This is a genomic window from Nocardia sp. NPDC057353, from assembly GCF_042667085.1.
In the GTDB taxonomy this organism is placed as follows: Bacteria; Actinomycetota; Actinomycetes; order Mycobacteriales; family Mycobacteriaceae; genus Nocardia.
The window spans coordinates 1-41,833 of record NZ_JBHVAK010000059.1; the positions used below are offsets into that span (position 1 = coordinate 1).

A 41,833-nucleotide genomic window follows, 5' to 3' on the forward strand; every position below is an offset into this window, starting at 1 on the left:
CCGCCAGGCCCGGCGCCGAACTCGGGACGCTCGGCGTCCCGATCGACCCGGTCACCGGTGGCCCGATCCCCGAGGGTGCCACCGGAACCGGCGCCACCACCCCCGCCGCCCCCGGCGCCGCCCCGAACCCCCCGCCGCCGCCCCCGGCGGGCGAGGCACCCGCACCGCCCGGCGGCGCCCCCGCCGCCGCGGGCGAACCCGCCCTCCCTGGCCCGGGCGAACCCGCGGTCCCTGGCGCGGCTGAACCTGCCGTCCCCGCTCCGGGTGACATTGCAGCCCCCGCCGCGGGCGACATTGCAGCCCCCGGTGTCGGGGTTCCCAATCCCGTTGCCCCCGGCGCGGGCGACATCGCTGCCCCCGGCGCAGGGGTCCCCGCCCCCGACGTTGCCGCTCCGGGCGACGGAATCTCCACCGATCCCGCGCTCGCGGATCCCGCCCGTCCCGAGGCGGACGAGCGGTGAGGGACAACAGGGGGGCGCGCTCGCAGCGGGCCAGGACCCCGTCCGGCCCGCAGCGCCGCTCCGGCTCGGCGGCCTCGCGGCCGACCGGCTCCGCCGCCTCCCGCCCGACCGGCGCCTCGCGCACCGCGACCAGCGGCGCCACCCGGCTCGGCGCCGACCGCTCCTCAAGGCTGCGGCTCGGCGCGGGCCGGATCGCCATGCTGGTGGCGCTCGCCGTAGTGGCGCTGCAGCTGCTCTGGGTGCAGAGCATCGCCGCCCCCGGCCTCTCCGAGCAGGCCGCGAGCCAGCGCACCACCAGGCAGATCGACCCCGCCACCCGCGGCCCGATCGTGGACCGGAACGGCAAGCCGCTCGCCTTCACCGTGACCGCGAAGGCGCTCACCTTCCAACCGGTCCGGGTGCGCCAGGAGCTCGCCGCCGAGCGGGAGAAGGACGACACCGCCCCGGAGCCGGAGAAGCGCCTCGCCGAGATCGCGGACACCATCAACGCCAAGCTCGGCCCCGGCGGCCCCACCGAGAAGGAGCTGCTTGCCAAGCTGCGCGGCGAGGAGACCTTCGTCTACCTGGCGCGCGGCGTCGACCCGCGGATCGCCGCCGAGATCAAACTGGCCTTCCCCGAGGTCGGCACCGAGCGCCAGGACCTGCGCGAGTACCCCGGCGGCGCACTGGCCGCCAATATGCTCGGCGCCACCGGCTGGGACGGCCACGGCCAGATCGGGCTGGAGTCTTCGATGGACTCGCTGCTCGCGGGCACCGACGGCTCGCACACCTACGACCGCGGCTCGGACGGCGCGGTGATCCCGGGCAGCTGGCGCGACCGCCAGCCCGCGGTGAACGGCAACACCGTCGAGCTGACCCTGGACCAGGACCTGCAGTACTACGTGCAGCAGCAGGTGCAGCAGGCCAGGGAGCTCTCCGGCGCGCAGGGCGCCTCCGCGGTGGTGCTGGACGCGCGCACCGGCCAGGTGCTCGCGATGGCCAACGACAACACCTTCAATCCCGCGCTCGGTCCGCAGTTCTGGTCCAACGCGGACATGAGCAACCCCTCGGTCACCGAGCCCTTCGAGCCCGGTTCGGTGAACAAGATCATCACCGCGGCCGCCGCCATCGAGTACGGGCTGACCACGCCGGACGAGGTGCTGCAGGTGCCGGGCGAGATCCGGATGGCCGGGGTCACCGTGCGCGACGCCTGGGAGCACGGCGTCGCGCCGTACACCACCACCGGCATCTTCGGGAAGTCGTCCAATGTCGGCACGCTGATGCTGGCGCAGCGGGTCGGTGAGGACCGCTTCGCCGACCTGGTCGGCCGGTTCGGACTCGGCAGCCGCACCGGCGTCGGGCTGCCCGGCGAGAGCGCGGGGCAGGTGCCCGCCAGGGAGCAGTGGTCCGGCGGCACCTTCGCCAACCTGCCGATCGGCCAGGGCCTTTCGATGACGACGCTGCAGATGACCGGGATGTACCAGGCCATCGCCAACGACGGCGTGCGGATTCCGCCGCGGATCGTGAAGGCCACCGTCGGCCCGGACGGTGCGCGCACCGACGAGCCGCAGCCGGACGGGGTGCGGGTGGTGAGCCCGGAGACCGCGGCCACGCTGCGCACCATGTTCCAGTCGGTGGTGCAGCGGGACCCGCGCGGCGTGCAGATGGGCACCGGCGCCGCGGGCGCCGTCACCGGCTACCAGATCGCGGGCAAGACCGGCACCGCGCAGCAGATCGACCAGCAGTGCAAGTGCTACTCGAGCTCGAGCTACTGGATCACCTTCGCGGGCATCGCCCCGGCCGACGACCCGCGCTACGTGGTCGGCATCATGCTGGACAACCCGCAGCGCAGCTCGGACGGCAGCGGCGGGCAGTCGGCGGCGCCGCTCTTCCACAACATCGCCTCCTGGGCGCTGCAGCGCGACGCGGTCCCGCCGTCGCCCGCGGTGCCCGGCCCGTTCGTCCTGCAGGCGTCCTGAGGCCGGGGGCGGTGGCGGTGAGCTGCGACGACCAGCGCGTTCGGCGGGCCGTCGGGGCCGGTCGGGGAGCAGGCGCCGCCGACCCCGAGCGGTAACCAGAGGCGCGTTGTCCGTGCCGGGGCACGCGTCGGTAACCTGACTCCCCGTCCCAGTCGTGTTCGTACGCGGCATGTTCGATCGGACATGTCCGCCCGAGAGAAGGAGCAAGGTGGCTGCGCAGTCCAGCCCGCAGACGCTCCGGCCGGTTCAGCCGCCGTCGACGCCGTTGCACGTCCTGCTGGAAGCCACCGGAGCACACGCGACGGGCCCCGTCGACGGGGTGACCGTCACCGGTATCGAACAGCGCTCGAACGCGGTGCGGGCCGGTGACCTGTTCGCCGCGCTGCCCGGCGCCCGCGCGCACGGTGCCCGGTTCGCCGCGGACGCGGTGGCGCGCGGCGCCGTCGCGATCCTCACCGACCAGGAGGGCGCCGCCGAGCTGGGTGACGCCGGGGTCCCGGTGCTGGTGCGCGCGCAGCCGCGCGCGGTGCTCGGCGAGCTCTCCGCGCTGATCTACGGCCACCCGTCGGAGCGGCTGCGGATCATCGGGATCACCGGCACCTCCGGCAAGACCACGACCTCGTACCTGGTCGAGGCCGGGCTGGTCGCGGCCGGGCTGGCCACCGGGCTGATCGGCACCATCGAGACCAGGATCGGCGGGCAGCGGGTGCCGAGCGCGCTGACCACGCCGGAGGCGCCGCAGTTGCACGCCATGTTCGCCGCCATGGTGGAGCAGGGGGTGCAGGCCGTGGTGATGGAGGTGTCCAGCCACGCGCTCGCGCTCGGCCGGGTGGACGGGGTGCGCTTCGACATCGGCGCCTTCACCAACCTCTCCCAGGACCACCTCGATTTCCACGCCGACTTCGAGGACTACTTCGCCGCCAAGCGGCGGCTCTTCGAACCGGGTTCGCCGGTCGCGGCGCGGACCGCCGTCGTCTGCGTCGACCAGGAGTGGGGCAGACGACTCGCCGCCGCCCTGCCCGCCCCCATCACGGTGCGCACCGAACCCGCCGAGGCCGAGGCACGCGCCGGATACGCCATCGCCGACACCGCCGCTGCGCCGGACACCGCCGCTGCGCCGGACACCGCCGCTGCGCCGGACACCGCCGCTGCGCCGGACACCGCCGCTACCGCTGCGTCCGCCGCAGCCGCCGCTTCCGCTGCACCCATTACCGGTGCGCCCGCCGCCGCTTCCGCTGCGCCCGCCACCGCTGCGCCCGCCGCGGCCGCGGGGTCTGCCCGACCGGCAGAAAATCTGGCCGCTGTGGCGGCCGACTGGACTGTCGCCGGAAGCATCACGACCACGTCGGGTGGCGAGCAGGAATTCACGGCGGCGGGCCCGGCGGGCGCGATTCCAATCAAGCTGCGCCTCCCCGGCCGCTACAACGTGGCGAACGGCCTGCTCGCCGTAGCGGTGTGCGCCGCCGCGGGCGTGGACGCAACCCGAGCCGCCGCCGCACTGGCGTCGGTCGACGTCCCCGGCCGCATGCAGCGGGTGGAGCGCGGCCAGGACTTCCTCGCCGTCGTCGACTACGCGCACAAGCCCGCCGCGGTCGAGTCGGTCCTCGCCACGCTGCGCGCCCAGGCCACCGGCCGGGTCGCGGTGGTGGTCGGCGCGGGCGGCGACCGGGACGCGGGCAAGCGCCCGCTCATGGGCGCGGCCGCCGCGCGCGGCGCCGACCTCACGGTCATCACCGACGACAACCCGCGCAGCGAGGACCCCGCCGCCATCAGGGCAGCCCTGCGCGCGGGCGCCCTCGCCGTCCCCGCCGCCGAGCGCGGCGAGGTGCTGGAGATCGGCGACCGCGCGGCCGCCGTCGCCGCCGCCGTGGCCTGGGCGCGCGCCGGCGACGTGGTATTGATCGCGGGCAAGGGGCACGAGACCGGCCAGGAGATCGCAGGCGTCAAGCACCCGTTCGACGACCGCGAGGTGCTGGCCGCCGCGCTGGCGGCGGCCGCGCGCTCGGAGACAGAGGACTCGAGAGTTCCATGATCGTGATGACACTGCGGGAGCTCGCGGAGATCGTCGGCGGCACGCTGCACGACGTCCCCGACCCCGAGGCGCCGGTGACCGGCGCGGTCGAGTTCGACTCGCGCAAGATCGGCCCCGGCGACCTGTTCCTCGCCCTGCCCGGCGCCCGCGCGGACGGCCACGACTTCGCGGCCCGCGCGGTCGCGGACGGCGCCGTCGCGGTGCTCGCCGCCCGCCCGGTCGGCGTCCCGGCCGTCGTGGTGCAGCCGCAGCCCGGCCAGGTCTCCGCGGGCGCCATGGTGGTCGAGCACGACACCGACGGCTCCGGCGCCGCGGTGCTGGCGGCGCTCGGTGCGCTGGCCAGGGCGGTGGTGCAGCGGCTCAGCGCCGCGGGCACGCTCACCGTGGTCGGCGTCACCGGCTCCTCCGGCAAGACCTCCACCAAGGACCTGCTCGCCGCCGTGCTGCGCCCGCTGGGCAGCGTGGTGGCCCCGCCCGGCTCGTTCAACAACGAGCTCGGCCACCCGTGGACGGCGCTGCGCGCCACCGCCGACACCCGCTTCCTGGTGCTCGAGCTCTCCGCCCGCGGCCCCGGCCACATCGCCGCGCTGGCCGAGATCGCCCCGCCCGCCATCGGCGTTGTACTCAATGTCGGCACCGCGCACCTCGGCGAGTTCGGCAGCCGCGAGGCCATCGCCAAGACCAAGGGCGAGCTGGTCGAGGCGCTGCCCGCCACCGGGCTCGCGGTCCTGAACGCCGACGACCCGCAGGTCGCCGCCATGGCGCCGCGCACCGCGGCCAGGGTGGTCACCGTCGGGCAGGCGAGCACCGCGACGATCAGGGCCACCGACGTCCGGCTGGACGAGCACGCGCGCGCCGCCTTCACCCTGCACACCCCGGCGGGCTCGGTGCCGGTGCGGCTCGCCGTGCACGGCGAGCACCAGGTGGGCAACGCGCTCTCCGCCGCCGCGGTCGCGCTGGAGTGCGGCGCCGACCCGGACACCGTCGCCGCCGCGCTGGGCGGGGCCGCAGCGGCCTCCGCGCGCCGGATGGACGTGCGCACGACGGCGACCGGCGTCACGGTCGTCAACGACTCCTACAACGCGAACCCCGACTCCGTGCGGGCCGCGCTCAAGGCGCTGGTCACCATGGCCAGGGCCGGTGACCGGCCGCGGCGCAGCTGGGCCGTGCTCGGCGAGATGGGCGAGCTCGGCCCGGAGTCGGTGGTGGAACACGATTCGATCGGACGGCTCGCGGTGCGGCTGGACGTGGACCGGCTCGTCGTGGTCGGGACCGGAAGGCCGCCCCGGGCCATGCACCAGGGAGCGGTGATGGAAGGCTCGTGGGGCGAGGAATCGGTCCTCGTACCCGATATCGGTGCGGCGATCGCCCTGCTCGACGCGGAGGTCGCAGCGGGTGACGTGGTACTGGTGAAGGCGTCGCAATCGGTCGGCCTCTGGGAGGTCGCCGACCATTTGACAGGGGGATCGGCAGTGCCGCCGGACGCACCTGCGGGAAGCACGGAGGCAGCCCGATGAGACAGATCCTGTTTGCGGCGGCCATAGCGCTGACCGTCTCGATCCTGCTCACACCGTTACTCATCTCGATATTCGCGAAGCGCGGATTCGGCCAGGAGATCCGGGTCGACGGCCCGGCCAGCCACCAGGCCAAGCGCGGGACGCCGACCATGGGCGGCGTCGCCATCGTGATCGGCATGTGGGCCGGGTACCTCGGCTCGCACCTGATCGGCATCGGCTACGACGCGGACGGCCCGTCGGCCTCGGCGCTGCTGGTCCTCGGGCTGGCCACCGCGCTCGGGCTGGTCGGCTTCCTGGACGACCTGATCAAGCTGCGCAAGCAGCGCAACCTCGGCCTCACCGCCGCGGGCAAGTACATCGGGCAGATCTCCGCCGCGGTGGTCTTCGGCATCCTCGCGCTGCAGTTCAAGGGCGAGAACGGGCTGACCCCGGCGAGCAGGCACCTCTCCTACGTCCGCGACATCACCACCGTCTCGATGGGCATCGTGGTGTTCCTGGTCTTCGTCTGCCTGGTGGTGGTGGCCTGGTCCAACGCGGTCAACCTGACCGACGGGCTGGACGGCCTCGCCGCGGGCTCGATGAGCCTGGTGCTCGGCGGCTACGTGGTGATCACCTTCTGGCAGTACTACCACGCCTGCTCGACCAAGCCGGAGACCGGCTGCTACAACGTCCGCGACCCGCTCGACCTGGCTCTGGTCTGCGCGGCGGGCGGCGCGGCCTGCGTCGGCTTCCTCTGGTGGAACGCCGCACCGGCCAAGATCTTCATGGGCGACACCGGCTCGCTGGCGCTCGGCGGGCTGATCGCCGGGCTCTCCATCGTGACCCGCACCGAGCTGCTCATGATCGTCATCGGCGCGCTCTTCGTCGCCGAGGCCATGTCGGTGATCCTGCAGGTGGCGGTCTTCCGCACCACCCGCAACCGGCTCTTCAAGATGGCGCCCTTCCACCACCACTTCGAGCTGAGCAAATGGGCGGAGACCACCGTCATCATCCGGTTCTGGCTGCTCGCCGCGATGGCATCGGCCTTCGGGCTCGGGCTGTTCTACAGCGAATACCTCTCGCAGGTCGGCTGAGCGGGATGGTCGAGCACTCTCCGCGCGCCCTGCGCTCACCCGGTCCCATGCTGGAGTTCCTGCGCGGCCGCGACGTCCTGGTGGCGGGCTGGGGCGTCTCCGGCCGCTCGCTGGTCGAGCCGCTGCGTGACATCGGCGCGCACCCCGTGGTCACCGACGCGGGCGCCGCCGCGCTCGCCGAGGCCGCCGGGCTCGGGCTGGAGGTGGCGACCAGCGTCGAGCTGGAGACCGCCGATCTCGGCCGGTACGCCCTGGTGATCACCTCGCCGGGCTGGCGGCCGGACTCGCCGGTGCTGGTCAACGCGGTCACCGCGGGCATCCCGGTCTGGGGCGACGTGGAGTTCGCCTGGTGGGTGGACCAGGCCAGGCTGTACGGGCCGGTGCGCAAGTGGCTGGTGGTCACCGGCACCAACGGCAAGACCACCACCACCAACATGACGCACGCCATCCTGCGCGCGGCGGGCATCCCCAGCGTGGCCTGCGGCAATATCGGGCTGCCGATCCTGGACGCGCTGCGCCGCAGCCCGGGCCCGCAGGTGCTCGCGGTCGAGCTCTCCTCGTTCCAGCTGCACTGGGCGCCCTCGGTGCGGCCGGAGGCCGGCGTCGTGCTGAACGTCGCCGAGGACCACCTGGACTGGCACGGCGGGCTGGACGCCTACGCCGCCGCCAAGGCGCGCGCGCTGGTCGGGCGGGTCGGCGTGGTCGGGCTGGACGACCCGGTCGCCGCCTCGCTGGCCCGCAAGTCCAAGGCGCGGCGCACCGTCGGCTTCCGGATCGGCGTCCCCGCCGACGGCGAGCTCGGCGTGGTCGACGGCAAGCTGCTGGACCGGGCCTTCACCAAGGCCGCGATCCTCGCCGAGGTCGGCGACATCAGCCCGCCCGGCCCGTCCGGGGTCGCGGACGCGCTGGCCGCGGCGGCGCTCACCCGCTCGATCGACGTGGCGCCGCAGTTCGTGCGCGAGGGGCTGGTCGAGCACCGGGTCGGGCCGCACCGCGCGGCGCTCGTCCGGGAGCTGGGCGGGGTCGAGTTCATCGACGACTCGAAGGCCACCAACCCGCACGCCGCGCGGTCGTCGATCCTGGCGCACCCCTCGGTGGTGTGGGTCGCGGGCGGGCAGCTCAAGGGCGCCTCGGTCGAGGATCTGGTCGAGGAGGTCGCCGAGCGGCTCGTCGGGGCGGTGCTGATCGGGGTGGACGCGCCGATCGTGGCGGCCGCGCTGGCGCGACACGCGCCCGAAGTCCCGGTTCTCGAGGTGCACGCGCGGGACGATGCAACCATGAGCGAGTCAGGCCCGGAGGCGGGAGCGGAGCGTAGCCACGGAGGGCCCTCGCTCGTTGCCGATGGGCACAGCAAGGCGGATACGGTGATGGCCGAGGCGGTGCGGCTCGCCGCCGGGCTCTGCACCGCGGGGGACACGGTGCTGCTCGCGCCCGCCGCGGCCTCGCTGGACATGTTCGCCGACTACACGCACCGCGGCCGCAGCTTCGCCGAGGCGGTCGAGGCACTGCAGGAGAGCGATATCGGGCGGCACTCGTGACCACGGCGACCCGGCGGGCGGACAGCACGGCGACGCGCTTCGGCGCCTGGCTGGCGCGCCCGCTGGCGTCGTTCCACCTGATCGTCACGATCGCCACCCTGCTCACCGTGCTCGGGCTGGTCATGGTGCTCTCCGCCTCCAGCGTCGAGGCCTACGCCGACGGCGGCTCGGCCTACTCGCTCTTCGTGCAGCAGGCCATGTTCGCCGGGATCGGGCTGGTGCTGTTCTACCTGGCGCTGCGGATCCCGCTGCGCAGGTTGCGGCAGTGGTCCTTCCCGGTGTTCGGGCTCTCGGTGCTGGCGCTGCTGCTGGTGCTGCTGCCCGGCATCGGCTCCGAGGTGCAGGGCGCGCGGCGCTGGCTGGTGATCGGGCCGATCTCCATCCAGCCCTCCGAGGTGGTCAAGGTGAGCCTGGTGGTGTGGGGCGCGCACCTGCTCGCCTCGCGCCGCTCCGAGCGCGCCACGCTCAAGGAGCTGCTGGTGCCGCTGGTCCCCGCCGGGCTGCTGGTCTGCCTGCTCGTGGTGCTGCAGCCCAACCTCTCCACCACCATCGCGCTCGGCATCGTGCTGATGGCGCTGCTCTGGTTCGGCGGGCTGCCCGCCCGGCTCTTCGTCACCATCGCCGCCTCCGGCGTGGTCGCGGCGGTGGTGCTCGCGCTCTCCGCCGGGTACCGCTCGGACCGCATGCGCGCCTTCTTCAACCCCGGCGACGACCCGCAGGGCATCGGCTACCAGGCCCGCCAGGCCATGTACTCGCTGGCCGACGGCGGCATCTGGGGCCGCGGGCTCGGCCAGAGCCGGGCCAAGTGGAGCTACCTGCCGAACTCGCACAACGACTTCATCTTCGCGATCATCGGCGAGGAGCTCGGCTTCCTCGGCTGCATGCTCGTCCTCGGGCTCTTCGCGCTCTTCGTCTACACCGGGCTGCGGATCGCGACCCGCTCCGTCGACCCGTTCCTCAAGATCCTGATCGCCACCGCCACCACCTGGATCACCAGCCAGGCGCTGATCAATATCGGCTACGTGGTCGGGCTGCTCCCGGTCACCGGGCTGCAGCTGCCGCTGGTCTCGGCGGGCGGCTCGTCGCTGGCGATCACGCTGTTCATGTTCGGCATCATCGCCAATGCCGCCAGGCACGAACCCGAGGCCGTCTCCGCGCTGAACGCCGGGCAGGACGGGCGGGTGAGCAGGCTGCTGCGGCTGCCGAAGCCCGAGGTGTACTCGCCGGTCAAGGCCGAGCAGGCCAGGGCCCGCTCGGTGAACCGGCGTGGCCCCGGCCGCCCGCCCAACGGCCGCGGCGGCACCGAGGGCGAGCGGCGGCGCGGCGGCTCGGAGGGCGAGCGCCGCCGCGGCAGCGCCCAGCCCGGCCGCGCCCGCGGCCGGGCCACCGACCTCCCGGAGCCGCCGCGCAGGCGCTCCGGGGACTCCCGTGGCACCGGGTCGCTCCGCGCGACCAGGGCCTGGGAGCCCAGCTATCCCATGCCCCACGCGAGAGAACGAGGTAGATCCAGGTGAGTGACGTGCGACCCGCGCAGCGATCCGGGCTTTCGGTGATCGTGGCGGGGGGTGGCACCGCCGGCCACATCGAGCCGGCACTCGCGGTCGCCGACGCGCTGCGCAGGCAGGACGAGTCCGTGCGGATCACCGCACTCGGCACCGAGCGCGGCCTGGAGACCCGGCTGGTGCCGGAGCGCGGCTACCCGCTGGAGCTGATCCCGCCGGTGCCGCTGCCGCGCAAACCCACCGCCGACCTGCTCCGGCTGCCCGGCCGGGTGCGCGCCTCGGTGGCCCGCACCCGCGCCGTGATCGACGCGGTCGGCGCCGACGTGATCGTCGGGTTCGGCGGCTACGTCGCGCTCCCCGCTTACCTGGCGGCCGGGCGCGGCCTGCTCGGCAGGCGCAGGGCGGTGCCGGTGGTGGTGCACGAGGCCAATGCCAAGGCCGGGATCGCCAACAAGGTCGGCGCGCGCCGGGCGGCCAGGGTGCTCGCGGCGGTGCCCGGCTCCGGGCTGGACGCCGAGGTGCTCGGCATCCCGGTGCGCGGCTCCATCACCGCGCTGGACCGGGGCGCGCTGCGCGCCGAGGCGCGGGCGCACTTCGGGCTGCCCGCGGACGGGCCGGTGCTGCTGGTCTTCGGCGGCTCGCAGGGCGCGCGGACACTGAACGAGGGCGTCTCCGGGGCGGCCGCGCAGCTCGCCGCGGCGGGGATCGCGGTGCTGCACGCGCACGGCCCGAAGAACGCGCTCGAGGTCGCCGAGCCCGGGTATGTGGCGGTGCCCTACCTGAGCCGGATGGACCTGGCCTACGCCGCCGCCGACGCGGTGGTCTGCCGCTCCGGGGCGATGACGGTCGCCGAGGTCTCCGCGGTCGGGCTGCCCGCCTTCTACGTGCCGCTGCCGCACGGCAACGGGGAGCAGGAGCTCAATGCGCGCCCCGTTGTGGCCGCCGGTGGTGGCAGAATTGTCCCCGATTCGGAGTTGACGCCGAAGTACGTGATCGACGAGGTGATTCCGCTGCTCCAGGACCCCGCACGCCTGACCGGGATGGGCCGCGCCGCGGCCGGCGCCGGGCATCGCGACGCCGCCGACGAGGTCGCCCGCATCGTCCGCGAGGTGGCGGGCCGATGACCGAGCTGGAAGCGGAGGGCCTTCCCGCTCCCGCGGGCCACGTCCCCCCGGCCGAGGCGACCGCCGCGGACACCGCGCGCTCCGCGCTCCCGGCTGAACTCGAGCGCGTGCACATGGTGGGGATCGGGGGCGCAGGCATGTCCGGCATTGCGCGCATCCTGCTCGCCAGGGGCGGCGCCGTCTCCGGCTCGGACGCCAAGGAGAGCCGCGGCGTGCTCGCGCTCCGGGCCCGCGGCGCCGAGGTGCGGATCGGGCACGACGCGAGCGCGCTCGACCTGCTGCCCGGCGGGCCGACCGCCGTCGTCACCACCTTCGCCGCCATCCCCAAGACCAACCCCGAGCTGGTCGAGGCGCACCGCCGCGAGATCCCGGTGCTGCTGCGCCCCGCGGTGCTGGCCTCGCTCATGCGCGGCCACCGCACCCTGCTGGTCTCCGGCACGCACGGCAAGACCTCGACCACCTCCATGCTCATCGTGGCGCTGCAGCACTGCGGCTTCGACCCGTCCTTCGCGGTCGGCGGCGAGCTGAACGAGGCGGGCACCAACGCGCACCACGGCACCGGCGGCATCTTCGTGGCCGAGGCGGACGAGAGCGACGGCTCGCTGCTGCAGTACGACCCGGACGTCGCCGTCGTCACCAACGTGGAATCCGACCACCTCGACTTCTTCGGCACCCCCGAGGCCTACACCCAGGTCTTCGACGACTTCGCCGACCGCCTCGCCCCCGGCGGGCTGCTCGTGGTCTGCCTGGACGACCCCGGCTCGCGCGCGCTGGCCGAGCGGGTCGCCCCGCGGCTGGCCGAGCGCGGCATCGCGGTGCTCGGCTACGGCTCCGGCGAGCTGGCCGACGCCCCGGTCCCGGTCGGGGCCAGGCTGCAGAGCTGGGAGCCGCGCGACGTCGGCGGGCTGGCGCAGTTCCAGCTGGACGACGAGCCGACGCCGCGCGCGCTGCGGCTGGCGGTGCCTGGCAGGCACATGGCGACCAACGCGCTGGCCGCGCTGCTGGCGGGCCGGGCCGCGGGCGCCGACGTGGACGAGCTGATCCAGGGGCTGGAGGGGTTCGGCGGGGTGCACCGCCGGTTCCAGTTCGCGGGTCGGGAGAACGGCGTCCGGGTCTTCGACGACTACGCGCACCACCCGACCGAGGTGCGCGCCGTGCTCGGCGCCGCCGCCGAGCTGGTGCGCCAGGAGGCCGCCGACGGCGCCAGGTCCAGGCCGGGCCGGGTGATCGTGGTCTTCCAGCCGCACCTCTACAGCCGCACCGCCGCCTTCGCCGCCGAGTTCGGCGCCGCGCTGAGCCTCGCCGACGAGGTGGTCGTGCTCGACGTCTACGGCGCGCGGGAGAAGCCGCTGCCCGGGGTGAACGGCGCGCTGGTGGCGCAGTCGGTCACCGTCCCGGTGCACTACCAGCCGGACATGTCCCGGGTGGGCAGGCAGGCGGCCGCGCTGGCGCTCCCCGGCGACGTGGTCATCACCATGGGCGCGGGCGACGTCACCATGCTCGGCGGGCAGATCCTCGACGGGCTGCGGGCGCGCCCGCACGCCGGACGGTGAGGTGGCTGCCCGCGTGGCCGGGCCGGGCCGCGGCCCGGTCGGGCGGGCGCCCGGCGCGCCGTCGGCGACTGCCGCGCCCGGCGCGCTGGGGCGTGCTCGGGGTCGCGGTGCTGGTCACCGCGGTCGCGGTCGCCTACCTCACGCCCGCCTTCGCGGTGCGGACGGTGCGCGTGGAGGGCGCCGCCGCGGTGCCGGAGGACGCGGTGCGGGCGGAGCTCGGCGTGCCGGACGGCCTCTCCATGCTGCGCATCGACACCACCGCCATGGCCGCGCGGGTGGCGAGCATCCCGAAGATCAGCACCGCCAGGGTGCAGCGGGTCTTCCCCGGCACCGTCCTGGTGACCGTGCGGGAGCGCACCCCGGTGCTCTGGTTCACCGGCCCCGGCGGTGCGCACCTGGTGGACGCCGAGGCGGTGGAGTACGCGGTGGAGCCCGCGCCGCCCGGTGTCCCGGAGCTGGCCGCCGCCGGTGCGACCCCCGCGACCCGTCAAGCCGCCGTGACAGTGTTGACCGCGCTGCCGCCCGCGCTCGCCGCCGAGGTGGCGAAGGTGGAGGCGCGCTCGGCCTCGGACATCGTGCTGACGCTCCGGGACGGCCGTACCGTATTGTGGGGCGGCGCCGAGGACGCGGCCCGCAAGGCGGCGGTTGTCGGCCCGCTGCTCACCCGGGACGGCACGATCTTCGACGTCTCCAGCCCGAACCTGGTGACGGTTCGATGACGCCTGCCCCGTGCGCGGAGGGTTTCCCGCGCCCCGGACCTGCGCCGTCGGCCCGGCCCGAGCATCGGGGGCGCGGCGCGGGCTACGGTGTGGGGTGCGTCGGGGCGGGTGGGATCGCAACACAAACCGGACCTCCCACCGGCGCGCCTGCGCGCGGATCGCGAGCACGGCGAATAGCGTTCCGCAGCAGTCGGAGACTTGACATAACGCTAACCCTATGGTTCAGCTTTAGGGTTTGCCCGGAGGGCGGCCTGCCCTCCGGGTCGGCCCGCTTGCCGGGATCCCGGACGGCGCCGCCTGAGGTTCGGGATCCGAACACGACAGGCTCGAGATCGAAGGAAGGCGAGAGCTCATGACGCCCCCGCACAACTACCTTGCTGTGATCAAGGTCGTCGGCATCGGCGGCGGCGGCGTGAACGCCGTCAACCGGATGATCGAACAGGGACTCAAGGGAGTCGAGTTCATCGCGGTCAACACCGACGCGCAGGCGCTGCTGATGAGCGACGCCGACGTGAAGCTCGACGTGGGCCGCGAGCTCACCCGCGGGCTCGGTGCGGGCGCCGATCCCGAGGTCGGCCGGAAGGCCGCCGAGGACCACAAGGACGAGATCGAAGAGGTGCTCAAGGGCGCCGACATGGTCTTCGTCACCGCGGGCGAGGGCGGCGGCACCGGCACCGGCGGCGCGCCGGTCGTGGCCAGCATCGCGCGCAAGCTCGGCGCGCTGACCATCGGCGTGGTCACCCGGCCGTTCTCCTTCGAGGGCAAGCGCCGCGGCAACCAGGCCGAGACCGGTATCAACGCGCTGCGCGAGTCCTGCGACACCCTGATCGTCATCCCGAACGACCGGCTGCTGCAGCTCGGCGACGCGGCGGTCAGCCTGATGGACGCCTTCCGCTCGGCGGACGAGGTGCTGCTCAACGGTGTCCAGGGCATCACCGACCTGATCACCACCCCCGGCCTGATCAACGTCGACTTCGCGGACGTCAAGAGCGTCATGTCCGGCGCGGGCAGCGCGCTCATGGGCATCGGCTCGGCGCGCGGCGAGGGGCGCTCGGTGAAGGCGGCGGAGTCGGCGATCAACTCGCCGCTGCTCGAGGCGTCGATGGACGGCGCGCACGGCGTGCTGCTCTCGATCGCGGGCGGCTCCGACCTCGGGCTCTTCGAGATCAACGAGGCGGCCTCGCTGGTGCAGGAGGCCGCGCACATCGAGGCCAACATCATCTTCGGCACGGTGATCGACGACTCGCTCGGCGACGAGGTCAGGGTCACGGTGATCGCCGCGGGCTTCGACGGCGGCGGGCCGACCAGGCGGGTCTTCGATCCCGGGTCGGTGCGCGGCACCATCGGCTCCGGCCGGGCGGGCGAGATCGGGCAGCGGGGGAGCAGCGAGCCCGCCTCCCGCGGCGTCGACCCGCCCGCCTACGACAGCGGCCGCGGCGCGGTGCCGAACTACCGGGAGCCGGACCGGCTGCGCCCGGCCGCCGAGCCCACCATCCGGGACAACCCGCGCACCCACATCGACCCGCCGGACGACGACGACGTCGACGTCCCGGACTTCATGCGGCACTGAGCGCGGGCGCCCCGGCGCGGCGATCGCCGGTCGGTGGCGCGGATTAAGCTCGGAGCCATGACTTCCGCTCCCGCGCTCACCGTCCGCCGGGTCACCACGACGCGCGCGGGCGGCTTCTCGGCCGCGCCCTACGACAGCTTCAACCTGGGCGACCACGTCGGCGACGACCCGGCGGCGGTGCGGCGGAACCGGGAGCGGCTGGCCGATGGCATCGGGCTGGCGCCGGAGCGGCTGGTCTGGATGGAGCAGATCCACGGCCGCGCGGTGGAGATCGTGGACGGCCCGCGCGCCGAGCCGGTGCCCGCCACCGACGCGCTGGTGACGACGGTGCCGAACCTGGCGCTGGTGGTGCTCACCGCGGACTGCGTGCCGCTGCTGCTCTCCGACGACGAGGCGGGGGTGATCGCCGCCGTGCACGCGGGCCGGGTCGGCGCCAGGATCGGCATCGTGCCCCGGGTACTGGCCGCCATGACCTCGGTGGGCGCGCGGGTCGAGCGGATCGGCGCCTTCCTCGGCCCGGCCGCCTCCGGCAGGCAGTACGAGGTGCCCGCCGCCATGCGCGCCGACGTCGAGGCGCACCTGCCCGGCAGCGCCGCCACCACCGTGCGCGGCACCCCCGCGCTCGACCTGCGCGCAGGCATCCGCAGGCAGCTCGAGGCCGCCGGGGTCGGCGGGGTCGCCGTCGACCCGCGCTGCACCATCGAGGACAAGACGCTCTTCAGCCACCGCCGCGGCGCCCCCACCGGCCGCATCGCAGGCGTGATCTGGATGCAGGCCGCGTGACGGCGGGGGCGACCGCGCGCGCGGCCGAGTTGGCCGAGCGGCTCGCGGCGGTCACGGCGCGGATCGAGGCGGCCTGCGCCGCCGCCGGGCGCGCGCCGGGGGAGGTGCGGCTGCTGCCGGTCACCAAGTTCCACCCGGCGACGGACATCGCGATCCTCTACGACCTCGGCTGCCGCGCCTTCGGCGAGTCCCGCGAACAGGAGGCGACCGCCAAGGTGACCGAGCTGACACCGGGTTTGAGCGAGCCCGTCGCGTGGCACATGATCGGGCGGCTGCAGCGCAACAAGGCGAAGGCGGTGGCCCGCTGGGCGCACACCGTGCAGTCGGTGGACAGCGAACGCCTCGCCGCCGCGCTGGACGCCGCCGCGCGGTCCGCGCTCGACGCGGGCGAGCGCAGCGCCCCGCTGCGAGTATTGCTGCAGGTCAGCCTGGACACCGACCCGGGAAGGGGCGGCGTCGCCCCGGCCGACCTGCCCGCGCTCGCGGACCGGATCGCCGCCGCCCCCGCCCTGGAACTCGCGGGGCTGATGGCGATCCCGCCGCTGGACGCCGAGCCCGATAGCGCCTTCGCCCGCCTCGAGACCTTGCACACCCGGCTGCGCGGTACGCACCCGGGGGCGAGCGAACTCTCGGCGGGCATGTCGGGCGATCTGGAATCAGCTGTGGCACACGGTTCGACCTGTGTGCGTGTCGGTACCGCGCTCCTGGGTACACGCCCGATAACCTCGGGCTAGCAAAGAAACCTCATCAGTCACATTCGACACATATGCTGGGGACTGACGAGGGGTGCTGAGCAAGACTTCAACACCCGGCCGCCACCGGGGCCGAAGGAAGGTCGACCAGATGAGCACGCTGCACAAGTTCAAGGCGTACTTCGGCATGGTTCCACTCGACGAGTACGAGGACGACTATGTCGACGACCGGGCCCCGCACGGCATCGACGACCGCGGCCCCCGGCGCTCCCGCGCGCGCGAATTCGACCGGGAGTACGGCGCTTACAGCCGCTACGGCTCCCCTTCCGACGGTTACGGCGACGAGCACTACGCCGCCGAGTCCGAGTACCCCGAGCCCGCGTACAAGTCCCCGTACCAGGGCGGCTACCCGCCGCTGCCGCGGCGCGAGGAGTACGCCGACGAGGGGTACTCCGACGACCGGTACGAGCCGCCGCCGCGCAGGCCGACCCGGATCGACTCGGCGGGCGCGGCGCGGTTCAGGGCGGGCGGCGGCGCGCCGATGATGCGGGGGGCGACCCGCGGCGCGCTCGCCGTCGATCCCGAGGCCGAGGAGCGCAGGCTCGAGGAGCGCATGCGCGCCGAGCCGGTCGCCACCAGGCGGCCGGGGATCTTCGAGGACGGAGGTCCCTTGTCCAAGATCACCACGCTGCGGCCGCGCGACTACAGCGAGGCGCGCATCATCGGGGAGCGCTTCCGCGAGGGCAACCCGGTGATCATGGACCTGGTCGACCTGAGCAACGCCGACGCCAAGCGGCTGGTCGACTTCGCGGCCGGGCTGGCCTTCGCGCTGCGTGGCTCGTTCGACAAGGTGGCCACCAAGGTGTTCCTGCTCTCACCGGCGGACGTGGACGTCTCGGCGGAGGAGCGTCGCCGGATCGCGGAAACCGGCTTCTACAACCAGAAGTAACGGGGTTGCCACCCGGCAGCGCGCCGGTCCGGCCGAGCCGGACCGGCGCGGTCGTTTTGCGCGTCGCCGATTTTCGGGCAGAGTGATGTCGTGGTGGTCTTCGCGGTGCTCTACTTCGTCCTGTTCATCTTCTGGTTGCTGCTGATCAGCCGGGTGATCGTGGAGTTCATCCGCAGCTTCGCCCGGGACTGGCGCCCGACCGGCTTCGTGGTGGTGATCCTGGAGGCGATCTTCACCATCACGGATCCACCGGTGAAACTCCTGAGGCGCGTGATACCCCCGGTGTCGCTGGGGGGAATTCGCCTCGATCTGTCGATTATGGTCCTGCTATTCATCGTGTTCATCCTGATGTCGATCGTGGGCAGGCTCGGGCAGCCCGTAGCTCCCGTGTGACAGAATGGGCCGGGAACGAGATGTCAGATCTGCCAGATCTCCAAAAGACGCGTGAAGGGATCCTTCGATGCCGCTGACTCCAGCCGATGTGCACAACGTCGCGTTCAGCAAACCGCCGATCGGGAAGCGCGGCTACAACGAGGACGAGGTCGACGCGTTCCTGGATCTGGTGGAGCAGGAGCTGTCGCGGCTGATCGAGGAGAACGCCGATCTGCGGCAGCGGGTCGCGGAGCTCGACGCCGAGCTGACGGATGCCAAGAAGAACCGCGGCCCCGGCCCCGGCGTGGTGAAACCGCCGGTCCAGCAGGCGCCGCCGCCAGAACCGATCAAACAACCGGTCCCACCCGCCCCGCAGCCGCCGATGCCCGCGGTACCGGCTGCGGACGGCCAGGGCGTCGACGCGAACCTGCAGGCGGCCAAGGTGCTGAGCCTGGCCCAGGAGATGGCCGACCGGCTCACCAGCGACGCCAAGAGCGAGGCGGAGAACCTGCTCTCCAACGCCAGGGCTAACTCCGAGCGACTCGTCGCCGACGCCCGCAACCGCTCCGACTCGATGATCGCGGACGCGCGGCAGAAGTCCGACTCCATGCTCTCCGACGCGCAGACCCGTTCGGACAGCCAGCTCCGCCAGGCCAAGGAGAAGGCGGACGCGCTGCAGGCCGACGCCGAGCGCAAGCACACCGAGATCATGGCCACCATCACCCAGCAGCGCAGCGTGCTGGAGAGCCGGATCGAGCAGCTCAAGACCTTCGAGCGGGAGTACCGGGTGCGGCTGAAGTCCTACCTGGAGTCACAGCTGGAGGAGCTGGAGAACCGCGGCTCCGCGGTCCCGGTGGACGACGGCGGCTTCGATACCGGCGCCAACAGCCTCGCGCCCGCCTCCTTCGCCAAGGGCGGCAAGTAGACTTGTAGCAGGGTCCGTTCGGCGGTTGCCGACCGGTAGCGCGTCCTGTCGAGTCTCCACTGGGGGTCACCGTGCTGGTATTGACACTGGTGCTCGCCGCGATCGGCTTCGCCCTGCTCGTGACGGCCCTGACCACCGGTTCGGTGCTCTGGGCCTGGGGCTGCATCGTGGTGTGCGTGCTCGGCGCGGTGCTGTTGCTGGCCAGCGCGCTCTCCGGCGGGCGGGCGGAGGAGGGCGATCGCGAGCCCGCTCCGAAAAGAGTTGACCGCCGCCGATAGACTGGAACCACCTGGCGTCGATCCGGCCATCACCGGGGAGCCTTCGGAAGAACGGCGCGCCCGCCGCGCTCAGTAGAACCGAACGGGAGAGCCCGTCACAGCTCGCAACGAGAGGTCCGGCCGCGGCCGGGCAAGCGGGGTGGTACCGCGGTCTCGGCGCACCGGCGCCGGCATCGTCCCCGTGCCAACCACACCGCGCCGATCGGCGCGGCGGCACGGAGGAGACCGGACACCGCCATGGCGGACGACACTTCCCGCAGCGCCTACCCGCGCGTCGACCTCGCCGCGGGCGCGGGCTCGGCGTTCCCCGAGCTGGAGCGCCGCGTGCTCGACGCGTGGGCCGCCGACGACACCTTCCGGGCGAGCATCGAAAACCGTTCCGGGGCAGCGGAGTTCGTCTTCTACGACGGCCCGCCGTTTGCCAATGGGCTGCCGCATTACGGCCATTTGCTCACCGGATACGTGAAAGATCTCGTTCCCCGTTTCCGGACGATGCGCGGAAACCGCGTCGACCGGCGCTTCGGATGGGACTGCCACGGGCTGCCCGCGGAAATCGAAGCGGAAAAGCAGCTCGGTATCACGGACAAATCACAGATCGACGCGATGGGGCTCGCCGAATTCAATGCGGCGTGCAAGTCCTCGGTGCTGCGCTATACCGGGGAATGGCGGGACTACGTCACCCGCCAGGCCCGCTGGGTCGACTTCGACAACGACTACAAGACGCTCGATCTCGACTTCATGGAGTCGGTCATGTGGGCGTTCAAGACCCTCTACGACAAGGGGCTGATCTACCAGGGCTTCCGGGTGCTGCCCTACAGCTGGTACGAGCAGACGCCGCTGTCGAACCAGGAGACCCGGCTCGACGACGCCTACAAGATGCGCCAGGACCCGGCGGTCACCGTCGACATGGTGCTGCGGGTGCCGGACGACCACCCGCTGCGCGAGCTGGACGGCGCCGCCGCGGTCATCTGGACCACCACGCCGTGGACGCTGCCCTCCAACCTGGCGATCGCGGTGCACCCCGACCTCACCTACGTGCACCTGCGCGGCGCCGACGGCAAGCGCTACCTGCTGGCCGCCGAGCGGGTTTCGCACTACGCCCGCGAGCTGGGCGAGGAGCCGGAGGTGCTCTCCGAGCACGTCGGCGCCGCGCTGGTCGACCTCGCCTACACCCCGGCCTTCGACTTCTTCGCGGGCCACCCGAACGCACACCGCGTGCTCGCCGCGGACTACGTGACCACCGACTCCGGCACCGGCGTCGTGCATCTCGCGCCCGCCTTCGGCGAGGAGGACATGGAGGTCTGCGTCGCCAACGGCATCGAGCTGGTGCAGCCGCTGGACCAGGGCGGCAAGTTCACCTCGATGGTGCCGCCGTACGAGGGGCTGATGGTCTTCGACGCCAACCCGGTGATCATCAAGGACCTCAGGGCGGCCGGGAAGCTGCTGCGGCACGAGACCATCGAGCACTCCTACCCGCACAGCTGGCGCTCCGGGCAGCCGCTCATCTACATGGCGGTGCCGTCCTGGTTCGTCGCGGTGACCAAGTTCCGGGACCGGATGGTCGAGCTGAACAAGCAGATCACCTGGGTGCCGGAGCACATCAGGGACGGCCAGTTCGGCAAGTGGCTGGAGGGCGCGCGGGACTGGAACATCAGCCGGAACCGCTACTGGGGCAGCCCGATCCCGGTCTGGGTCTCGGACGACCCGGCCTACCCCCGGCTCGACGTGTACGGCTCGCTGGACGACCTGGAGCGCGACTTCGGCGTGCGCCCGGACGACCTGCACCGGCCCATGATCGACGACCTCACCCGGCCCAACCCGGACGACCCGACCGGGAAATCCACCATGCGCCGGGTGCCCGAGGTGCTCGACTGCTGGTTCGAGTCCGGTTCCATGCCGTACGCCCAGGTGCACTACCCGTTCGAGAACAAGGAGTGGTTCGACGGCCACTTCCCCGGCGACTTCATCGTCGAGTACAACGGGCAGACCCGCGGCTGGTTCTACACGCTGCACGTGCTCGCCACCGCGCTCTTCGACAGCCCGGCCTTCAAGACGGTCGCGGCGCACGGGATCGTGCTCGGCGACGACGGGCTCAAGATGAGCAAGTCGAAGGGCAACTACCCGGACGTCAAGGAGGTGTTCGACCGGGACGGCTCGGACGCCATGCGCTGGTTCCTGATGAGCTCGCCGATCCTGCGCGGCGGCAACCTCATCGTCACCGAGCGCGGGATCCGCGAAGGCGTCTCGCACGCGCTCCGGCCGCTCTGGAACGCCTGGACCTTCCTGCAGCTCTACGCCACCGAGCCGGGCACATGGCGCACCGACTCGCCGCACGTCCTCGACCGGTACATCCTGGCCAAGCTGGCGGCGACCCGCGACGCCGTCACCGCGGCGCTGGAGGTGTACGACATCGCGGGCGCCTGCGACGAGCTGCGCACCTTCGCCGACGCGCTCACCAACTGGTACGTGCGCCGCAGCCGGAGCCGGTTCTGGGGCGAGGACCGGGACGCCGTCGACACCCTGCACACCGTGCTGGAGGTGGTCACCAGGCTGGCCGCGCCGCTGCTCCCGCTGATCACCGAGGTGATCTGGCGCGGGCTCACCGGCGGGCGCTCGGTGCACCTCGCCGACTGGCCCGCCGAGGGCGAGCTGCCGCACGACGCCGAGCTGGTCGCCACCATGGACGAGGTGCGGACGGTCTGCTCCACCGTGCTGGGTCTGCGCAAGGCGAAGAAGCTGCGGGTGCGGCTGCCGCTCTCCGAGGTGACCATCGCGGCGGCCGACGCCGAGCGGCTGCGCGACTACGCCGACGTGATCGCCGACGAGGTGAACGTCAAGAAGGTCACGCTGACCACCGACGTCGACGCGCACGGGCGCTTCGAGCTGACCGTGAACGCGCGGGTGGCCGGGCCGCGGCTGGGCAAGCAGGTGCAGACGGTGATCAAGGCGGTCAAGGCGGGGGACTGGGCCGAGGACGCGGACGGCGTGGTGCGCGCCGCCGACGTCGCGCTGCTGCCGGAGGAGTACAGCCGTCGGCTGGTCGCCGCCTCGCCGGAGTCGACGGCGGCGCTGCCCGGGAACGCCGGGCTCGTCGTGCTCGACGACAGGGTCACCGAGGAGCTCGAGGCCGAGGGGTGGGCCCGTGACCTCATCCGCGACCTGCAGGAGACGCGGAAGTCGCTCGGTCTTGAGGTAGCGGATCGGATCAGCGTCGTGCTCGACGTGCCTGCCGAGCAGCGGCCGTGGGCCGAGCGGCACGCAGGGTTGATCGGGGGCGAGATCCTCGCCACCTCGCTCGACTTCGGCCCGGCGGGTGATGATGCGCCCGTCGTCTGCGGCGGGGTCAGGGTGGCTGTCGCCAAGGTGTGAAGTAAGGGGTTTTCCCGGGGGGCTGACGTCCCCCGGACCCCGCGATCCGGTGGGGCGGAAACCGCAGGTTTTCGCCCCACCGCACAACGGAGTCGAGCCGCCGCTCGCGGCGATGCGACAGTCCCCCGGAGGGATCAGTCCTGCGGCACGCAGAGGTCGCGGAGCAACGCTCCGTACTCGGGATGCGCCAGCGCGGAGGCGAACTGCGCGACCAGATAGTCCGCCGGATTCCCGGTGTCGTACCAGCGCCCCTGAATCACCTGCCCGAACACCGGATTCGCCGCCGCGAACGTATTGATGGCATCCGTCAGATAGATCTCACCGGTCCGATGCCGGTACCAATCCTGCGTCTGCGACCGCAGCTCCTCGACGATCCCCGGCGTCACCACGTACCCGCCGATCGCGGCGAACGCGGACGGCGCATCCGCGGACTTCGGCTTCTCCCGCAGCCCGGTGATCCGCAGCAGCCCGGCCCCCCGATCCTCCGCCACCACCGGAACCCCGTACCGCTGCGAATCCGCCGGGTCCATCGGCAGCAGCGCCAGCACCGGCGCCCCCGTGCTCTCGTAGGCATCGATGAGCTGCTGCGCCCGCGGCACCTCGGCGACGAAGACGTCGTCCGGCCAGAGCACCAGCATGGGCTCGTCCCCGGCGTGCCGCGCGGCATTGAGCACCGGCGTCCCGTTGCCGTACGGCCCGTGCTGGTCCAGGTAGGTGATGTGCCCGCGCCGGGAGAGCTCCCCGACCTCCTCGACGGCGTCGGCGAAGGCGGTCTTCCCGTCCGAGCGCAGCTGGGCCACGAGCGCGGGGTTGGGGCGGAAGTGGTCCTGGATCAGCGACTTCCCGCCGCTGACCACGATGGTGATGTCGGTGATGCCCGAGGCGACCAGCTCGCGCACGGTGTGCTCGATGACCGGCTTGTCCCCGACCGGAAGCATCTCCTTGGGGATCGCCTTGGTCAGCGGCAGCAGCCGGGAGCCGATTCCGGCGGCCGGTATCACGGCCTTGCGGATCTTCATGCGCCGATCATCACACAGCGATCCCCGGTCGACGCGGAGCCCCCGATCCGGGCGGGGATTCGGACCCCGCCCCCGCTTACCGGCCCGGCGACACCGCTCGCTGTCGGTGGTCGGGCGTAGATTCCGGGGCGTGAGAGCCGCCCTCCGCCCCGTCCCGGTGCCCGCGGCGCCGCGCGGCCTGCGCCTGGGCGCGGCGTGCCGGTGACGGCCGGGCAGCCGGTCCGGCGCTGGGTGCTGCACATCGATATGGACGCCTTCTTCGCCTCGGTCGAGCAGCTCACCCGGCCGACGCTGCGCGGGCGCCCGGTGCTGGTCGGCGGCGTCGGGCAGCGCGGGGTGGTGGCGGGCGCCAGCTACGAGTCCAGGGTGTTCGGCGCGCGCTCGGCCATGCCGATGCACCAGGCCCGCAGGCTGGTCGGGGGCGCGGCGGTGGTGCTCCCGCCGCGCGGCGCGGTGTACGGCGCGCTGAGCGGGCAGGTCTTCGACGCGCTGCGCACGCGCATTCCGGTGCTGGAGACGCTCTCCTTCGACGAGGCGTTCGGCGAGCCCGCCGAGCTGGCGGGGGCGACCGCGGCCGGGGTGGCGGAGTTCTGCGCGGAGCTGCGCGCGCTGGTGCGCACGCGCACCGGGTTGGTCGCCTCGGTGGGCGCGGGGACAGGCAAGCAGCTGGCCAAGATCGCCTCCGGGCTGGCCAAGCCGGACGGCGTCCGGGTGATCGACCCCGCCGAGCAGGGTGCGCTGCTGGCCGCGCTGCCGGTGCGCAAGCTGTGGGGGATCGGGCCGGTGGCGGAGGGCAGGCTGCGCTCGGCCGGGATCGAGACCGTCGGTGCCTTCGCGGCGCTGCCCGAGCAGGAGGCGGCCACGCTGCTCGGCGGTGCCGTCGGCAGCGCGCTGCACCGGCTGGCCCGCGGCATCGACGACCGCCCGGTCGCCGAGCGCGCCGAGGCCAAGCAGATCAGCGCCGAGACCACCTACGAGCACGACCTGGTCACCATGGCCCAGCTGCGCCCGGCCATCGACGCCATGGCCGCCGCCGCGTACAAGCGGCTGACCAGGGACGGCAGGGCCGCGCGGACCGTCGTGCTGAAGCTGCGGAAGGCGGACATGGCCATCGTGACCAGGTCGCTCACGCTGCCCTACGCCACCACCGACGCCGCCACCCTGGCCACCGCGGCGCAGCGCTCGGCCATCGACCCGATGGAGCTGGGGCCGGTGCGGCTGGTCGGGGTCGGGTACGCCGGGCTCTCCACGGTCAGGCAGGAGTCGCTCTTCCCGGAGCTGGACCGGGACGTCCCGGCCAAGGCCGAGCCGGACGCCGAGCCCGGCTACTTCCCGGGTGGCGCTGTGCCGCAACCACTTCCGGTCGCCGCCAGGGGCCAGGCGGCGAACGCCGCGCTGCCGCACTGGTACCCGGGGCTGGACGTGGCGCACCCGGAGCACGGACACGGCTGGGTGCAGGGGGCGGGGCACGGGCGGGTGACGGTGCGGTTCGAGACCCGCTCGACAGGTCCGGGCCCGGCGCGTACGTTCGCTGCCGACGACCCGAGGCTGTCCCGAGCCGATCCGCTCGGCAGCCTCCGCTGACGGTAGCCTGGGTGGCTCGTGCAGCGAACCTCCTCGATATGTGAAGGACGAGCAGTTGAAGCTTCGTAAGACCGGACGAATCGCGATCGCGGGCTTTGCCGCCGTCGCGGCGCTTGGCCTGACGGCCTGCGGTGGCGACGACACCGAGAGCAAGCCGGCCACCACGACCAGCAGCAGCGCCGCGGCGAGCACCTCCGCGTCGTCGGATGCCGCGCTGCCCCCGGTCCCGACCGTCGACGAGCTGAACAGCAAGCTCGGCACCGCGCTCGACCCGGCCATCCCGAGCTCGGAGAAGCTGGAGCTGGTGCAGGGCATCGAGGCCGATCCGGAGCTGCCGAACCGGCTCGCCGAGGCCGCCAAGGCGGCCGGGGTCGCGGTCACCGTGACCGACGTGACCTCGTTCGGTGAGAGCGTGAACGCCAAGGCCAACTTCGTGCTCAATGGCCAGACCAACGTGGTCGACGTGCCGTTCGTCGCCGAGGACGGCGTCTGGAAGGTCCAGAAGCAGTGGGCCTGCCTGATGCTGACCAACCTGGGCCAGCAGTCGGTCGCCTGCACCGCCTGATCGCCCCCGCCGATCGGCTCGGCCGGTCACCCCGTTTCCCCGGGGTGACCGGCCGTTCGGTATTCCGGGGGGCGCGACCCCGGGGCCGGGGTGGAGGATCGCGCGTGGCACGATCGAGCCCCGTGGCCGAAACGATGGTGCGGGCCGGGCGCGGGCCCTCCGTGAACGACCCGGACCCGGTGCGAGCTCCCGGCGGTGCCCGCCGGTGGGCCGCCCCGGTCGCCCTGATCGCCGGCTTGTTCGGCATGCTCTGCGCTATTGCGGTCCCGCTGCTGCCGGTGCGGGTGGACGCCACCACGCTGGAGTGGCCGCAGGGCGGTACCCCCGCTTCGGTGGAGGCGCCGCTGGTCGCCTACGCCCCGCTGACCTTCGACGCCACCATTCCGTGCGCCGCCGTCGAGCAGCTGCCCGGCGGCGGGGTGCTCGCCGCCACCGCGCCCGCCGGCGCCCCCGACCTCGAGCGCTACGGCTTCATCGCCCAGGTGCGCCCGGGTACACCGGCGCCCGACGCCGACGGCTCCGGCGCTCCTGTGCCCGGCGCGGATGGTTCCGACGGCGCTGTGCCCGGCGCGGATGGTTCCGGCGCGGCTGCGGGGCAGGCAGGGGAGCAGGCCCCGGCTCGGCTGGATGTCGTGCTGCGCAACCAGGCGCTGCTGAGCACCCCGGTCACCGACCTGCCGCCGGGCTGCACCCTGACCCTCCGTGCGGACGGTGACGGCGCCACCTTCGCCGGCGCGGGCGGCGCCCCGGTGACCCTGGCGGGCGACTACCGCCCGCAGGTGGTCGGGCTCTTCAGCGACCTGCCCGACCCGGCGGGCGCGACCATGCGCGCCGAGGTCGACTCCCGCTTCTCCTCCACGCCGAGCACGCTGAAACTGCTCGCCATCTGGGGCGCCGCGCTGAGCACGGTGCTCGCGCTCGCCGCGCTGTACGTCCTCGACCGCCGCGACGGCCTGCGCCCGCGCCGGGTGCTGCCCGCCCGCTGGTGGCGGTGCACCCCGCTGGACGGCTTCGTCGCCGCGGTCCTGGTGCTCTGGTACTTCATCGGCTCCACCACCTCCGACGACGGCTACCAGTTCGGCATGGCCCGCACCTCGGGCACCGCGGGCTACATGGCCAACTACTTCCGCTGGTTCGGGGTGCCGGAGAACCCGGTCGGCACGCCCTACTACGACCTGATCCGGGTCATGGCCGAGATCAGCACCGCGAGCCCGTTCGTCCGGCTGCCGACGCTCGCCGCCGGGCTGCTGATCTGGCTGCTGATCAGCCGCGAGGTCGTCCCGCGGTTCGGCACCGCGGTCCGGCACCACCGGGTCGCGCGCTGGACCGGCGCGCTCGCCTTCCTCGCCGTCTGGCTGCCCTACGACAACGGCCTGCGCCCGGAGCCCGTCGTCGCGCTCGCCATCGTGCTCACCTGGTGCTCGATGGAGCGCGCCATCGCCACCGGGCGGCTGCTGCCCGCGGCGGTCGCGGTGCTGGTCGCGGCCTTCGCCTGCACGGCGGGGCCGTCCGGGGTGCTGTGTATCGCCGCGCTGCTGGCCGGGCTGCGCCCGCTGGCGCACATCGTCCGGCGCCGGGCCGCGGGGTCGGGGTCGTTCCGCTCCGGGCTGTCCCTGGCCGCGCCGATCGGCGCTGCGGGCACGCTGGTGCTCGCCGTCGCCTTCGCGGACCAGCCGCTGAGCGCCCTGTTCGAGATGCAGCGGGTGCACGCCATCGCGGGCCCGGACGTCAAGTGGTTCCAGGAGTACCTGCGCTACCAGTACCTGCTGCAGCCCGAGGTGGACGGCTCGTTCGCCCGCCGCGCCGGGATCTTCCTGCTCGTCGCCGGGCTGCTCACCTGCGTGCTGGTGCTGCTGCGCAAGGGCGGCCGGATCCCGACCACGGCCGCGGGGCCGACCCGCCGTGCGCTCGGCACCGCCGTCGGCGCGCTGCTGCTGTTGATGACAACGCCCACCAAGTGGACGCACCACCTGGGCGTCTTCGCCGGGGTCGCGGGCATGGTCGCGGTGCTCGCCGCGGTCGCGGTGGCGCCCGCGGTCATGAAGGCGCCGCGCAACCGGGCGCTCTTCGCCGCGGTGCTCGCCTTCCTGCTCGCGCTGGCCTGCACCGGCGACAACGGCTGGTGGTACGTCTCCTCGTACGGCATCCCGTGGTGGGACAAGCCGGTGTCGCTGGCCGGGATCCAGCTCAGCACGGTCTTCCTGGCGCTCGCCGTCGGGCTGCTCGCGGTGGCCGCCTGGTGGCAGGTGCGCGCGCCGGAGCCGGGGACGCCGCACCGCATCTCCGGGTTCGCGCGGCGGGTCTCGGCGGCGCCGGTGCTCGCCATGGCGCTGGCGTTCGCGGTGCTGCTGCAGGTCGCCTCCTTCGGCAAGGCGGCGATCAGCCGGTATCCGGCGTTCACGCTGGCGAGCTCGAACATCTCCGCGGTGCTCGGCGAGCCGTGCGGGCTGGCGGACCAGGTGCTGGTGGAGACCGACCCGACCGGGTCGGTGCTGCCACCGCTCACCGGCGACGCCGCGGCCGCGCTGGCCGGGACCGGGACCGGCTTCGTGCCCGGCGGGGTCGCCGCCGACCTGCGCCCGGACGACGAGGGCAGCGCATCGGGGAGCATCGCGGACGCGCTGACCGGCGCCACCGACTCCGACACCGCCGAGGGCACCCGCACCGCCGCGCTGCCCTTCGGGCTGGACCCGGCGCTGGTGCCGATGCTCGGCAGCTACGGCTCCGGGGACGCGGGGCCCGCCGAGCTGACCACCGGCTGGTACCGGCTGCCCGCGGAGCGGGACGGGATCGTCGCCATCGGGGCGGCGGGGCGGATCCGCTCGGTGGACAGCGACGGGGTGGTGACGCCGGGGCAGTCGGTGGCGCTGGAGTACGGGACCGCCGACGGGGTGCCCGGCGGGCGGGTGCTGCCGATCGATATCGGGCCCGCGCCGTCCTGGCGCAATCTGCGGGTGCCGCTCGCGGACATCCCGGCCGAGGCGGAGGTGGTGCGGATCGTGGCCGCCGACCGGGACCGCAACCCGGCGCAGTGGGTCGCGCTGACGCCGCCGCGGGTGCCGCGGACCTCCACGCTGAACGAGGTGGTCGGCTCGGCGGCGCCGGTGCTGCTCGACTGGATGGTGGGGTTGCAGTTCCCCTGCCAGCGGCCGTTCGATCACCGGCACGGGATCGCGGAGGTGCCGGAGTACCGGGTGCTGCCGGATCGGCCGGGGGCCGAGATCACCAGTCTGTGGCAGAACCACGACGGGGGTGGGCCGCTCGGGTGGACCACGTTGCTGCTGCGGGCCGAGACGCTGCCGACCTACCTCGCCCACGATTGGCGGCGCGATTGGGGCGAGTTGCAGCGGTTCACCCGGATCGATCCGAGCGCGGTTCCGGCGCGGGCGCAGGTGGTGCAGGAGTCCCGTTCCGGTCTGTGGACCCCGGGGCCGATTCTTACCGGTTACTGATCGCGCGCCGGTATGTCGCCTGCTTCGCGCTCGACTGATTTGCGCGATGAGCGAGGGGCGGCGCTGCTCGCGGGTTCCGCGGGGGTGAGCGGGCTCGCGGATTCGACGGGGGCGGGCAGGCCCTCGGGGTCTCCGGAGGGGGCGTTCGAGGGACTCGCGGGCTCGGCGGTGCGGCGGTTCCGGCGGGCGCGGAGCAGGGCATGGGTGCTGAAGAGCAGGAGGGCGCACCAGATGAGGGCGAAGCCCGCCCAGCGGGAGGGCGGCATGGGCTCGTGCATGACGGCGACGCCCCAGGCCATCTGCAGCGCGGGGGTGAGGTACTGGAGCAGCCCCATGGTGGAGAGCGGGACCCGCTGCGCGGCGGTGGCGAAGAGCAGCAGCGGGATCAGGGTGACCGGCCCGGTGGCGATGAGCAGGGCGGTGTGCCCGATCCCGTCCCCGAACGAACTCTCCCCGCGCACCGCGAGCACGATCAGGAAGGCCAGCGCGATCGGCGCACCGACGATCCCCTCGGCCGCGACGCTGCGCAGCGCGTCCAGCCGGATCACCTTCTTGACCAGCCCGTAGGTGGCGAACGAGCAGGCGAGGACCAGCGCGATCCAGGGCGGTCGCCCGTAGTCGACGGTCAGGACCAGCACCGCGACCGCCCCGAGCCCGAGCGCCACCCACTGCGCCGCCGCCAGCCGCTCGCGGAAGATCAGCACCCCGAACGCCACGGTCACCAGCGGGTTCACGAAGTAGCCGAGCGCGCACTGCACCACGTTCCCGGAGAGCACCCCGAAGACGTAGACCCCCCAGTTCACCGAGATGGCCAGCGACGCCGCCGCCGCCAGCCGCCAGGTGCGGGCATCGATCCCGCGCAGCTGCCGCAGCCGCCCGGTGACCGCGAGCACGCCGAGCACGACGACCAGCGTCCAGACGATCCGCTCGGCCAGCACCTCGACCGCCCCGGCGAAGGCCAGCAACCCGAAGAAGGCGGGGAAGAGCCCCCACAGCAGGTACGCCGAAGCACCGAACGCGACCCCGGGCACCGACCTCTTCCGCCACACCCGAACCACGGTAGTTCGCCGCGCCGCCTCGTTGCGGGCCGGACGCGATACCCCCGTAGCCTTGCGGCATGTCTCTTTCCGTGCGAGCGGATGCCGCGACCGGGCTGACCGCGGCCGAGGTCGAGCAACGCCGCAGCGACGGCCGCACCAACGACGTCCCGGCCCGCGCCTCCCGCTCGGTCCGGGAGATCGTGCGCGCCAATGTCTTCACCCGCATCAACGCCATCCTCGGCGTGCTCTTCGTGCTCGTGCTGGCCGCCGGTTCGCCGATCGACGGCATGTTCGGGCTGCTCATCGTGGCCAACAGCGCGATCGGCATCATCCAGGAGGTGCGCGCCAAGCGCACCCTGGACGAGCTCGCCATCGTCGGCCAGGCCCGGCCGCGGGTGCGCCGCGACGGCACCGCGGCCGAGGTGCCGCCCGGCGAGGTGGTGCAGGACGACCTGATCGAGCTCGGCCCCGGCGACCAGATCGTGGTGGACGGCGAGGTGGTCGAGGCCGAGCTGCTCGAGGTGGACGAATCGCTGCTCACCGGCGAGGCCGACCCGATCGACAAGAAGCTCGGCGCCGAGGTGCTCTCCGGCAGCTTCGTGGTCTCCGGCTCCGGCGCCTACCGGGCCACCAAGGTCGGGCGCGCGGCCTACGCCGCGCGGCTGGCCGAGGAGGCGAGCAAGTTCACGCTCGTCCACTCCGAGCTGCGCAGCGGCATCGACAAGATCCTGCGCTTCATCACCTTCCTGCTGGTCCCGGCCGGGCTGCTGAGCATCTACAACCAGCTCTTCTCCAGCGGCCAGGGCTGGCAGGACGCGGTCACCGGCATGGTCGCCGCGCTGGTGCCGATGGTGCCGGAGGGGCTGGTGCTGATGACCTCGATCGCCTTCGCGGTCGGCGTCGTCCGGCTGGGCAGGCGCAAGTGCCTGGTCCAGGAGCTGCCCGCGATCGAGGGGCTGGCCAGGGTGGACGTGGTCTGCGCGGACAAGACCGGCACGCTCACCGAGAACGGCATGCGGCTCGCCGACGTCGAGAGCCTGGCGGGCGACGGCGCCCCCGCCCGCACCGCGCTGGCCGCGCTCGCCGCCGACGACCCGCGCCCGAACGCCAGCGTGCAGGCGCTCGCCGAGGCGCTGCCGGAGCACCCGGGGTGGCGCTCCACCGCGGTCGCGCCGTTCTCCTCCGCCACCAAGTGGAGCGGCCACTCCTACGGCGAGCACGGCAACTGGCTGCTCGGCGCCCCCGACGTGCTGCTCGACCCGCAGTCGGCGGCGGCCCGCAGGGCCGAGGAGCTCGGCGCCGCCGGGCTGCGGGTGCTGCTGCTCGCGCGCAGCGACCGCGCGGTGGACGCGCCGGACGCCCCCGGCGAGGTCAGCCCGGAGGCGCTGGTGGTGCTGGAGCAGAAGGTGCGCCCGGACGCCCGCGAGACGCTCGACTACTTCGCGAAGCAGGACGTCGCGATCAAGGTGATCTCCGGTGACAACGCCGTCTCGGTCGGCGCCGTCGCCACCTCCCTGGAGCTGCCGGGCGGCGAGCACGCCGTCGACGCCAGGAAGCTGCCGGACGGCCGCGACGACCTCGCCGACGTGCTGGAGCGCGAGACCACCTTCGGCCGGGTGCGGCCGGACCAGAAGCGCGCCATGGTCGGCGCGCTGCAGTCGCGCGGGCACACCGTCGCCATGACCGGCGACGGCGTGAACGACGTGCTGGCGCTGAAGGACGCCGACATCGGCGTCGCCATGGGGTCGGGCAGCCCGGCCACCCGCGCGGTGGCGCAGATCGTGCTGCTGGACAACAGGTTCGCGACGCTGCCGTACGTGGTGGGCGAGGGCCGCCGGGTGATCGGCAATATCGAGCGGGTCTCCAACCTGTTCCTCACCAAGACCGTCTACTCGGTGCTGCTCGCCTTCCTGGTCGGGCTGGCCGGGGTCGGCTCGCAGATCTTCGGCTACGACCCGATCGGCTACCCGTTCCTGCCGCGGCACGTCACGATCGCGGCCTGGTTCACCATCGGCATCCCGGCCTTCGTGCTCTCGCTGGCGCCGAACAACGAGCGCGCCCGCACCGGCTTCGTCGCCAGGGTGATGAAGCTGGCCATCCCGTCCGGGGTGGTCATCGGCGTCGCCACCTTCGTCTCGTACCTGATCGCCTACGCCGGGCCGGAGGCGGGCGAGCAGCAGAAGATCCAGGCGGGCACCACCGCGCTGATCACGCTCATCATCATCGCGGTGTGGGTGCTCGCCATCGTGGCGCGGCCCTACGTGTGGTGGAAGGTGGTGCTGATCGGCGCCTCGGTGCTGGCCTACGTGCTGCTCTTCTCGCTGCCGTTCACCCGCGAGTTCTTCCTGCTCGACCCCTCGAACCCGCGGCTCACCGCTGCGGCCTTCGGCTGCGGCGCGGTCGGCGTCGTGCTGGTCGAGATCGCGCAGTGGTTCGGCCGCAGGAGCGCCGCGGAGTAGACCCGACCCGCCACCAGAAACCTTGCGGCAAGCGGGCATTCGACCCCGGTGTACCTTCTGGAGCCATGGAGGTACTGCTGCACCAGATCGACGCGTTCGCGGACGCACCGTTCACCGGGAACCCGGCCGCGGTCATGCCGCTGACCGCGTGGTTGCCCGACGGGCTGCTGCACCGGCTGGCCGAGGAGAACAACCTCTCCGAGACCGCCTTCCTCACCGCGGCGCTGCCCGCCGCCGCCGGGGCGCCGCCCGCCGACCGGCCCGCCTTCCACCTGCGCTGGTTCACCCCGGCGGCCGAGGTCGCGCTCTGCGGGCACGCCACGCTGGCCGCCGCCGCGCAGGTGCTGGAGGACCTGCACCCCGGGCTCGACGCGGTCTCCTTCTGGACCCGCAGCGGGTGGCTGCACGTCGACCGCACCGACGACGACGAGTACGTGCTCGACCTGCCCGCGCAGGAATCGCGCGCGGTGCCGGTCGATCCGGCGCTCGCGGCGGCGCTGCGGGCCGCGCCGGTGGCGGCGTTCTCCGGAGCGGACGAGGTGCTGGTCTTCGATAGCGAGGCCGAGATCCGGGCACTGCGGCCGGATTTCGGGGCGTTCCCGGCGGTGCCGCGCGGGGTGGTGGCGACGGCTCCCGGTGCGGAGGTGGAGTTCGTCTCGCGGATGTTCGCGCCCGGGATCGGCGTGCCGGAGGACCCGGTGACCGGGTCGGCGCACGCGCAGCTCGCGCCGATCTGGGCGGAGCGGTTGCGGCGCACGGTGTTCCGGGCGCGGCAGCTGTCCCGGCGCGGCGGGGCGCTGCGGGTCGAGCTGGCGGGGGAGCGGGTGCTGGTGGCCGGGCGGTGCAGGCGGTACCTGGACGGAGTGGTCGTGCTGCCGGACGAGTACGTCGCGGCGGTGCAGGGCGACGGGTCGGGCTGACGTTCAGCGCGGCGGGACCGGGCCGTCGTCCGGTTCCGGGCGGACGGTGCCCTCGGTGCCGGGCAGCAGCGGGGTGACGGCGAAGCGGTCGGCGACGGTGTCGGCGGGCAGCGCCTCGACGGCGCGGATGCCGGTGCGCGCGGCCAGCTCGCGCAGCTCGGCGGGGGCGGCGCGGACCACGAGCCCGGCGGTGCAGGCGCAGCCCGCGCGCAGCCGGAGCACGGCCACCTCGTGCACCTGTGCGGCGCGCTGCTCCAGCGGCTGCCGGTCGAGCCGGTCGCGCAGGATGTCGGCGGCGGCCGCGGCGGCGCCGGTGACCGCGCTCGCGGAGTCCGGCACCGGGATCGCGACGATCGGCGTCTGCACCCGCTCCAGCGGGACGTGCTGTAGCACCCTTGCCACCCTGACCTCCCCCGCGAGCGCGGGGACCCGCTCCGCCTGCACGTGGTCGGTGAACGAGACCAGAGCCCAGCGCGGCGCGTCGTCGGAGCGGTCCAGGGTGGCGCGGGCGCGGGTCAGGTACTCGGAAACCTCCTCGCCCTGCTCCGGCCCGACCCGGTCGGTGGAGACCCCGGTGGAGCGCGGCGGCGTCTGCGCGCCGATCCCGATCCCGGCCAGTACGAGCAGCCCGATCGCCCCGATGATGAGCCCACGGCGCAGCCGCGGGTCCAGCGGCTCCACGTCCGCGGGCTCCGCCCGGCCGTGGTCCGCGGGCTCCGCGGGGCCGGGGTGCATGGGCTCCGCGGGGCCGTGGTCCGCGGGCTCTGCCGGGGCGGATGCCCGGTGCCCGGCGCCCGCGAGGTCGGGATCGGCGGCGCGGCCGGAGTCCGGCCCGACCCCGCCCCCGTCGACCTCAGGCATCCCGGAGGACGTCGAGCGCGTTCCGGAGATCGTCCGGGTACTCGCTGGTGATCTCCAGCCACCGCCCGTCCGCCGGGTGGTTGAACCCGAGCGCGCGGGCGTGCAGCCACTGCCGCTGCAACCCGAGCCGCTCGGCGAGCCGCGGGTCGGCGCCGTAGGTCAGGTCACCGCAGCAGGGGTGCCTGATGGCGGAGAAGTGCACCCGGATCTGGTGCGTCCGCCCGGTCTCCAGGTGGATGTCGAGCAGGCTCGCCGCCTGGAACGCCTCCACCGTGTCGTAGTGCGTCACGCTGGGCCGCCCGTCCGCGGTCACCGCGAACTTCCAGTCGTTGCCCCTGGCCCGGCCGATCGGCGCGTCGATGGTGCCGCTGGAGGGGTCCGGGTGCCCCTGCACCAGCGCGTGGTATCGCTTGTCCACCGTCCGCTGCTTGAAGGCCCGCTTGAGCACGGTGTAGGCGTGCTCGGACTGCGCCACCACCATCACCCCCGAGGTGCCGACGTCGAGCCGGTGCACGATGCCCTGCCGCTCGTGCGCGCCCGAGGTGGAGATCCGGTACCCGGCGGCGGCCAGCCCGCCGACCACGGTCGGCCCGCTCCAGCCGACGCCGGTGTGCGCGGCGACGCCGACCGGCTTGTCCACCGCGACGATGTCGTCGTCGGCGTAGAGGATCCGCATCCCCTCCACCGGCTCGGCGTCCACGGTGAGCTCCCGGCGCGGCTCGGGGAACTCGACCTCCAGCCAGGCGCCCGCGACGAGCCGGTCCGACTTGCCCGCCGCGACCCCGTCCAGCTGCACCGCGCCCTCGGCGGTGAGCGCCGCCACCGCGGTGCGCGAGAGGCCGAGCAGCCGGGAGAGCCCGGCGTCCACCCGCATGCCGTCCAGCCCGTCCGGGACCGGCATGGTCCTGGTCTCCCTCATGCGGGCTCCTCACCCGCGGTGCGCGCGGCTTCCTTGCCGGTACTCCTGGTCCCGTCCGGCTCGAAACCGAAGAGGGTCAGCGCGACCAGCAGGATCGCGCCGCACACGATGGCCGAGTCGGCGACGTTGAACACCGGGAACCAGCCCACCGCCATGAAGTCGACGACGTGCCCCTGCAGCGGGCCGGGGGAGCGGAAGAGCCGGTCGGTGAGGTTGCCGAGCGCGCCGCCGAGCACCATGCCGAGCCCGATCGCCCACCACGGCGAGCGCAGCGTCCTGCCGATCCGGATCACCGCGACGACGACGCCCATGGCCACCAGGGTGAGCAGCCAGGTCATCCCGGTGGCCATGGAGAAGGCGGCGCCCGGGTTGCGCACCAGGGAGAACCGGATGTCGTCGCCGATCAGGTACACCGGGTCGCCCGGGGTCAGCTGCGTCACCGCGATGGTCTTGGTGAGCAGGTCGAGGGCGTACAGCACGGCGGCGAGGCCGAGCAGCAGCGGCAGCCGCTTCCGCCTGAGGGCGGCGGTTGCGGGCTCCGCGGCCGCGGATTCGGCGCTCGCGGACGTCGCGCGGGTGGTGCGCTCGGTCTCGCTGCCCGGGGTGTCGTCGCCCGCGGGTTCGGTGCTCGCGGCGGCTTCGGGTGCGGCGGTCGCGGGTGCTGCGGTGGCAGCGGGTGCTGCGGTGGCATCGGCGCCCTGCTCGGCGGCGCTCGGCCGGGAGCCGGGCTCGCTCGCGGGGCGCGCACTGCCTGCGGCTGGCTCGTTGTCGGCGGCACGGTCGTCGGTCACGTCGACCATCATCGCTCGAGCGGGCACGGCGATTCGCCCCGGATGTCCCAGGCTGCGCTCAGGAACCGGTCGTACCCTGTTGCACGTGACGGTGTTGTCTTCTCCCCTGACGCCCCGGGCGGCCCGCTCGGGGGTGTTTCTGATGGTGCTCGCGGTCGGGCTCTCCGCGCTCGGCATCGGGTGCGGCGACGCCGCGGAGCCGGGCAGCGACCTGGAGGCCACCGAGCCGCTCGGTTACGGCAAGGAGGTGACGGTGCCGATCTCGGCCGCCGTCACCACGCTGGTGTACCCGGGCGAGGAGCCGCGGGCCGCGCTGCGCCCGCACTACGCCGTCGGCACCGTGCAGCAGGTCACGCTGCGCACCGACCACAACATCGAGCAGATCATCAACGACCAGCAGCCGCGCGACTTCTCCAATCCGGAGATCACCATCCCGATGACCGCCGAGGCCGACACCGACGGCGTCGACCTGGTGCTCGGCAATGTCACCACCGACGACCCGGTGTTGGCCAAGGCGCTCACCGACGCGGGCGGCTCGCACGCGGGCTTCGAGATGAGCGAGCTCGGCGCGATCACCGCGCTCCGCCTCGCACCGTCCCCCGACACCTCGAACACCGCGCGTGCCGCCCTGGAGCAGGCGTTCTACCAGGCGGTGTACCGCTCGGTGGCGTTCCCGGACGAGCCGGTCGGCGTCGGCGCCATGTGGACCGTCCGGCAGGAGGTGACCGGCGGCGTGCTGCTGGACCAGGTCACCACCGCCACGCTCACCGAGCGCACCGGCGACCGCCTCACCCTGCAGCTCGACGTCTCGCAGACGCCGAAGTCGGCGGTCTGGTCGCTGCCGAACGACGCCGGGACGCTGCAGATCGAGGACTACCAGATGACCGGGTCCGGCACGATCACCGTCGACCTCGGGCTGCCGCTGCCGGTGGCGGGCTCGATCACCGTCGGCGGGCACCAGGCCTACCGGGACGCGCGCAGCGACAGCGTGCTGCAGCAGACGATCAACACGCAGGTCTCGTGGGCCGAGTGAGGCGTGGCGGCACCGGCCTGCCTGCCCGCGTGCCCGTGCCGCTCTCGCGCGGGTACCGGAACCGGTCGGCCCGGCCTTCGGGCAGCCGGCTTCCGGTCGCGGCAGTACTCGCGGCGCTGGTACTGGCGGGCTGCGCGGACGACGGTGAACCGGCACCCGCGGCACCGGAGCCCGGCGCCGGACTGCCGTCCTTCGGCGCCCCCGCCACCGCGGCGCCGGTCACCGGCACCGGCCCGGCCGGGTCGGCGGAGCTGCTGAACCGGCTGCTCTCCGGCACCGACCTGCCCGGCAGCTTCACCCCGCTGCCGCCGCGCGCCACCGGCGGCGCCGCGGGCACCGACGCGACCGACCCGGCGGGCTGCGTCGCCGTGCTGACGCCGATCGCCCGGCAGGTGCCCGGCGCCCGCGCGGACGCCGCCGTGCAGTACGCGGGCCCGGACTTCTCCAGTATCGATATCGACGCCGCCGCCTACCCCGCCGACGGCGTCGCCCCCGCGCTGGCCGCGGTGCAGCGCACCCTGCGCGAGTGCGTGCGGTACACCGACGTCCCGCCGCCGGACGCCGCGGGCGACCCGCCGATCACCTACGAGGTCGCCCCCTTCGACCAGCCTGCCGCCGGTGACAGCAGCACCGCCTACCAGGTGCTGGTCCGCAGCGACGACCTCACCCTGCACTCCGCGGTCGCGCTGGTGCAGGTCGGCGACGCCCTCGCCCAGATCGCGGTGACCGCTCCCGAGTCGGTCCAGCCGGAAGTCCTGACCGCGCTCACCACCCAGCAGGTCCGCCGCCTCCGCGGCATCGCCGGACCGTAGGCCGGGCCTGCCCGCTGCCGGGCGGTTCAGCCCGCGACGATCGAACCGCCTTCGACGCGGACGGCCTTCGCGGCCAGCGGCTTGCTCGCCGGCCCCTTCAGCACCGCGCCGTCCAGCGCGAACCTACTTCCGTGGCACACGCAGTCGATGCCGCCGTCCTGCACCTTGGTGACCTTGCACCCGGCGTGCGTGCAGGTCGCGGAGAGCCCGACGTAGGTGCCCGCGGTGGGCTGGGTGACGACGGTGTCCCCGACGATCACCCCGCCGCCGACCGGCACGTCCGCCGCCTTCGCCAGCGCCTGGGCCGGAGCGCCGGGCTCGGCGCCGCCCGGCGTGGGGTCGGCGGGCGCAGCGGGGTCGGCACCGTACGTGCTGCACCCGGCGACCGCGACGGCCGCCGCGGCGACACCGGCACCGAGCACGACATCGCGCCTGCTCAGGGCGGAAGAGGTGGTCATGGGGGACTCCGTTCGGGTTGTACGCATCACAGGACGAGACCGTTCTTCGAGAAGAACCACAGCGCGGAGGTGAACCAGACACCGACCAGCCCGGCGAACAGCAGCCCGCCCGCGACCGGAACCGCCCACCCGGGCAGCCCCTTCCTGGTCAGCAGCAGCATCTTGGCGACGAAGGCGCCGTAGAAGAAGCAGCCGAACAGCGAGTGCGCCAGCACCCGCGGCTCCCCGGTCTGGAACCCGAGCGCGTACAGGCAGTGCACCGCGACCGGGGTCGCGGCGAGTACCGCGAGCCGCCCGGACCAGGCGTGCGCGGCTCCGAACCAGCCGGGTGCGGTGAACCCGGGAACCCGGCCGTACATGGCGGCGGCCGAGCCCAGCTGGAAGACCCCGAGTACCACCGCCAGGGTGGCCAGCCAGGACTTCACCGAGGTCGGGCTGGAGAACCCGGCGACGTTCACCGAGAAGAACCGCGGATCGTGCACGGCGCCGTACACCCCGAGCACGACCGCAGCGGCGGCCCCGATCAGCACGGCGCCGACGATCGCCACCGCGGGGGCGGCGGTGCGCTGCTCAGCCGACACTGTCGCCACCCCCGATCCGGGTCGCGGTGCCGGGCAGCGGCCCGGCCGGGGCGGTCGCGCCGTCGGGGCCGCGGCGCACCCCGGTCACCCCGCCGGAGCCGTCGACGATCCAGCTCTGCCGCACCCCGTTCTCGGTGGCGGCGTAGAGCCCGGCCGCCCCGGAGACCACCGGCGCGGTGAACTCCCAGCTCGCGTCGCCGATCCAGAGCGTGCCGCGCACGGCGCCGCCGCCCGCCCGCCCCTCCAGCCGGGCGCCGTTCCTGCCCTCCAGCCGGGCGACGTCATCGATCACCCGGCCCTGCAGCCAGGTCTCGACGGTCGCGCCGTCGCAGGCGTACGCGGTGACCGCGCCGTCCTCGACGGTGATCGCGAGGGTGAGCGGCGGGCCCGCCGCCCTGGTGATCGTCCCGACGTAATCGGCCTTCGCCGGGAACGGCGCCGCCGCAGGCGCCTGGCTCGCCGCCCCACCGGGCGGAGCCACCCCACCGGGCGGAGCCACCTCAGCCGCAGGCGGAGTCGCCCCAGCCGGTGGCGGAGTCACGCTGGCCGGAGGCGGAGTCGCCGCGGGCGACGCGGCCGCGGCTGCGGGCGTCGGCGCCGCCACCTCTTCCTTGGACATATTGACGCCGAGCAGGGCTAGGCCCAGCACGGCGGCCGCTGCGAGACTCAGCAGCGGGCCACGACGTGTCATCGTTCGCTCCTCGATCGGGTACCGAACGCGGCGGCGCCTGTGGGCCGGGCACCGGTTCCGCGTTTCGCCCCGACTACGCAGCGGCGGCCCCCGCCGGTTCATCGGAATCCGAAATCGGTTCCCAGTCCGGCGTGTCGTCGGCGTGTCCCGGACAGCGCGAGACCCGGCCACCCCTCATCGGTGGCCGGGTCCCGCGCGCGGAGCAGCGAAACGATCAGTCGCCCTTGGCCTCCGCGATGGCGGTGAAGACCGTCGGGTCGACCAGGGTGCTGGTGTCGCCCAGCTCCCTGCCCTCGGCGACGTCGCGCAGCAGCCTGCGCATGATCTTGCCGCTGCGGGTCTTGGGCAGCTCGGGGACCACGTGGATCTCGCGCGGCCGGGCGATCGGGCTGATCTCCCGCGAGACCTCCGCCTTGAGCTCGTCGACCAACGCGTCGCCGGTATTCTCGGTGGTGGCGGTGAGGATGACGAAGGCGACGATGCCCTGCCCGGTGGTCTCGTCGCTCGCCCCGACCACGGCCGCTTCGGCTACTCCGGAGTGCCCGACCAGCGCCGATTCCACCTCCGCGGTGGAGATCCGGTGCCCGGAGACGTTCATGACGTCGTCCACCCGGCCGAGCACCCAGAGGTCCCCGTCGGTGTCCAGCCGCGCGCCGTCGCCCGCGAAGTACCAGCCCCGCTCGGCGAACCTGGCCCAGTAGGTGTCCCGGAAGCGCTGGTCGTCGCCCCAGATGCCGCGCAGCATGGACGGCCACGGCTGGTCGAGCACCAGGTAGCCGTTGGCCTCGGTCTCGCCGCGCACGACCGGGTTGCCCTCCTCGTCGACCACGAGCGCCGAGATGCCGGGCAGCGGGGTCATGGCCGCGCCCGGCTTGGCGGCGGTGACGCCGGGCAGCGGGGAGATCATGATGGCGCCGGTCTCGGTCTGCCACCAGGTGTCGACGATCGGGGTCCTGCCGTGCCCGATCACCTCCCGGTACCAGCGCCACGCCTCCGGGTTGATCGGCTCGCCGACGCTGCCGAGCACGCGCAGCGAGCTCAGGTCGTGCGCGTCCGGGATCTGCCTGCCCCACTTCATGAAGGTGCGGATCAGGGTGGGCGCGGTGTAGTAGATGCTGACGCCGTAGCGGTCGATGATGTCGAAGTGCCGGTGCTCGTCCGGCGAGTTCGGGGTGCCCTCGTACACCACCTGGGTCGCGCCGTTGGCGAGCGGCCCGTACACGATGTAGGTGTGTCCGGTGACCCAGCCGATATCGGCGGTGCACCAGTAGACGTCGCTCTCCGGCTTGTGGTCGAAGACGTGGTGGTGGGTGTAGGCGGCCTGGGTGAGGTAGCCGCCGCTGGTGTGCAGGATGCCCTTGGGTTTTCCGGTGGTGCCGGAGGTGTAGAGGATGAAGAGCGGGTGCTCGCTGTCGAAGGACTCCGGGGTGTGCTCGGCCGCGGCCTGCCCGACGGTCTCGTGCCACCACTGGTCGCGGCCCGCCTGCATCGGGGTGTCCTGGCCGGTGCGCCGCACCACCAGGACGTGCTCGACGGTGTGGCCGGGAGCCGAGAGCGCCTCGTCCACCGCCGGTTTCAGCCCGGCGGGGGTGCCGCGGCGGAACTGGCCGTCGGTGGTCACCACCACCCTGGCCGCGGCGTCGTCGACCCGCTGGCGCAGCGCCGCCGGGGAGAAGCCCGCGAAGACCACCGAGTGCGTGAGCCCGAGCCTGGCGCAGGCCAGCATGGTGACGATCGCCTCGGGGATCATCGGCATGTAGACGGCGACCCGGTCCCCGGGGACCAGGCCGAGCGCGGTCAGGTGGTTGGCCGCGCGGGAGACCTCGGCGAGCAGGTCGGCGTAGGTGAGGTCGCGGGTGTCGCCGGGCTCGCCGACGAAGTGCAGCGCGACCTTGTCGCCCCTGCCCTCGTGCACGTGCCGGTCCACGCAGTTGTACGCCACGTTCAGCCTGCCGCCGGTGAACCACCGGGCGAAGGGGGCGTCCGACCAGTCGAGGACGTCGGTCCACCTCCGGTCCCAGTGCAGCCGGTCCGCCTGCTCGGCCCAGAACGCGAGCCGGTCCGCCGCGGCGCGTTCGGCCAGCTCGGGGCCTGCGTTCGCGGCGGCGGCGAACTCCGCCGTCGGCGCGTAGGTGGTGGGCAGCTCGGGTGCGCTGGTCACGGGGGGTGTTCCTTTCTCACGCCGCAAGCGGCTTCGTCGGTGGGAAGATGCCGAACACGCGCCGCGCGAATC

General features: G+C 73.5%; 33 protein-coding genes and 1 pseudogene. 25 read left to right on the top strand and 9 right to left on the bottom strand.

The genetic code is table 11. The annotated features are described in order from the left end of the window. The 18 genes and pseudogenes from ACFUUZ_RS25470 to ileS form a co-directional block, all read left to right on the top strand. Positions 1 to 461: pseudogene (locus tag ACFUUZ_RS25470) on the top strand (cytochrome b/b6 domain-containing protein); the annotation flags it as partial. Positions 462 to 658: 197 nt separating this feature from the next. Beyond that, on the top strand, positions 659 to 2,419 hold the full coding sequence (locus ACFUUZ_RS25475; protein WP_378700427.1) for a peptidoglycan D,D-transpeptidase FtsI family protein: 1,761 nt from the start codon (positions 659 to 661) through the stop codon (positions 2,417 to 2,419). 169 nt (positions 2,420 to 2,588) lie between these two features. Further along, positions 2,589 to 4,451 (top strand): Mur ligase family protein, encoded by a 1,863-nt coding sequence (locus ACFUUZ_RS25480; protein ID WP_378700370.1) that lies wholly within the window; start codon positions 2,589 to 2,591, stop codon positions 4,449 to 4,451. Beyond that, a complete protein-coding gene (gene murF, locus ACFUUZ_RS25485; protein WP_378700372.1) occupies positions 4,448 to 5,968 on the top strand; it encodes a UDP-N-acetylmuramoyl-tripeptide--D-alanyl-D-alanine ligase in 1,521 nt (506 codons plus the stop codon). Before ACFUUZ_RS25480 ends, murF begins: the two co-directional genes overlap by 4 nt. After that, a complete protein-coding gene (mraY, locus tag ACFUUZ_RS25490) occupies positions 5,965 to 7,041 on the top strand; it encodes a phospho-N-acetylmuramoyl-pentapeptide-transferase (protein ID WP_378700374.1) in 1,077 nt (358 codons plus the stop codon). The genes murF and mraY overlap by 4 nt, the downstream gene beginning before the upstream one ends. A 47-nt stretch (positions 7,042 to 7,088) precedes the next feature. Next, positions 7,089 to 8,579 carry a UDP-N-acetylmuramoyl-L-alanine--D-glutamate ligase gene (gene murD / locus ACFUUZ_RS25495; protein ID WP_378700429.1) on the top strand — a complete coding sequence of 497 codons (1,491 nt, stop codon included), beginning with the start codon at positions 7,089 to 7,091 and terminating at the stop codon, positions 8,577 to 8,579. Next, complete coding sequence (ftsW, locus tag ACFUUZ_RS25500) at positions 8,576 to 10,093, top strand: putative lipid II flippase FtsW (RefSeq protein WP_378700376.1); 1,518 nt, start codon at positions 8,576 to 8,578, stop codon at positions 10,091 to 10,093. The genes murD and ftsW overlap by 4 nt, the downstream gene beginning before the upstream one ends. Before the next feature lie 5 nt (positions 10,094 to 10,098). Further along, on the top strand, positions 10,099 to 11,205 hold the full coding sequence (gene murG / locus ACFUUZ_RS25505; RefSeq protein ID WP_378700431.1) for an undecaprenyldiphospho-muramoylpentapeptide beta-N-acetylglucosaminyltransferase: 1,107 nt from the start codon (positions 10,099 to 10,101) through the stop codon (positions 11,203 to 11,205). 113 nt (positions 11,206 to 11,318) lie between these two features. Then, positions 11,319 to 12,758, top strand: a complete 1,440-nt coding sequence (murC, locus tag ACFUUZ_RS25510; protein WP_378700433.1) for a UDP-N-acetylmuramate--L-alanine ligase — start codon at positions 11,319 to 11,321, stop codon at positions 12,756 to 12,758. Beyond that, complete coding sequence (locus tag ACFUUZ_RS25515; RefSeq protein WP_378700378.1) at positions 12,755 to 13,477, top strand: cell division protein FtsQ/DivIB; 723 nt, start codon at positions 12,755 to 12,757, stop codon at positions 13,475 to 13,477. Before murC ends, ACFUUZ_RS25515 begins: the two co-directional genes overlap by 4 nt. 352 nt (positions 13,478 to 13,829) lie before the next feature. Continuing rightward, the gene (gene ftsZ / locus ACFUUZ_RS25520) at positions 13,830 to 15,047 is read left to right on the top strand and encodes a cell division protein FtsZ (protein WP_378700380.1); all 1,218 of its coding nucleotides are present in this window, start codon (positions 13,830 to 13,832) and stop codon (positions 15,045 to 15,047) included. 57 nt (positions 15,048 to 15,104) lie between these two features. Next, on the top strand, positions 15,105 to 15,830 hold the full coding sequence (gene pgeF, locus ACFUUZ_RS25525) for a peptidoglycan editing factor PgeF (protein ID WP_378700382.1): 726 nt from the start codon (positions 15,105 to 15,107) through the stop codon (positions 15,828 to 15,830). Then, on the top strand, positions 15,827 to 16,564 hold the full coding sequence (locus ACFUUZ_RS25530; protein WP_378700385.1) for a YggS family pyridoxal phosphate-dependent enzyme: 738 nt from the start codon (positions 15,827 to 15,829) through the stop codon (positions 16,562 to 16,564). Before pgeF ends, ACFUUZ_RS25530 begins: the two co-directional genes overlap by 4 nt. A 109-nt stretch (positions 16,565 to 16,673) precedes the next feature. After that, complete coding sequence (locus tag ACFUUZ_RS25535; protein WP_378700387.1) at positions 16,674 to 17,471, top strand: cell division protein SepF; 798 nt, start codon at positions 16,674 to 16,676, stop codon at positions 17,469 to 17,471. A 90-nt stretch (positions 17,472 to 17,561) separates the two neighbouring features. After that, entirely contained in the window at positions 17,562 to 17,864 is a 303-nt protein-coding gene (locus tag ACFUUZ_RS25540) for a YggT family protein (protein WP_378700389.1), read from the top strand. Between the two features lie 67 nt (positions 17,865 to 17,931). Continuing rightward, complete coding sequence (locus ACFUUZ_RS25545; protein WP_378700391.1) at positions 17,932 to 18,768, top strand: DivIVA domain-containing protein; 837 nt, start codon at positions 17,932 to 17,934, stop codon at positions 18,766 to 18,768. Positions 18,769 to 18,839: 71 nt separating this feature from the next. Further along, positions 18,840 to 19,046, top strand: coding sequence for a hypothetical protein (locus tag ACFUUZ_RS25550; protein ID WP_378700393.1), 207 nt, complete (start codon positions 18,840 to 18,842; stop codon positions 19,044 to 19,046). A 237-nt stretch (positions 19,047 to 19,283) separates the two neighbouring features. Next, on the top strand, positions 19,284 to 22,415 hold the full coding sequence (ileS, locus tag ACFUUZ_RS25555; RefSeq protein ID WP_378700396.1) for an isoleucine--tRNA ligase: 3,132 nt from the start codon (positions 19,284 to 19,286) through the stop codon (positions 22,413 to 22,415). Between the two features lie 134 nt (positions 22,416 to 22,549). Here the strand turns inward: ileS and ACFUUZ_RS25560 are convergent, their stop codons facing one another. Then, entirely contained in the window at positions 22,550 to 23,434 is an 885-nt protein-coding gene (locus ACFUUZ_RS25560; RefSeq protein WP_378700398.1) for a UTP--glucose-1-phosphate uridylyltransferase, read from the bottom strand. A gap of 246 nt (positions 23,435 to 23,680) precedes the next feature. Here ACFUUZ_RS25560 and ACFUUZ_RS25565 point away from each other — a divergent pair, with 246 nt between their 5' ends. From ACFUUZ_RS25565 to ACFUUZ_RS25575, 3 genes are all read left to right on the top strand, one after another. After that, positions 23,681 to 25,018: a DNA polymerase IV gene (locus ACFUUZ_RS25565; RefSeq protein WP_378700435.1), complete on the top strand. Its 1,338-nt coding sequence runs from the start codon at positions 23,681 to 23,683 to the stop codon at positions 25,016 to 25,018. Between the two features lie 55 nt (positions 25,019 to 25,073). Further along, entirely contained in the window at positions 25,074 to 25,583 is a 510-nt protein-coding gene (locus tag ACFUUZ_RS25570) for a hypothetical protein (RefSeq protein WP_378700400.1), read from the top strand. A 122-nt stretch (positions 25,584 to 25,705) separates the two neighbouring features. Further along, positions 25,706 to 29,035, top strand: a complete 3,330-nt coding sequence (locus ACFUUZ_RS25575; protein WP_378700402.1) for an arabinosyltransferase domain-containing protein — start codon at positions 25,706 to 25,708, stop codon at positions 29,033 to 29,035. On the opposite strand, the gene rarD is transcribed toward ACFUUZ_RS25575, so the two are convergent. Further along, a complete protein-coding gene (rarD, locus tag ACFUUZ_RS25580; protein WP_378700404.1) occupies positions 29,029 to 30,084 on the bottom strand; it encodes an EamA family transporter RarD in 1,056 nt (351 codons plus the stop codon). The two genes, ACFUUZ_RS25575 and rarD, sit on opposite strands and share 7 nt — an antisense overlap. A 68-nt stretch (positions 30,085 to 30,152) precedes the next feature. On the opposite strand from rarD, the gene ACFUUZ_RS25585 reads away from it, so the two are divergent. Together ACFUUZ_RS25585 and ACFUUZ_RS25590 are read left to right on the top strand one after the other, a co-directional pair. After that, positions 30,153 to 32,534: an HAD-IC family P-type ATPase gene (locus ACFUUZ_RS25585; protein WP_378700406.1), complete on the top strand. Its 2,382-nt coding sequence runs from the start codon at positions 30,153 to 30,155 to the stop codon at positions 32,532 to 32,534. A 65-nt stretch (positions 32,535 to 32,599) separates the two neighbouring features. Beyond that, the gene (locus ACFUUZ_RS25590) at positions 32,600 to 33,454 is read left to right on the top strand and encodes a PhzF family phenazine biosynthesis protein (protein WP_378700408.1); all 855 of its coding nucleotides are present in this window, start codon (positions 32,600 to 32,602) and stop codon (positions 33,452 to 33,454) included. 3 nt (positions 33,455 to 33,457) lie between these two features. On the opposite strand, the gene ACFUUZ_RS25595 is transcribed toward ACFUUZ_RS25590, so the two are convergent. From ACFUUZ_RS25595 to lspA, 3 genes are read right to left on the bottom strand one after another with little or no spacing between them, the layout of a single operon-like run. Further along, positions 33,458 to 34,315 carry a hypothetical protein gene (locus tag ACFUUZ_RS25595; RefSeq protein ID WP_378700410.1) on the bottom strand — a complete coding sequence of 286 codons (858 nt, stop codon included), beginning with the start codon at positions 34,313 to 34,315 and terminating at the stop codon, positions 33,458 to 33,460. Next, positions 34,308 to 35,234 (bottom strand): RluA family pseudouridine synthase, encoded by a 927-nt coding sequence (locus tag ACFUUZ_RS25600; protein ID WP_378700411.1) that lies wholly within the window; start codon positions 35,232 to 35,234, stop codon positions 34,308 to 34,310. Before ACFUUZ_RS25600 ends, ACFUUZ_RS25595 begins: the two co-directional genes overlap by 8 nt. Further along, positions 35,231 to 36,025 carry a signal peptidase II gene (lspA, locus tag ACFUUZ_RS25605; protein ID WP_378700413.1) on the bottom strand — a complete coding sequence of 265 codons (795 nt, stop codon included), beginning with the start codon at positions 36,023 to 36,025 and terminating at the stop codon, positions 35,231 to 35,233. The genes ACFUUZ_RS25600 and lspA overlap by 4 nt, the downstream gene beginning before the upstream one ends. A gap of 142 nt (positions 36,026 to 36,167) precedes the next feature. Here lspA and ACFUUZ_RS25610 point away from each other — a divergent pair, with 142 nt between their 5' ends. Together ACFUUZ_RS25610 and ACFUUZ_RS25615 are read left to right on the top strand one after the other, a co-directional pair. Continuing rightward, positions 36,168 to 37,058 carry a hypothetical protein gene (locus tag ACFUUZ_RS25610; RefSeq protein ID WP_378700415.1) on the top strand — a complete coding sequence of 297 codons (891 nt, stop codon included), beginning with the start codon at positions 36,168 to 36,170 and terminating at the stop codon, positions 37,056 to 37,058. A 29-nt stretch (positions 37,059 to 37,087) separates the two neighbouring features. Beyond that, positions 37,088 to 37,870 carry a hypothetical protein gene (locus tag ACFUUZ_RS25615; RefSeq protein WP_378700417.1) on the top strand — a complete coding sequence of 261 codons (783 nt, stop codon included), beginning with the start codon at positions 37,088 to 37,090 and terminating at the stop codon, positions 37,868 to 37,870. 26 nt (positions 37,871 to 37,896) lie between these two features. Here ACFUUZ_RS25615 and ACFUUZ_RS25620 read toward each other — a convergent pair whose 3' ends face one another. From ACFUUZ_RS25620 to acs, 4 genes are all read right to left on the bottom strand, one after another. Further along, a complete protein-coding gene (locus tag ACFUUZ_RS25620; RefSeq protein ID WP_378700419.1) occupies positions 37,897 to 38,328 on the bottom strand; it encodes a ubiquinol-cytochrome c reductase iron-sulfur subunit in 432 nt (143 codons plus the stop codon). 26 nt (positions 38,329 to 38,354) lie between these two features. Then, a complete protein-coding gene (locus ACFUUZ_RS25625; protein ID WP_378700421.1) occupies positions 38,355 to 38,909 on the bottom strand; it encodes a DUF6529 family protein in 555 nt (184 codons plus the stop codon). After that, positions 38,899 to 39,390, bottom strand: coding sequence for a hypothetical protein (locus tag ACFUUZ_RS25630; protein WP_378700423.1), 492 nt, complete (start codon positions 39,388 to 39,390; stop codon positions 38,899 to 38,901). Before ACFUUZ_RS25630 ends, ACFUUZ_RS25625 begins: the two co-directional genes overlap by 11 nt. A 424-nt stretch (positions 39,391 to 39,814) precedes the next feature. Continuing rightward, positions 39,815 to 41,761 carry an acetate--CoA ligase gene (acs, locus tag ACFUUZ_RS25635; protein WP_378700425.1) on the bottom strand — a complete coding sequence of 649 codons (1,947 nt, stop codon included), beginning with the start codon at positions 41,759 to 41,761 and terminating at the stop codon, positions 39,815 to 39,817. Between the last annotated feature and the right edge of the window lie 72 nt (positions 41,762 to 41,833).

Coding starts and splice junctions, on each gene's coding strand:
- ACFUUZ_RS25475 (WP_378700427.1), top strand. CDS start 659: ATGCTGGTGGCGCTCGCCGTAGTGGCGCTGCAGCTGCTCTGGGTGCAG.
- ACFUUZ_RS25480 (WP_378700370.1), top strand. CDS start 2,589: ATGTTCGATCGGACATGTCCGCCCGAGAGAAGGAGCAAGGTGGCTGCG.
- murF (WP_378700372.1), top strand. CDS start 4,448: ATGATCGTGATGACACTGCGGGAGCTCGCGGAGATCGTCGGCGGCACG.
- mraY (WP_378700374.1), top strand. CDS start 5,965: ATGAGACAGATCCTGTTTGCGGCGGCCATAGCGCTGACCGTCTCGATC.
- murD (WP_378700429.1), top strand. CDS start 7,089: ATGCTGGAGTTCCTGCGCGGCCGCGACGTCCTGGTGGCGGGCTGGGGC.
- murC (WP_378700433.1), top strand. CDS start 11,319: ATGGTGGGGATCGGGGGCGCAGGCATGTCCGGCATTGCGCGCATCCTG.
- ftsZ (WP_378700380.1), top strand. CDS start 13,830: ATGACGCCCCCGCACAACTACCTTGCTGTGATCAAGGTCGTCGGCATC.
- pgeF (WP_378700382.1), top strand. CDS start 15,105: ATGACTTCCGCTCCCGCGCTCACCGTCCGCCGGGTCACCACGACGCGC.
- ACFUUZ_RS25535 (WP_378700387.1), top strand. CDS start 16,674: ATGAGCACGCTGCACAAGTTCAAGGCGTACTTCGGCATGGTTCCACTC.
- ACFUUZ_RS25545 (WP_378700391.1), top strand. CDS start 17,932: ATGCCGCTGACTCCAGCCGATGTGCACAACGTCGCGTTCAGCAAACCG.
- ileS (WP_378700396.1), top strand. CDS start 19,284: ATGGCGGACGACACTTCCCGCAGCGCCTACCCGCGCGTCGACCTCGCC.
- ACFUUZ_RS25560 (WP_378700398.1), bottom strand. CDS start 23,434: ATGAAGATCCGCAAGGCCGTGATACCGGCCGCCGGAATCGGCTCCCGG.
- ACFUUZ_RS25565 (WP_378700435.1), top strand. CDS start 23,681: ATGGACGCCTTCTTCGCCTCGGTCGAGCAGCTCACCCGGCCGACGCTG.
- ACFUUZ_RS25585 (WP_378700406.1), top strand. CDS start 30,153: ATGTCTCTTTCCGTGCGAGCGGATGCCGCGACCGGGCTGACCGCGGCC.
- ACFUUZ_RS25590 (WP_378700408.1), top strand. CDS start 32,600: ATGGAGGTACTGCTGCACCAGATCGACGCGTTCGCGGACGCACCGTTC.
- ACFUUZ_RS25595 (WP_378700410.1), bottom strand. CDS start 34,315: ATGCCTGAGGTCGACGGGGGCGGGGTCGGGCCGGACTCCGGCCGCGCC.
- ACFUUZ_RS25600 (WP_378700411.1), bottom strand. CDS start 35,234: ATGAGGGAGACCAGGACCATGCCGGTCCCGGACGGGCTGGACGGCATG.
- ACFUUZ_RS25610 (WP_378700415.1), top strand. CDS start 36,168: ATGGTGCTCGCGGTCGGGCTCTCCGCGCTCGGCATCGGGTGCGGCGAC.
- ACFUUZ_RS25620 (WP_378700419.1), bottom strand. CDS start 38,328: ATGACCACCTCTTCCGCCCTGAGCAGGCGCGATGTCGTGCTCGGTGCC.